Below are 56,304 nucleotides of genomic sequence, written 5' to 3' on the forward strand. Positions count from 1 at the left end.
TGTACTCGGTGTCCAGCCCCGGCTCGCCACCAAGGGTCTTGTAAATTCTGATCTGTTCGGGGGTATACTGCATGTGGTGCTGGGCCTCGATGGCCCGCAGCTCCGACACGGAACGGGGCTTGCCCTGCACAATATAGAAGTTATGCGACGAAGATTCCTTTTCCGGGTTGCGCTCGTCGCCGTAGCGCGCCATGGCCAAGGCTCCTTTTTTATGGATATGAAGGTTTTTTAAATTGATCTCCTGCGGGATCTTGTAGGCGCCCAGCTTCATTTTACGCTCATCCGAGTCGCCGCCCTGGATGGCAAAGCCTTTTACAACCCGGTAAAACTCGCCCTCATCGTAAAAACCGGCTTTGGCCAGGCGCACAAAGTTGGCCCGGTGCAGGGGCGTATCCTTGTACAAGCGCACTTTGATGTCGCCCAGGCGCGTCCTGATCAGAAAAAGGCTGTCGGGGTTGTTTTTGGCAAATTCGGTGAGCACCGGTACGGCTGTTTCGGGCGTGAGGGATTTCAGGGTCGGTTCTTCTGCTACCGGCGGAGGTGTTTCTCGCTGCTGTTGGGCTGCCTTGTTGTCCTGGTTGCAGGAGGCTAGCGAAACGAGACAGGCAACCACTAGTATGGGATGGCAAATGGCGGCAAAGGCGCGGGTTCTTTTCATAGATTTAAGGGACGAAAAGGCCAAGATAAAGGTTTTCGGGCAAAGTATCCAGTAGCGGCAAAAGACAAGTATAGGCGCGTGAGTAATTGTATTTATCTGATAAACTGCTATTTGGCTCAGCTTTTTAAAAACCGGAACCGTATACCTTCTTCATAATCAGTAACATCGCACCTACTCCTGCCTACTACTACCTGCTTACCTGCCATCACCTGCCTGATGGTGCTTAAAAAAGCTTGAACTGCTACGATGGCACACGTGAAAAAATGACGCGGCTGCCTTCCTTTTTTAAAACGGTAAATAAAAGAATTAAAATTTTAGTTGCATATGTAAGCCAATAACAATAGCTTACAGGTAATGTCACTTTTTTAAATCAAATTATTGTTCAATTTTAACTTACACTTAGTATGAAGCAAAACTTACATTTCAGCAAAGTAATGCGTTCTGTATTGTTCGGAGCAGCCATGGCTACAGCCGCCTGTACCTTCACTGCATGTGACAACGAAAGCGCCGATCCGGTTGCAGAACAGCAGGTGCCCGCAACAGATAGTGAGAACGGTGCCGTGATCGACGGGCAATACATAGTTGTATTTAAAGGAGATGGTAACCTGCGCATTGATGCCAATGCAACGTATGCGCAGCGTGTTGAACTGGCCCGGCAAACAGGCCAGAATATACTTTCGGATAATGGTGTTCAGAATGTTACCATCGAGCAGGCCTACGGCAAAGCCATACTTGGTGTAACGACAAAGTTAAGCCTTGATGAGGCAGCCAAACTGCGCAACGACCCGCGTGTAGCCTACGTGGAGCAGGATCGGGTTGTATCGCTTGGCAAGCCTGGTGGAGGCGGCTCAGCACAGCCTACCCAGGCGCTTCCGGTGGGCATTACCCGCGTAGGGGGTGGCTCTACCGCGTCTTCAGCTACCGCCTGGATTATTGATACAGGCGTGGACCTGGATCATCCGGACCTGAAAGTAGACGTGGCCCGCAGCAGAACGTTCTTTACCAGTGGTCGCGATGCCGGCAGTGCGGACGATGGCAACGGTCATGGCTCGCACGTGGCAGGTACCATTGCCGCCATTAATAATAGCATCGGGGTAGTGGGCGTAGCGCCGGGCACTACCGTAGTAGCTGTAAAAGTACTTGACTCGCGGGGTAGCGGCGCTTACTCTACTGTTATTGCCGGGGTGGATTATGTAGCTGCCAATGGTAAAAACGGTGATGTGGCCAACATGAGTTTGGGTGGCCCGATCTCCAAAGCGCTGGATGATGCCATCTTATCGGCTGCTGGCAAAGGTATTAAATTTGCGCTTGCTGCCGGTAACGATTCGCAGGACGCCAACAACACCTCGCCGGCACACATTAACCATACCAACGTCTATACTGTTTCAGCGGTGGATGCGAACGATAAGTTTGCCTACTTCTCCAACTTCGGAAACCCGCCGGTTGATTTTGCAGCACCGGGCGTAAGCATTCAGTCCACCTGGAAAGATGGCGGCTATAACACCATCAGCGGTACGTCTATGGCGTCTCCGCACGTGGCAGGCCTGCTGTTACTGGGCGCCGTGAGAGGCGATGGCTTTGCCACCAGCGACCCGGATGGCAATCCCGACCCGATCGCGCATCATTAATTGTAGAAAGTGCTATTGTTTAAAATAAGGTGAAAAGGAGGCGGCTGATTGGCCGCCTCCTTTTTTATACCGGTGGCACAAACCTTAAAGTGTTTTGCGCATCACGTAGTCGTTCATCCAATACGGGCCGATGGCAATGTCTTCCTGCTGGTGCTCGACGTAGCCGCAGCGCTCATAAAACTGCTTTGCGCGGTTATACCGGTTCACGTTCAGGTCAAGTAGTTTGGCACCAAGTTGTTTCACTTCTTCTTCCACAGCCGTAATAAGCACTTTGCCATACCCTTTGCCCTGGCATTGGGGCATGAGGTAGATCTTGTTTAGTTTATAGATGTGAGCAGGCGCCTCTTTTACCGAGTAGGAGGCAAAGCCCAAGGCTTCTTCCTGTTCCAGCAACAGCAGAAACGTTTGCCCTTCCTGCAGCTGTTTTGCCAGCGCTTCTTCGCTATAGATCACATCAAACATATAATCGATCTGCTCCTTGCTAAGTATAGGGCTATAGGTCGGCTCCCAAGTGGCTTCTGCCAATGCCCGTATGGTCGGGATGTCGGATAGGGTGGCTTTGCGGATGCGGTAGGTTGTGGCCATGTGCTAAGATTACTGCTGAAACGGCAAGGTAGGCACAAGCTTGTTAAAACCCAATCCTGGCAGGAGGATACGCCGTAAATGCTAACTTTGCAGCATAACGGAACGCAAAAACACATCGCTTATGAAAGCCATTTACCTGGAAAGTATAAATGCCCCTTTTGTGTTGATCGAAAAGGAGAAGCCGACAGCCGGCCCCGGCGAAGCAGTGGTGCAGGTAAAGGCCGCCGCCCTCAACCACCGGGACGTGTACATACAGTATGGGCGCTATTTTACCAAAGAGTACCCGGCCATACTTGGCTCCGACGGTGCCGGTATTGTAACGGAAGTAGGCGCGGGAGTAGCCCCGGACTGGGTAAGTAAAGAAGTGGTGCTGGATCCCTCCACCGACTGGGGAGATAACCCGGGGGTGCACAGCAAGGAGTATAAGGTGCTGGGTATGCCGCAGGAAGGCACCTTTGCCGAATACGTGAAAGTACCCGCCACGAACCTGCACGAGAAGCCTGCCCACCTGAGCTTTGAACAAGCCGCTGCTCTGCCTCTGGCCGGCGTAACGGCGTGGCGCACCCTATTTACAAAATGCGCGTTGCAGCCCGGCGAAAAAGTATTGATCACCGGCATTGGCGGTGGTGTAGCATTGGCTGCCCTGCAGTTTGCCGTTGCTTTGGGTGCGCAGGTATGGGTAACCAGCAGCTCGGAAGAGAAAATAGAGAAAGCAAAAGCATTGGGTGCCACCGGGGGCATCAACTACAAAACAGAAAACTGGGGAAAGGCCCTGAAAGCCGACGTGGGCGGCATAGATGTAAGTATAGACGGGGCTGCCGGTGAGGGCTTTGTGCAGCTGGTAAAAGTGGCTAACCCGGCCGGGCGTATTGGCATGTATGGCGGTACTACCGGTATGATCGGGCAGATAAACCCGGCAGAGATCTTCTGGAAACAACTCAACATTTATGGCAGCACCATGGGCACCAACCAGGATTTTGCAGCGATGATGGCCTTTGTACGGGAAAAGAAAGTAACGCCCGTGGTAGACAGCACATTCCGGCTGGAGGAAACCGAACATGCGATGCGCTACATGGAAGCCGGTAAGCAATTCGGTAAAATCGTGCTCCGCGTCGGGTAGTTGTTAAAAGTTGATTGCCAGTTGATTGTTAATTGGTTTGATTAACAGGTAACTGAGATGCTAATATGCCGGAATAGGCATGGGAGATCAGACAAATAAAAAAGGAGAAGCGAGCTTTGTGGCTCGCTTCTCCTTTTTTATTTGCAGTAAACAAATTTAAAAACAATCAACAATCATCAACCGGTCTACTGGTTTTGCGCGTCCAGCAGGTGGAGGAAGAAGGCGTATTCGAGGGCCGTTTCCTTGTAGCGCTCAAAGCGGCCGGAGGCGCCACCGTGCCCGGCTGCCATGTTGGTGTGCAGCAGCAGCATATTGTTGTCCGTCTTCATGTCGCGGAGCTTGGCCACCCACTTAGCGGGCTCAAAGTACTGCACCTGCGAGTCGTGGAGGCCGGTGGTCACGAGCATGTTCGGGTAGGCCTTTGCTTCTACGTTGTCGTAGGGCGAGTAAGAGAGCATGTAATCATAGTAAGCCTTGTTGGTTGGGTTGCCCCACTCGTCGAACTCGCCGGTGGTCAGCGGAATGCTCGTATCCAACATGGTGGTGATCACATCTACAAAAGGCACGGCCGCAATTACGCCTTTATACAGGTCGGGGCGCATGTTCACCACCGCGCCCATCAGCAAGCCCCCGGCACTGCCACCCATAGCAAACAACTTGTCGGGGTTGGTATACTTCTGGGCGATCAGGTACTCGGAAGCATCGATAAAGTCGGTGAAGGTATTTTTCTTTTTCAGCAGCTTGCCGTTCTCATACCATTGGCGGCCCATTTCCTGGCCACCGCGGATGTGGGCAATGGCATACACAAAGCCACGGTCCAGCAGGCTCAGGCGCACGGAGCTGAACGAGGGATCGGTGCTGTAGCCATAGGAGCCATAGCCGTAAATAAGCGTGGGGTTGTTGCCGTTCAGCTCCAGTCCTTTGCGGTATACCAGCGAAACCGGGATTTTGGTGCCGTCTTTTGCCGTGGCATAGATGCGTTTGGCCTCATAGTTCTCCGGGCTGAAATCGCCTACTACTTCCTCGCGCTTCAGCAGTTTCTGCTGTTCGGTTTGCATGTCATAGTCGTAGGTGGAGTTGGGTGTAGTTAGCGAGCTGTACTGGTAGCGCAGCGTTTTACTGTCGAAATCGGGGTTGGTGCCGATGTAGGCAGTGTAAGCTTCCTCTTTAAAAGGAATGTAATAATCGGTCTTCGGGTCGTTCCACTTTTTAATGCGGATCTGCGTCAGGCCGTTTTTGCGTTCCTGCAGGGCCAGGTAATCCCGGAAGATCTCGATGCCTTCCAGCAATACATCCTGGCGGGCCGGCAGCACATCTTTCCAGTTAGCTTTGCCGGGCTTGCTTACCGGCGTCTGCATCAGCTTAAAGTTAGTCGCGCCATCCTTGTTGGTCACAATATAGAACTTATCGCCAAAATGGTCGATGCTATATTCCAGCCCCCGCTCGCGCGGTTGTATCACCTTAAAGGTGCCGTTGGGTTTGCTGGCATCCAGGTAGCGGTATTCGTTTGCTAGGGTGCTGTTGCTGCCGATGAGGATGTACTTCTCCGACTTGGTCTTAAACACAAACGTGCTGAAGGTCTCGTCGGCCTCGTGGTATACTTCCTTGTCCTGGCTGGTGGGCGTGCCCAGCGTGTGCCGGAATATTTTGAAGGAGCGCAGCGACGGGTCCTTCATGGTATAAAACACGGTTTTGTTGTCGTTAGCCCAAACGGCGCTGCCCGTGGTGTTGGGAATAGCATCAGAGAGCAAAGCCCCGGAGTTCAGGTCTTTGAAACGGATGGTATACTTGCGGCGGCTCACGGTATCTTCGCCGAAGGCCAGCAACTGGTTGTTAGGGCTCACGTTCATGCCTGATGCGGCATAGTAAGCCAGGCCCTCAGCGCGCTGGTTGGCGTTTAACATGACCTGTTCAGTCGCCTCCATTGTGCCTTTTTTGCGGGCATAGATCGGGTATTCCTTGCCTTCCTCGTAGCGGGTATAGTACCAGTAGCCGTTATCCTTAAATGGCACCGATTCATCTGTCTGTTTGATGCGGCCCACTATTTCCTGGAAGAGTTTCTGCTGCAGGCCCTCGGTGCTTTTTAACATTTGCTCGGTATAGCGGTTCTCTGCTTCGAGGTACGAGATCACCTCCGGGTTTTCGCGCTCGTTGAGCCAATAGTAGTTGTCGGTGCGGGTATGGCCCAGGGCCGTAAGCTCCTTCGGGTGCTTGGGCGCAATAGGTGGCTGCGGCTGGGCCGGTGTGGTCGCTATGGTGGCCGAATCGGTTTGCTCTGCGGTGGCAGCAGTGCCGCTGCCGCCCGTGTTGCCCGAGGTGCAGCCGGCGCTTACCAGCAGGCAGCCGGTAAACAGCATAGCCGTGTTTTTTAACGTGGTATACAGGTGTTTCATAATTTTATTTGTTAGGTTCTGACTGATCTGAATGCAGTTACCGAAAGTATGAAAATTTCAATAGAAACAAAATACGGGCAGACGTTAGGCAGAGTATATAATACTGGCTATATTTATTTTACAAACACAATCAAACAAACCAACACTAACATCTATGGCATCACAAGCAGAATTTGAACAGGCGGTTGCAAAATCGCAGACCTTAACCGAGCGCCCTTCCAACAACACGCTCCTGCAGCTGTACGGGCTTTTTAAGCAGGCCACCGAAGGCGACGTGCACACGGCACGCCCCGGCGGTTTTGACTTTAAGAACATTGCCAAATGGGATGCCTGGAAAGCGAACGAAGGCAAAAGCCAGGAAGAAGCCCGCAGCGCGTATGTGCAGCTTGTAAACCAGCTGGCCGGCGAGTAACCCGGAAGACCGGAAACAGGATGTGTTTGCAATCGGGGGAAAGCAAACATCCTGTTCCTAACCGGCAGTAGCCAAAAAAAGGAGCCGCAGGGCTCCTTTTTTATTTTCTTCTCCAGCGGTGGCTGCAATTATAACATTTATACTTGTGGCTCAGGAAAGGGACCGGGAAGCCGAGGAACAGATAGCTCAGCGAAAAGACGGCCCTGTTATACTTCTCTTCTGCAATGTTGTCGGAGCCGCAGGTAGGGCAGGTATGCGCCTCCGGGGCGTGCTCTTGCATGGGCGGGGCCAGCTCCAATTCATCGTTCAAAAGAAAAGAGGCGCTTCCGCCCAGTATGCCGGCCATAATGGCGCGCGCTTCTTCCTCGTCATTTTCCGGCACCCGCAGCTTTATTCCTCCTACGGCTACTGCATAAAAGGGCTGCGCCGCCACAATGTGCTCATCTCCCAGAAAACAAAGAATGCCTTCTGCCGCCAGGCGCCCTTTCAGGATGTGCGCCTGTGTCGGATCGTTGCAGGTAGCAATTGTTATCAGGCGCTCAGCCATGGAGAAAAGATAAGAACGTTATTTTTTAGGAGGAAGGTTGAACGCAACGGCTTCGTGCTCAAAATGCCCTTTGTGCGAGCCATCGCAGAAAGGCTTGTTCTTGGAAAGGCCGCAGCGGCATACCGAAACCACGGTACGTCCGTCCAGGCCGTACGCGTTACCATCTTTATCTACAATTTCAAAATCGCCTTCGATGCGCAGCGAGCCGTTGTTGTTTACTGTCAGTTTTGTTGTTGCCATGGTGTGCTGGTAAAAGTATAGGGGTAAGTATAAAAACAAATATACGCATTTTGCCTTACTATCTGTGAGCCCCTTAAACCAAAAAGGCCCTGCACAGAGCAGGGCCTTTTTGGAACGTAAGTCGAATTGGATTTTACTACTTGCTGTACTGGTAAGTATAGGTTTCGCTTTTACCGTTTGGTGTGGTCACGGTCTGGCTCAACGGCAAACCGTTCTTATCATACTCGTAGCTATACTTATAGTTGTATACTTTCTTGCTGCCGTGCACCAGGGTTCTGGATGCGATCAGGTTATTGGGGCTGCTCACTTTGCCGGGTTCGGTAATGGTGGCGAAAGGGTTTTTGTTGTTATCGTAGGAGTAGGTGGTGGTAGAGAAGAGCACGGTAGCGCCCTTAGCGCCTACTACATACTGCTTTTCCTGACCCAGGTCGCCGTTTGGCAGCACTTCATACTTTACAAATGATTTTGCTTTGGCACCTTTTTTCTCCTGGCCTTCAAACACGGATTTCTTTTCCAGTTTGCTGTTGGCATCGTACTCGAACGTAGCGTAGGTTGAAAACGCCACTTTGCTGCCGTCAAAGTAATTGGTAAGGGCTTTGCGCAGCAGGCCGGTGTTGTCATACTTAAATACCTGCTCTGCCAGCACGGCGTGGCTGCTGCCGGTGTGGGTAGTGGCTTTCAGCGCTTTTCCTTTGGCATCGTAGGTGTACTTCTCAAAGCTTTCCAGCTCGCCGGTTTCTTTGTTGTAGTGGTTTACCTGGCTCAACTGCTTGCCTGCAAAATTGTAAGAAGTTACATCGGCAGAATCCACGGTGATGCGGGAAATCTGGCCTTGTGCTGCTACCGTAGGATTAACAGATTCCTGGTCGTTTTTTTCGCAGGAGGATAACGCAACCACGCCAAACAGGAACATGGCGGGTAAAAAAGTGTTTTTCAATTTCATTTGGCTAAAAGTTGAAATAATGAAAAAATGTCGTTTTGGCTCTTGGCCGGTTTGTTTGGATGGAAAACGGAAGGCCCGTCAAAATAATTGCATTCTGTAAAATATTTCTGTCGGGAGGTATAGGGTGGCAGGTTGGTGTTGTTGGTGTAAATACCTGATGGATAGTGTGATGCGTTGTTTAAAAAAGGTTGTAAATATTTTAAAATATTTTTAATATGGCTTAAATATATAATTATTAATATATTCAAGAATGCGCCAGAGCCAAGACCTGCTTGCACTTTTACCGGCTTTAGGCCAGCCATGTTCTGTGCCGCCTGATTGCATGCAGCAGCACCTGGTTTTAGTTCAGGCTTGCGCTCCGGGCAATGTTGAGCAGCTCATCTCCGGTATCGATATTGTGGCGAAGCAGCTCGTTGAAGTTAACGGCTACGCGCAAGGCCCGCAGGCCTGGTACCCCCGGCATTTCCTCCAGCTCCAGGTGCTCTATTTCCTGGCCCACATACCCTTCCGATTGCAGGAACTCAATGTAGCGTAGGTATTCCTGTGCTTCTTTTTGCACCGAGTATACGATGGCGATCTTGCCGGGCTGCGTCAGGCGCTCTTCGGACCCGCGCAGGGTAGCCTTGTCGAGCCGTTTTTTAACGATCTCGTAGCGGATGTTATTGGCGCCTTCCACATCAAACTTTTTCTCGTCCAGCCGGAACCGGATCGAAATAGGATCGCTGTGCACCAAAATGAGCTGGGTAATTTCGAGCGGCAGTTTCAGGTTGGGCCGTAGCTTGCGTATGCGGCGGGCAATTTCGCAGGTCAGCATCAGCTGCCACAGGCGCATGTTGCGCAAGTATAAAGGCTGGAAATCCCCGTTATTCAGCAGCGAAGCACCAATGTAGATGTTATACTCCACACCATCGGTCTTATACTTCTCAAAGTAATGCGGAAAGGTTTGCTGGGCTTTTTCCTCTTCCCGGTCCAGAAACGTTGAAATGGTTTCGTTGATGATGTAGAGGCTCTCTTCGTAAGCGCGCCGTTTGTTGTACACCACGCCGTAAGGGTTGTTGATGGCGGCTCGGTACCTGCCAATGGCCTCCGTGGCGGACGGGTTGCGCCGGATAAAATGGTCGAACAGGGGCTCGATCTCGCTGCGCAGAAACTCCAGGATAATGCCTTCATCGCCCGAAGCCAGCTCATTGACGATGCTCTGGGAAAACTTGTCGATCTTATACACGAGCTCATCCAGAATAGAGAGGGGCAGGTTGTCTTTGGCCGCAAGTATAACCTCTTTGGCCAGCACCAGCTGTTCCAGCAAATCGCCCTGGATGGCTTTGTTGCGCTCTATGGCCGAGCCCCGCACATCGGAGACACCGTACAGCGGGTAAATATCCTTGAACACGATCGGCTCGATCTCGGGGCTGGTATTGCGCTCCATTTTCTCGAGCAGGTTGATGGCGGCCTTCGTAAAGCGCCACTCCACAATGGGGTGGATGGCCGTATACTTTTCTTTGATGATGCGTTGAATGCTGCTGCGCAGTTCTTCCAGGCTGCGATTCATGGATAAGGCAAACAGCGGCAGCATGTCTTTTAGCTTCAGGGTAGAGAGGGCGTTAAGCTCGCCTGGAATGGGAGAGGCAAGCTCCAGCAGGCCAATAATGCTGCCCTCGTACTGCAGCGGGGCAATAATGAGGTTGCGGATTCCCTGGTCCAGCAGCTGCTGCTCAATACGGGTAGGGTTCGGAAACACCTGCAGATCATCCACCACAATGGTATGGCCTTTTTTGATGACGGGTTCATAAACAGAATCTGTCAGGTCGGCCAGTTTCAGGTCGCTATCCTGGGTAAGCACCAGGCCATTCCATATTTTGCGGGCATAGGTAATATCAAACTCAGGCATGGCAGGGCACGAGGCAACGCCTAAGCGGATGCCGGGCAGGCCAAAGAGCACGCGCAGCTTCTGCTGCAGGTTCAGAAAACCCTCCTGGGTGGCAATAGTGTCTCCATCCAGCAGGTCCAGGCGCAGCGAAGAGATGGTTTCCTCGTTGGTAACGTCGGTAAATTCATAGATGGCAAAGCCGGTAAACTCAAAATTGTCCGGCGGCAGTTTCTGCATCCACAGATCCAGGTCGTTGTAGCGGTTTATGAGGTAGTTGATCTCCTGGGCTTTGAGCTCCTTCAGCTCGCCTTTTGCCTTCACCTCCATAAATTTAAGGTCGATGCTGAGCTTGTAATGGTGTTCCAGCGCGGTAAACTTATCTTTGATGGTAAAGATAAAGGGTTCGTCTACCCGGAAGTTAGCCTTGTAAAACTTTTCTAGGATCAGGGTATAAGCCGACAAAGTAAGCCGGAAAAGCAGCGTTTTCAGGTCCAGGTTCAGCTTTTCGGTATAATTGCCACCGCCCAGCAGCTTGAGTTCGGTCAGGCGCGGGGTGGCATAAAAACTCTCGAAATGGAACGGAAGCACAGCCGCTTTAAGGTCATTTTCCCAGAGGGCACTCGGGAAAATATCCTCCATCAGGATGTCTACTGTATCGATGTACCTGGTAATGATGCTGCTGTCACTGATGGGCTCGAGCAGCTCGGGTTTCTGCCGCAGCAACTCGGTCAGTTCTTTCACCCGCGCCACATTGCAGCTGGGGTCGTTTGTCACCTTCTGTTCCCAGTACGAAATAAGGGGCGACAGGCTGAGGGTGGTTTTAAATGGAAATTCATTTACACTCAAAATCACCTCATCATTGCTGGTGATGGAGACAACCGACTCATGAAAACTACTTTGGTGGTGTTTGGGCATATGCTGCGGTTCTGACGGAAGCGGTTACAGGCGAAGCGCCGGCTTCATAGGTGTTAAAAGCTATAACGAAATTTTATCTTAAAAGATGGTGCAATAACCGGGCCGTACGGGTTATGTTTGTGTTACCAACGGGTAGGTAACCGCCGGCAGAGAGGCTGCGGATATATGTTTGGCACAATATTTATGCTCTTGCCCTGTTATACTATACCCGCTTAAACATTTAAAGCATATGAAAAAGAAAACAACCTGGCTACTGACGCTGCTGCTGGCAGGCTTTACGTTTGGGGCACAGGCCCAGTCGCAGTCGCAGGTGGAAAAAGACCTGAACGATTTTCGTGCCTGGATGCGCCAGAAGTCGGGCATGGCCGACAGTACGATCCGGGCTGAGTGGCCGACCGTAAAAAAGGAGTACAAGGAAAAAACCTACACCCTGGACCAGAACACCAAAAAGCTCTCGGATTCTTCGCGGGCCGAGTATGCTACCATGAAGCAGCGCTACCAGGAGTGGGAGGAACGGAACGAGACCCGCAAAGCCGTGGACCTGGAAGGGCGTGAGCTGGATCGCTGGGAACTGGAAATGACCGGCTCGGCGCAGATCAACAGAATTAAGCCGGCAGGGCTCCGCGATGCCTTTGTGCAGGCGCTGGATTATACCCGCGTAAACCGCCGCAACTGGACCCTGCGCGACTGGGATTATGCCGAGTTTGTGATCGGCGAGCTCAATACGCGCAAAGCCGAAGTGCTTGACCGACTTAATAACGGCGATAAAATTAAAATAGCCGCTTTGCAGGTAGAGTTTGCCACCCTGAAGAAAGGCCGCGAAGCCAAAGATGCCTACAACAACATGCGTGAGCAGCGCTAAGCTGGCTACCCTATAAACATAGGAGCCATACTAAAAAGCAGCAGCCCCGGCAGTTTATACTTGCCGGGGCTGCTGCTTTTTAGTTATGCACTCAGATGGCGTTCTGGCCTTTAGTACCGTTCGATGGGTCTTTGTCTTCGTGCCTGCCCTGCGGTCCTTTCTTTTTCTGCTGATCGCTCAGGTGGCGGTTCTGGCCGCCGTCTTTGTCCTGCTTGTTTTCTGCCTTCGGGCGGCTGGCGTTGTCTTTTCCCTGGTTATGTCCCTTTGTCATTGCTTTCGGTTGGTTGGTTATACCTGTTTGTACGACAGCAGGTAGCGGGAGTTGAAGCCGCTACTTTTAAATGTGGATAAGTGGTGGAGAATTAGCACCTGTGCTTGCCGCGAAAAGTCTTACTTTTGTCACCGGCTTTTACCCAAACCACCTTTACTCATGCACATTGCAATCGTCGGCAATATTGGCGCCGGCAAAACTACCCTGGCTACCAAGCTGTCGCAACATTTTAAGTGGGACCTTTACCTGGAGGCGGTAGAGAACAATCCGTACCTGAAAGACTTTTACGAAGACATGGAGCGCTGGGCTTTTCACCTGCAGGTCTTCTTCCTCAACAGCCGCTTTACGCAGGTGCAGCAGATCCAGTCCAATGGCCACGACGTGATCCAGGACCGCACCATTTACGAAGATGCCTACATCTTTGCCAAGAACCTGCACCAGTCGGGGCTGATGAGCTCCCGGGATTATGATAATTACTTTGCCCTGTTCCAGTCGATGATCAGCATGGTGAAAGCGCCTGACCTGATGATCTACCTCAAAGCCGACCTGCCAAAACTCATCGGGCAGATTGAAAAGCGCAACCGCGATTATGAGAGCAGCATCAGTATTAACTACCTGCGCAACCTCAACGACCATTACAACAGCTGGATGAGCACCTACGACCAGGGCAAGCAACTGGTCATCGACGTAAATAACCTCGACTTTGTCGCCAACCCGGAAGACCTCGGAAGCATCATCGAAAAGATCCAGGCAGAACTGTATGGCTTGTTTTAAGCCCTGAATCCGTTAAACTTTACAGCACCACAAAAGGCAGCGAACCGCAACGTTCGCTGCCTTTTTGCTTTTAGAAGTGTGTTGGCTAATAGAGTAGCAGGAGGGGAGTTTTGCCACACACCGGCAGTTCGGCTATTGGTTCTTTCTGAAGTATAAGCGTTACTGTACCGGGTCCAACCACCCCTACCCCTCAGAGCTACGCTCGCTAGCTTCGAACTCGCGTTCTCGCTAGTCTAAGGAGGAGAGCTTGTTGTTACTTAGGCTAAAGTATAAACGATGTAGTAAGAGCTTCATCTCCCTTCCACCAAGATCCTTTCAGGATGACAAAAGTGGGAAGAGGAGAAGGATACAAGGAAATAGGGATTACAGAAAGAAGGTTTATTCTTATGCTTCTGCCAAAGTATAAACAGCTTCTATCGAACTGATCCCAGTCCTTGGGTTGAGCGCCTTGGTGTGTTGCGGTGCCCGAAGGGCAGCCCGCAGCGTCAGCGAGGAGCAGCTTCACGCCGCCGCGCGAAACGCAAGGACGAGCCCCCGCGGGCTTGGAGCGCTCCAAAGCAAAAGATGAAACAAGGCAAGTATAAAACTGAGCATTAATCAGCCGCTAGCAAGTATAGCAGAAAACAGAACTGAGCATCAAACTCAAGCTACAAAGTATAAACTGAAGCATCACACGGCCGCTACCAAGTATAGCCAAATATCAAACCTGGAAATCTGTACATAGGCGTTGTACATCCCATACTTACATTCCCTACCAACCACCCCTGCCTATACCCTCCTTTGCCCTCACTTCAAATTTCACTACCTTCAGGTCGGAACTAAACCTGAAAAAATAGCATGAAACCACGCCACATACTTTTAATGACGGCGCTGGCAGCGGCAACTGTTAGCTGCAACAGCAAAAAAGCCACGGAAACCGATACCGCCAAAACCGCCGCTGCCCAGCCCGATGATGAGATTCAGCAGAAACTGGATATGTATACTTCTGTGCGCCTGACTACCGATATGAGCAAGCTCAGTGAAAAGGAAAAGCAAATGCTCCCGTTGCTCATCGAAGCATCCGATATTATGAACAAGCTGTACTGGTACGAAACGTATCCCCAGGGCGATTCGCTGTTAGCGGCCCTGGACAGTGCGCCTGCTAAGAACTTTGTGAAACTGAACTACGGCCCTTGGGACCGCCTCAACGATAACGAACCCTTTATTGCGGGCGTGGAACCCAAGCCGGCCGGCGCCAACTTCTATCCCTTAGATATGACCAAGGAAGAGTTCGAAGGGGCTAGCCTGCCGGATAAAACCAGCCAGTATACGTTTTTGCGGCGCGGCACCGATGGCAAACTGAAGACGGTGCCTTACCATGTGCAGTTTAAAGAAGAGGTGCAGCGCGCGGCCGACCTGCTGAAAAAGGCAGCCGCTCTGGCCGAAGACAGCGGTCTGAAGAAGTACCTGACCCTGCGTGCCGACGCCTTGCTTACAGACAAGTACCAGCCCAGCGACCTGGCCTGGATGGATATGAAGAATAACAAACTAGACCTGGTAATTGGCCCGATCGAGACATATGAGGACCAGTTGTTTGGTTACAAAGCATCGCACGAGGCCTATGTGCTGGTAAAAGACATGGACTGGAGCCAGCGACTGGCTAAGTTTGCCGCCTTTCTGCCGGAGCTGCAACGCGGCCTGCCCATAGCGGACAAGTATAAAAAAGAGGTGCCTGGCTCTGATGCCGACCTGAACGCCTACGATGTGGTATACTATGCCGGCGAAGCCAATGCAGGTGGCAAAACCATCGCCATTAACCTGCCCAACGACGAAGAAGTGCAGCTGAAGCGAGGCACCCGCCGCCTGCAGCTTAAAAATGCTATGCGTGCTAAATTCGATAAGATCATGGAGCCAATTGCCGATGAACTGATCGTGGATGAACAGCAGCAGCATATCACCTTTGATGCCTTTTTCGCCAACACCATGTTCCACGAAGTGGCACATGGCCTGGGGATCAAGAACACCATCAACGGCAAAGGCACCGTGCGGGAGGCCCTAAAAGAACATGCCTCGGCGCTGGAAGAAGGCAAAGCAGATATTCTGGGCCTGTATATGATCACGCAACTAAAGGAAAAAGGCGAGCTGGAAGGCCAGCTGGAGGATTATTATACCACGTTTCTGGCGGGTATTTTCCGGTCCGTGCGCTTTGGTGCTGCCGATGCGCATGGCAAAGCCAATATGGTGCGCTTCAATTTCTTTAAAGACCATGGCGCTTTTGAGCGGGATGAGAAATCGGGCAAGTACCGCGTGAACTACCCCAAGATGCGCGAAGCGATGAATAAACTCTCCGAAACCATCCTTACGCTGCAGGGCAACGGCGATTATGCCGGCGTAGGCAAACTGGTGGAGGAGAAAGGCATCATCAGTCCGCAGCTGCAGGCAGACCTCGACCGCCTCGCTAAAAAGAATATTCCGGTAGATATTGTATTTGAGCAAGGTACTGAGGTGTTAGGGTTGAAATAAGAAAGAACAGTTGCAAAAATAGCCTGGCCCCGAAAAGCCGGGCTATTTTTTTTGGTTTGTTCTGATCAGTTGTTAGTTATGCCTGGAAGAAAAAGAGAAATTAGTGTTGGGTGCTGACGCGTAGCCGCTGCTGTAAACTGAAGGAAGTGAATTATTGAAGGTGGTAAATAGGATTATACTTTGTCTGGCATTCCTGCTTTCAGGAAAAGAGCAAACACCTCTGTATCTTGCTTTTATTTGGAAAGCGTGCCTTTAAAGTTAGTGAGAAACGCTTTTTATTTAGTGAGATGGTTCTAGAGGCTTGTGTTACAGCGTTTAAAGTCAGAATGGTTAAAACTAAAAGGCAGCAGGGAAAGTAAGTATAGGTTCGTGGAAAATAGTCAGTATCAATCTTTTAACAAAACGAGCACCTATCTATGAAAAGCTTTTATGACTTCAACAGAAGCAACCCGCAGGAGCGGCAGCAACGCAACAGTTTATACCCTGAATTAGCCAACTTTCATTTAGCCCTGCGCGAAGAGTTAAGTGAAGAAGAGTACCAGGCCTTTTACCGTGCCGAGAAAGAAGCCGCCAGGCGCCAGGAAGTCATGTCGAAACCTAAAAAGCACAAATGGATATCCACCTCGTATTAAAAGATGCTTCCTTAGAGTTGGAAGTATGAAAAGGCAAGCTGTACAAAACAGTTTGCCTTTTTGTTTATAGCCACGCCTCAACTTCCGGGTAGCTGCTTATATAATTTCTTTTGATAACGCCTGCCCTGAGTCAAAGTATTTATCTTATCAGAGCTGTTGTAGGATGAGGGCAGCCCCTTCTTCTCCTACCAGCGAACCAATGGCAACGCCCATGCCGCTCAGGCGCACGGCGCAGCTGATGTGCTCGGAAACCTGCTGCACAATGGTTGTTTTCTCACGACCCATGCCCATGATGCCACTCCAGCGGTGCTCAACCTCAAAAGGCGTGTCAGGAAGTATAACCGTCCGGAGCAGTTCCTCCAGCTTTTGCTGCACCAGGGGCGTCAGGCCGAGTTCGGGGGTCGTCTCGGCTGCAAAATCGAGGTTGCGGCCACCACCAAACAATACCCGGTTGCCAATGTTCCGGAAATAATAAAAGCCTTTGTCGTAGTGGAACGTGCCTTTGATCTGAAGCGAAGGAATCGGTTTGGTGACCAGCACCTGCGCCCGTGCCGGCACGACAGAAAGGGCAGGCAAAAGCTGTTGAGCAAACCCATTGGTGGCAACTAGTGCCGCCCGCGCTTGTATAGGTATACCTTGCCGGGTAGTGGCGCTTATACCCTGGTTTTCTTCGTGCAGCGCCAGTACCTCCAGGCCATTAAGCACCAGCACGCCAAGCTGCTGCACTTTCTGGGTGAGCGCCAGGATCATTTTACCCGTATCCAGCTGGCCTTCGGCGGTGCTTTCCAGCAGGTGGTGGACCTGTTTAAAGCCAAAGGTGTCGATCTTGTGATCGGCAGCCCTATAAACGGCAGGTTCTCCGGTTATACTTTGCAGCTGTTTGTTGAGGTAAGGCAGTTGTGCCAGGCACTCGGCATAAAGCGGTTCCTGTTGCGCCTCAAACAGCTCGTAACCTCCCCAACGGTGATAGTCCAGTACGGCATCTCCCAGGTTTTGGCGCAGCCGTTGCAGGCCCCGCCAGCGCCGCTCCACCAAACCAAACACGGCCTCTTCGGAATGATACGCCAGGTCCTCCAACAGCTCCGACGGGCTGCCAAAGCAGGCGAAGCCGGCATTTTTGGAGCTGCCGCCCGTGGGCAGCAAGCCCCGTTCCACCACCATTACTTTGAGCTGCGGCTGATTGGTTTTAAGGTGCAGGGCAGCATTCAGGCCCACAATGCCGCTTCCAATGATCAGTATATCCAACTTGCCGAAATAGGCGTCCCGTTCCCAAAAGCTAAGTTGCATAGGTTAATTGTCCTCGCGGAAAAAAGGATGGTTATAGTTACGGGCTTCTTCCTGGGGTATCCGCTCAAAATGGGTGAGCATAATTTCGCGTTCCCCGCTGTTGAGCCCTTTTACAAAAACGCCTTCGGATGTTTCGTAAACAGCATAGTTGTGGCGGCCGAAAGGGTAGAGGTTATTGCTTTTCAGGATGGTAGCCTGCGTCAGGTCTACCTGCCCGTCCGGGGTTGTTACAAGAAAGCGGCTTTTGCTCATGATGCTTCTAAAATTTTACTCAATATAGCGCTAATTTCATCGGCCTGGTGCATAACCATCAAATGTTCGCCGCCAGGCACTTTAATAATATCGGACCTGTCGTGCAGGGGCAGCACCAGGTCGGCAGTGCCGTGTATCTGAACTATATTGGGTAATACCTCCTGCTGTTGCCAGCCAAGTAACTGCCCCAGAGCCCAGCGTAGAAATACCTCATCCATGTCCAGGATTACGTCCTTGAGCAGGTTTTTTTCCGGTTTGGTATGCGCGCCAAAAAAAGGCGGTGCCAGCGGGTAAATACCCTGCATAAGCTTAAAGGGCAGGTAGCGGTGCAGGTTGGTTTTGCCGAGCACTTTGTAATGCCGGGGCAGCGCCTTACGTGTGGCCAGGCTGGAGAGCAGGATCACTTTGCGGATGGGCATGATCTTGGCCAGCTCAATGGCAACCACCCCGCCAAACGAGAGGCCGAGAAGGATAGGGTTCGGAGTGGTGATCTGTGCCTTAAGCCGTTGCGCATACGCTGCCAGCGGTTCGTCGAGGTGCAGGGGCGGTAACCATTCCACATACTGCTGGGGCAGAAAATCAGGGAGCTTCAAAAACTGGAACATGCGCCAGTCGGCCCCAAGGCCGCTGATAAAGTAAATGGTAGGGTGGGGTGCGGAAGTTGGTGTAAACAAGGCGCCGGTATTTAAAGCGATTTCTCTTCTAACGTTTGTGCCGCTCCTCAGGAACAGCAGCAAAGCAAGAAAAAGAAATAGCGCACGCAAAGCAAATGTAGCCCGCCCTGTTTGGCGGCTGTATAAAGCGACAGGTTTGCGCAGCAAGTATAAAGGCTAGTTCTCAACAGACCGAAATCCTATAAGGGAACATGGTCCCGGCACCAGATCTCCTCTATTCTTATACTTATATCTATACTTTTACTTATAGTAGGCGGGATGCGGAAGCCGGAGAGAGCTGCCAGCATGGAAGGAGTAAAACAGCAAAGGCTGGAAAGAATACGGCAGCATTCTTTCCCGCCTTTAGCCAGACAAAGTATAAAACCAATGAGCAGGATAAGATCAACTCACTACCTCCATTACCCTTTCGTATTCAATAACAGGGGCAGGTGCTTCTTGCGTATACATGCACTGCCACAAGGCGACGGCGCTTGTCGTTGTCAGGTAAAATCCCCATCCGGCTATTCCCATAAACTTAAACCCGTCTTCCAACAGAAATTCCAGTTGACCGCTGTCAGGCAGTATCGCATCAATAACGACCGACAAGCCCAGAAAGCCTAGCGAAGTCAGCAGCACTAAGTAGGAGGTGTTTAAGATGGCATTCCGAAAGTATAGCAGAAAGGCCAGAATCAGGAGCGGGTAAGTGGCCACCACATATATTTCTTTTATTCCAAAAAGTTTCGGTATAACGAGCTCATGTAACATAAAGAAGTCGTCAAAGAGTAGTATAGCCGACAATAAGCCCGCGCAAAATAAAAACAACCTGTTGCGCTTGATGTTTGCCACATTCAGCAACCAGGCACTGAACAAGCAACATGATGCCGCTGCGCACCACAGCAGTATACCAATGTTGGAGAGTAGCCCATAGTAGATTCGTCCTTTAGCTATTACAATAGCATCACGGGTTAAATCGCTTACTTTCACATAGGGCTGTAAGGCAATGGCTGCCAATATTAGCAGGGCGAGCAGGTATAAAAAAGTAACGCCATAGAGGGCCGTTCGCTGCGCGTAGAAGGGTTCTTTTAGTCTCATGGAAGTAAAGGGGGATGACGGTTTTTATAGTATAATGCCTATACGTAATATGTATTTATAGTTATACATATTTTAATAAAAAATTTAACAATTATTTAATATTGAAATATTATGTGTTATAAAATGCTGTATTTCAATAAACTGCATAAGTAGGGTGAGCGTTGTGTTATGGCTAGGGAAGCGTGCGGAGGAAACAGGAGGCAAACAGCAGACGATCTTCAACAAATGGACTGAGAAGGAGGAAACTGTGGAAGATGAGTGGACTCTTTGGAAAGTTGTCCTGGAAATAATGTTCTAAGTATAACCCGAGCTACAGCGGGCGTTTGCCGCCTTCGTGTGAGCGTCTCTGTTTAAACCCGTGGTTGTTTGCCGGCTTCCTGCTTATGGAGCGGCTCTTTTGCCCAGATACCCGCCCAACTGCCGCCCAAGCGGGTGTGTACTTTTCCTTTCACTAAACTCAGGCCGATCACAAGTGCACCTACCAGCATGGCATTTAGCGTAGCGGTTGTGTTATGGTAATTTAGCACCCAGGGGGCCAGCAGCAGCCAGGCGCCCAGCGGAAGACTATAGAGGCGCACCACCCGCGTGGCCTCCCACCACGAGATAGTGGCAAAAGCGGCAATCAGCGGGCCCACAATATAGGCATTGGTTGCAGCGGCCTTATCGGAGCTAAGTATGGCCGGCGATGCCATTAGCCAGATTCCCAGTAGCGCATTGATGATCTGTGCCCACATACTTAAATTACTTTACCCTGTACACTTTTATAACCCCAGAATGCTTTCCACAGCGAAACCCGGGCATCTTTTACCCGGCGCATATACTGCAGGCTGGCCAGCATCTCATCCATAGCCGGCCCAATCATGATCACGGAAATCGCCGCTGAGCAGAGGCAAAGGGTGCACCAGGCATGGTAAAGGACCGGCTGGATCACCACCAGCAAGATGCTGATCATGCCCAGCGGACCTACCAACAGTCCGAACAGGATCACAATCCAGGGCATAGTTTTCCAACGCTTCCTGCCGCCAACAGCCCCTGCAACAGCATCCGAAAGGTAGCCCGCGGCACCCAGCACCGCATCCGGCACGGGCAGCAACTGCGATACACCCGAGGTAAGCACTTTCTGGCTCCCGTTGCCGAAAAAGGGTTCCCAGACGGTGGGGAATACTTTTAGCTGATGCAGCGACAGGTAGGTGGCAATGCCGCACCCGACCAGCGCCAACCCGACAATGGGCAGGCGCTGGCCCCAGGAGGCAGGGTTATAGCTCCAACCGGGTGGAATGCCTTCTTTTCCTTTGTTCATCGTTGCAGTCTGTCAGACCATACCTACGCGAACATGGGGTAGAGGTTAAATTCTGAGCGGGCAGGAGGTTAGGATACTTCTTTTTTGAATTTACTTCCGAAGAAATAATAGACCGGTATGCCCAGGCCTACAATGATGAACCCGGGCCAGGTATAGGCGGGTTTTTCTACCAGCAGAATAAGGCAGATGGCCGATGCCAGCACCACGTACATGGCCGGCAGGACAGGGTACCCCAGCGCTTTGTAAGGGCGGGGCAGGTCCGGACGGCGCACGCGCAGCACAAATACCCCTACAATGGTAAGTATATAAAAGAGCATCACGGCAAATACCACATAGTCCAGCAGGTTGCCGTAGGTGCCCGAAAGGCAGAGCAGGCAGGCCCAGATGCACTGCAGCCAAAGGGCCGCAGCCGGTACTCCGTTTTTATTTAAACGGCCCATGCGGGCAAAGAATAAACCATCTTTTGCAATGGCATAGTATACGCGGGCGCCGGAAAGGATAGCGCCGTTATTACAGCCAAACGTAGAGATCATGATCAGGATAGCAATGGCCACGGTCGCTTTGTAGCCGCCAATAACCGCAGCGGCTGCGGTGCCCACGCGGTTGTTGCTGGCAAAGGCAATTCCTTGTCCTATTACCGTTGGGGCATCAGCCGATCCGTTTAGGGGCAGCACCAGCAGGTATACTACGTTCAGGAGCAGGTATATACCCGTCACAATGGCTGTGCCGATCACCATACTTAATACGATAGTACGTTTGGGGTTCACAATTTCATCGCCTGAGAAGCCGATATTGTTCCACGAATCGGAAGAAAAGAGCGCGCCTACCATTGCAATACCAAACGCTGCGATCAGCGCCGAACTGGTCGGGAGGGCAGCGGTCGTGCCGGCACCTTCCCAGAAATTGGTAAAGTTGGCTGTAACGGCGGTTTCATTTACGCCAAAGAGCAGGCCCGAAAGTATAAGCCCGAACAAAGCAATAAGTTTGGTGCTGCTGAAGATGTTCTGGATCAGTTTGCCTCTTTTAACCCCGTTGGCATTACTGTAGGTGAGAAAGATGATACTGCTGATGGCCAGCAACTGCAGCGAGGTAAACCGGAGCGGACCAACTTCAAACAACACGTTCTGGTCGCTGAACCAGGGAATGAGCACACCGGTGAAGCTGGCAAATGCCACGGCCACGGCCGCGATCACACCTGTCTGGATCACCAGGAACAAGGTCCAGCCATATAAAAAAGCCACCATTTTATTGTAAGCTTCCTTCAGGTACACATACTGGCCGCCCACGTTGGGGAACATCGCCGAAAGCTCGCCATAACTGATTGCCCCCACCATGGTCAGGAAACCGGATATGAGCCATACCAGCAGCATGTTGGCCGGTGTTGTAACCGTGCGCGAAATATCCGCAGTTACAATAAAGATCCCTGATCCGATCATACTTCCTGTCACCAGCATGATTCCGTCGAAAAGGGTAATCTCGCGTTTAAACCCGCTTTTGTGTTCGGTGTGCTGCTGCAGTTTAGAGTCTTCTGTGGTTTGCATAGTTGTTTGTGCCTTTTACAAAGCTACATTTTTTTAGAAAGATAGATTCTTTTCGTGAAAGCAGGAAGCAGCAGCAGCAAGCAGTATTTTTCACAAGCCCCATTATGGCCGCAAGCAGGGGGATAAGCCAATAAATGCTCAGAAAAATTATAGGCTATTCATCTGCTAGAATACGCCTTTCACGGGTAAATTTAGGTAGTTGGTATAATTCAGTAGTAATACATGTAACAGTACCTTGCATCGCATAGTACTGTATAGTATATTTGTTACATCAAAAAGAAGTTAAAAACTTAAAATTTAAAGCCATGAAAATCTTAGCCATTCTTTCCGTTTATTTATTTGGTTTCGGCCTTGTTTGCCAAGAAACAACTCGTGTAGAGCAGCCAAAAGCACACGTTGTAAAACAGGTAGTTGCTGCTTCAGCAGCTAAAGTAGAAGCACCCGTAATGGATGTTTTGCTCGATACTGTAGAGATCTCCGTTACAGCTCCGGTTGCCATTGCCAGCGCCAAATAAGGCGCAGGCAGCAGGGTTGTCTCCCTGCCAGCGTTGTTCTTTTCATGTTGCCTGACCACGGGCATGCAGCGGGCATGCCCCCATTAGCTACTCCTGTTCTGCCGCATGCCTTGCGGGCCAGAAAAGAAGCAAAGTATAATCCAGTCCTCTTTACATGAGCAGGCGCTATGGTTCACAGGAATGCTTTAGTCAAAGGCCATTACAGCTGCCACACCAGGCGCAGGATGCGTAATTCGCAAGCGTAAGTATAGAGGAAGAGTCTCTCAGGCTTTTGCCGTTTTCAGGCATTGGGCCAGCCAGGTAACCGCGTTTGCACGATTATCAAAATTCTGCATTTGTAGCAAAGGAAGGACGCGCTGCTTCAGGTCACGCGCGGAGAGCCGGCTGAACATGTTCTCGGAGTAGACGTGTGCCATGCAGCGGAGCCCTAAATGTACGACCTGCGGAGCCCACTCAAACTCCAGCCAATCGTTTGCATCCGACCAATCGCCTGTCACCTCACTCTTATCATTTAACAACCCACGCAGCGGGGTTTTGACCAGCAGCTTGGCATATAGCTTGGCAGCGGTCACAATATCGTCGGCGGTAAGATGGCCGTGCCATTTCGCCTCTATGCTGTGGTAATGTTTCAGAAACTCCACAAAGGTGTCTCCTGCCACGTTCGTGAGCGAAACAGAAGCAGGCCAGGCGGCTACCAGTTCGGTAAATTCACAGTAATAAGTAGAAGGGATAGGGTGCGTTTTCATGATAACCTGCCCGGTATGAAACAACAGCGGACGCAGCGCTATATATACGAATCCCACCTAATAAACTCCCGGAAAGGCAACGATATTACGTGTAGCCTGCTACAGGCAGGGTGAACCGGGTTGTTTTGTGTAATTTATTGATTCCTAGAAAGTATGCGCCTGGCGTTTTACAGGTTGCTGCTCAGGTAAGGTGGGTCTGCTGAACGGCAGTGGCAGTTAGCTAGTTTTCTACGCGTATCGCTTTGGCCGTTGCGCTTATACTATCTCCTTTCAGCGGGCTGCCTTCCAGCCAGGCTGCAACAGTAAGGCCTTTGCGCAGTTGTTCCCTTTGTACTGCCTCTCCTTTAGTGTCTTCCATCAGGGTACTTTTGTCTACTGTTATACTTGCCTGTTTAGCGGGCACCTCCAGGCCCTCCACCGAGGCTACATGTAGCACAAGCATTTCTGTTTTCTCCTGGCCTGCTGTTATTTCGCTGATGGTGCCGCGCACATCGGGCAGTGTATCGGGCATGCGTTTGGGTTGCTTCCCCCGGCAGCCGGCCAGTGCAAGCAAAAGCAGGAGCAGTATGCCGTATTGCTGAAAAATTTTCATTTAACTAGCTATTTGAGCCCGGTTTAAAAACTGATGCAGGGGCGTTACCTGTTTATACAATGCCAGCAGCTTTTCGGCAAAGTCAGGCTGCTGTACCTCCTGGTCTGTAAAAAAGTGCAGCGCCTGGTAGCCGTCATACTTCAGCAGGTCAATGGCCGGGTGCGTGTGGGCATAGCCTTTGGGTGCCGACTTGCGCTGTACGCCTTGCAGGCCGCCGAACTGCGCTTTAAAGCCCGGCTCTGCCAGAATAGCTTCCAGCTCGCCGGGGCTGTAGTCTATTTCTTCCCGAATGCGCTGCAATTGCGCCGGAGAAGGACGCCGGATACCGCCGCCTGCCCGCGACTTACCGCCCGGCTCCAGAATGACGACGTAATTGGCAAAGGCCGAGTGGCGCCCGCCCGGCGAGATACCCGCTGCAAAATGCCCTTTATAGGGTGGCTCTCCTTTTTTAGAAAAATCGTTTTTATTGATCCGAAAGATTGATGCCGCTGCAGTGGTGGCGTGCAGCGCAGGATCGAGGGTTTTAAGTTGCGCGAGCAGGAAGTTTACCAGGTCGGTAAAGTCGTTTTTTGCCCGGATATAGTCCTGGCGGTGCAGATCCATCCAGTCCTTGCTGTTGTTTTGCTGTAGCTCCTCTAAAAAGGTCAGGATAGCAGGTAGGTTCATCGGAAGGGAGCAGTTTTTTACTTGGGCGTCTTGGCTTTAAACCAAAAGATCCCGACTGCAACGATAATTAACAGGAGTATGATCAGCATGAAAGTCATAAGCGTGTCTTTATAGGTCCTGTTCTTTCTACTCTATAAAAAGTCCGCTTGTTGCATGCCGCACCACCAGCGCTTCTTTAAGTTTACTATAAAAACAAAGCGCCGTGCTAGGCCACGCGCAGGATGGTGTTGTCGAGCAGGGCCTGGCGGATCTGGGTTTCGGAGGTGTAGTAAGACAGGAAGTCGCCGCGGCGGGGCTGCACCGTGCGTGGTTCCTGGAGCTGCACCACTTTGGCCCGCTTGCCCACGGTTAGCAGCCCGATACCACGGTGCTGGCAGGTCATGATCAAGTGGGTGGCCAGTGGGTTATGACGGAAAACAAGGCTGCTGATTGAGATGCCCAGCCATTGCTCGTTTGCCGGCGTGTGCTTCAGCTCACCTACCAGATGCGCTATTTTGCGCTTTAGATAGAGTTTCTCCAGCACCGAGTGCAGTATAAAACCACCAATGCCGGCCATAAAAGGCAGCACGTATAAGGCTGCCACAAGGCCGGTTAACTTAGCAGCAAGCACACCAAAGGCAACCAACCCTAAGGCGGTCATATAACGGAACCTGCTAAGCCCCTTTTTCTTATAGCGGGTTAACAACAGCGCTATTTTTTCAGAGAGTTGCGTGTTAAGGGTGGCGACAAACAGGCTGTTGTCTGCCTTTTTAAGTGCCAGCAGGCCATCGGCAGTAGCATGCTGTTTGGTGGTTTCCTGCTTGCCTATCAGAATACCGGCGGTGTTATGGCGGACACAATAGTAGGCGTGCAGGTAGTCATAAGCAAAGTCTTCAATGTTGCTTTCTTGGGAGGTAGGCATATAGAACGCGGTTAAAAGTCGGGCGTAATTAAGTAAGGCAACAGGCTGACAGACTTGCAGGCTTCTGCTTTTGCAGCTTTTCCTAAGGTCTTTACGGAAAAGAGACGTACCGCTCCGGGATAATCTCCATGCTTTGCGCTTTCACAAACATAGCTTTTGGGCGATTTAAATGCAATGGAATTCATCGTTTTTTCATACGTTTAGCAGGGCGCAAAGCAGGTCGGGTAAAATACAGCGGCAGATTTTATGTATAAACAAGCCGGAACCGGAACACGCCGGTGCATTGCCGGGTTCCGGTTGTTTATCTGAACAGGGCATATTTCTGTCAGGAGAAGGCAACGGGCATGTGCGGGCGCACTAAAAATTTTATAGCTTTACAAGGCAGCTGCGCTGCTGCCTCTTAGACCGCGTGAAACATATACTATGAAAAAGCACTCTTTGCTATTCCGAACCCTCCGGATCCTGCCCCTGTTGCTCGTTTTATTACAGCCGCTGCAGGCGCAAACGCCGGCCAAACACCCGGCCGGCAGCGTGCTGCAGGACCTCAAAAAGCTGCAGGTGCTGGGCTCGGTGCTGTATGTGGCCGCGCACCCCGACGATGAGAACACCCGCCTGATCGCGTACCTGAGCAACGAAAAACTATACAACACCGGCTACCTGGCCATAACGCGCGGCGATGGCGGGCAAAACCTGATCGGCCCGGAAATTCGCGAAGACCTGGGCATTATCCGCACGCAGGAGCTGCTGCAGGCCCGGCGTGTAGACGGTGGCCACCAGTTCTTTACCCGCGCCAACGACTTTGGCTTTTCTAAAAATCCGGAAGAAACCTTTACTATCTGGGATAAAGAGCAGGTGCTGGCCGACATGGTCTGGGTGATCCGCAAATTCCGGCCCGATGTCATGATTACCCGCTTCCCGCCAGATGAGCGCGCCGGTCACGGCCACCACACCGCCTCGGCCATACTTGCCGCCGAAGCATTTGACGCCGCCGGCGACGCAAGGCGCTTTCCCGAGCAACTGAAATATGTGGAAGTATGGCAGCCCAGGCGCCTGTTCTGGAACACGGGCGTATGGTCGTTTAAAAGCCAGGAGGAGTTTGAAAAGTTTGGCAAAGACCTGCTTAAAATAGATGTGGGCGGTTATAATCCGCTGTTGGGCAAATCCTATGGCGAGTTGGCCGCCGAAAGCCGCAGCATGCACAAAAGCCAGGGTTTCGGATCCTCGGGGAGCCGGGGCAGTGCGCTGGAATATTTTCAGCTGGTAAAAGGCGACAAAGCCACGCAAAGCCTGCTGGAGGGTGTGAACACCACCTGGAGCCGTGTGAAGGGCGGCGAAAAAGTGCAGAAACTGCTGCAGAAAGCCATCGATACCTATCAACCAGCTCAGTCGGCGGCAGTAGTGCCGACGCTATTAGCTGCAAAAAAAGAACTCGACAAATTGCCCGACAGCTACTGGAAACAAGTGAAAGCAGAAGAACTGCAGGACGTGTTGCAGGAAGCGATGGGCTTATACCTGGAGGTTACCGCAAACGATTATGCCGCTACGCCCGGTGGGGAGGTAAAACTGCAGATCGAAGCCATTAACCGCTCTGCCCTGCCAGTTACGTTGAAGCACGTGCGCTACGCTTTTGCCTCCAAAGACACGACACTCAACTATAACCTGCCGGATAACGAGCCGCTAAAGTATAGCACTGCTGCTACGCTGCCGGCTAGTATGCCGTATTCGCAGCCTTACTGGCTCCGCAAGCCGGGCACGCTGGGTATGTTCGCCATCGAAAACCAACAGGAGGTGGGCATGCCCGAAAATGCGCCTGCCGCGCAGGTAGCCTTCGAGCTGCAGGTAACAGGCCAGCCGCTTACTGTAACCGTGCCGGTGGTATACAAACGCACCGATCCGGTAGCCGGCGAAGTATACCGCCCTTTTATCGTGACGCCGCCCGTTTTTGTAAACGTTACCGAGAAAGTATACATGTTTGCCAGCCAGGAGCCCAAACCGGTGCAGGTGCTGGTAAAGGCCGGCCGTGAAAACCTGGCCGGCAGCCTGCAACTGCAGGTACCACAAGGCTGGCGCACCGAGCCTGCTTCGGTGCCCTTCACCCTGAAAGAAAAAGGAGGGGAGCTGCTGGTGCGGTTTATGGTCTACCCGCCGCAGGGCCAGCAGGAAGCTCAGTTGCAGGCGGTTGCTACCGTAGATGGCAAGAACTACAGCCAGGAGCTCAAAGAGATCAACTACAGCCACATACCGGCGCAGGTCAAATTTCCGGATGCGACGGCAAAGATCGTGAAGCTCGATCTTAAAAAGCAGGGCCAGCAGATCGGCTACATCATGGGCGCCGGCGACGAGATTCCGGCTAGCCTGCAGCAGATCGGCTATAACGTGACGCTGCTGGGTGACCAGGACATGCGCCTGAGCCGCCTGCAGCAGTATGATGCCATTATTGTGGGCGTGCGCGCCTACAACACCGTGGGTCGTTTGAAATTCTGGCAACCGGTACTATTGGAGTACGTCAAGAACGGCGGCAACATGATCGTGCAGTATAACAACAATTCCGGGCTCGTAACGCCTAACATTGCACCGTACCCGCTCAAGTTGTCCCGCGACCGGGTGACGGTGGAAGATGCGCCGGTACGTTTTCTGGCCCCTGGTCACCCGGTTCTCAACACACCTAACAAGATCACGCAGCAGGATTTCTCGGGATGGGTGCAGGAGCGCGGCACTTACTTTGCCAACGAGTGGAGCAACGATTTTGTGCCAATCCTATCGTCTAATGATCCCGGCGAAGCGCCTGCGAACGGAGGGTTACTGGTAGCGCTCTATGGCAAGGGAAACTACATCTACACGGGCTATGCGTTCTTCCGGGAGCTGCCTGCCGGCGTGCCGGGTGCCTACCGCTTGTTTGCCAACCTAATCTCGTTGGGGAAGAACAACAGCGACAGGAACAGCAAGGCAGCCAAATAAAGGCATTCGTTTTAGACAATAGACCTCGCAGCGTGCGCAGCTCCTGCGAGTGTCTGAAGACCGTCAGCCGAGGTATGGCAGGGGCTGTGTAGTCCGAAAAGTAGCTGATGCAGCTTGAAAGTCCTTTGTACGAATCGCCATTAGTAACAACATCGATATGGAAGAAAAAGAACAACAGCCTGTAGATACTGAACCGGCACTCTGGAAGCCTCCTTTCTTTAAAAGCTGGGCAGGGATGTACTGGCTGGTGCTGGGCAACCTGGCTTTTATAATCATCCTGTTTTACATCATTACCAAAGTATACGAATGAGACCACTTGACTGGATCGTGCTCCTGGGCACCCTGGGCTTTATCGTGATCTACGGGGTATGGAAAACCCGGGGCAGTACGGATATCGAAGGCTACCTGAAAGGCGACAACAGCATGAAATGGTGGACCATTGGACTGTCTGTAATGGCCACACAGGCCAGCGCCATCACCTTCCTTTCCACGCCTGGCCAGGCTTACGAAGACGGGATGCGCTTTGTGCAGTTCTACTTCGGGCTCCCCATTGCCATGGTCATCATCTCCATCACGGTTATCCCCATTTTTTACCGGCTCAATGTATACACCGCTTACGAGTTTCTGGAGAACCGCTTCGACTTGAAGACGCGCACCCTGGCGGCCCTGCTGTTTTTGGTGCAGCGCGGGCTGGCAGCCGGCATCACCATCTACGCGCCAGCCATTATTCTTTCCACCATGCTGGGCTGGTCCCTGACGGTAACGATCCTTGTGATTGGGATGCTGGTAATCATCTACACGGTCTCCGGGGGCACCAAAGCCGTGAGCGTTACCCAAAAGCAGCAAATGGCCGTGATGATTGGCGGTATGCTGGTGGCCGGTATTATGGTGGTTCATTACCTGCCCCAGGACGTGAGCCTGGGCGATGCCGTGGCGGTGGCCGGTAAAATGGGCAAGATGAATGTGGTGGATTTTTCCTTCGACTGGAACGACCGCTATAACTTCTGGTCCGGCATAACGGGCGGCCTTTTCCTGGCGCTGTCTTATTTTGGTACTGATCAAAGCCAGGTAGCCCGTTACCTGGGCGGCAAATCCGTAACCGAAAGCCGGCTGGGGCTGCTCTTCAACGGACTGCTCAAGATACCCATGCAATTCATGATTTTGTTCATTGGTGTGATGGTATTTGTGTTCTACCAGTTCAACCAACCGCCGGTATTCTTTAACGAGGGCGTTAAAAGCAAGGTATATGCCACGCCCTATGCCGGTGAGCTGCGGGCCCTGGAAACCACGTATAGTGCCGCTTTTGCAGAACAAAAGCAAGGCGTGCAAGACCTGGTTGTTGCTTTAAAGACCGACAACGAAGCCGACATTGCTGCAGCCAAAACAAAAGTCACCAATCTTACGGCCGCTACCAAGGCGGTGCGGGAAGAGGCGATCGGGGTGATTAAAAAAGCTGCGCCCGAAGCGGAAACCCGCGACACGGACTACGTTTTTATCTCTTTTGTGATGAAATACTTGCCGGCCGGTCTGGTGGGGCTGTTGCTGGCCGTGATCTTCTCGGCGGCTATGTCGTCCTCGTCGTCGGAACTGAATGCACTTGCCTCCACCACCGTGGTAGACCTCTACAAACGTTCGGTGAAGCCGTTTGGCGATGCCACTCATTACCTGAATGCCTCCAAATTATTTACCGTCGCGTGGGGACTCATCGCCGTGCTTTTCGCCATTTATGCCTCGTTGCTCGACAACCTGATCCAAGCCGTTAATATCGTGGGTTCCATCTTTTATGGCACCATACTCGGCATTTTTCTGGTAGCTTTTTACTTCAAACACATCCGAGGCAACGCTGTTTTCTGGGCAGCCGTGCTGGCCGAGCTGGTGGTGCTTTACTGCCATTTCTACACGTCCATCGCTTTTCTGTGGTTTAACGTGATCGGCTGTGGCTGCGTGATCCTGTTCGGCTTTATCCTTCAGGCTGTGTTGGGTAAAAAGAAAGAATTGGTGGCGCAGTAGGTGATTAGGTCAATGGAGTTGCTAGCGCAAGCAGCCAGAAAGCTTGAGAACAGAAATAGTTAATGCTACAGCTTCCTGAAGTATAAGCGATGTCGTACCGGGGCCAACCATCCCTGCCCCTCAGAGCTACGCTCGCTAGCTTCGAACCCGCGTTCTGGCTAGTCTAAGGAGGGGAGTCTGTTGTTAGTACTTGTGAAGTATAAGCGGTGTAATTTAGGCTTCATCAGCTTTCCACCAAGATCCTTTCAGGATGACAAAAAGAAAGAGGCTGGAGAGTAAGTTTATTCTGGAGTCAAAGTATAAACAGCATAGTTTAGGAGAAAGAAGAACATCCCCCTACCCCCTTCAAAGGGGGACTTGGTATAAGTTGCAAAGCAAAGAACAGCAGCTATCGAAAGATTCCCAGTCCTTGGGTTGAGCGCCTTGGTGTGTTGCGGTGCCGCGCATGCGGCAGCCCGCTAGGGCAGCTTCACGCCACAGCGCGAAACGCAAGGACGAGCCCCCGCGGGCTTGGAGCGCTCCAAAGCAAAAGATGAAACAAGGCAAGTATAAGACTGCGGAATACAGCTCACTACCAAGTATAGCTGGAATATTATACTTGAAAATCAGTTGCTAACAAAGTATAGCCGAAGTATAAAACCGAACAGCAACCAGCTCAACCCCTAACCATACTTCAATAATCTGCAAATAAACCCAGACCCGCTACCGTGGCTTCCTTCCCGCCACAATATAAACCAAACTCCCCCCAGCCGACACATACTCCTCGTTCTGTAGCTTCTGTTTCAGGGTGATCTTGTTGTAAAGCAGCTTTTGCCAGTAGGCGTCAAACTTCTCTTTTTCGCCGCCGCCGGCCAGGTAATAGTTCAGGTTGTCCTGGTAATCGTAGCCCATGGCCTCGGTTTCCACCCATTGCAGCATCTGTTCCACGCGCAGCATCTTCTCCTGCGTGTCGTAGGGTGGAATAATACTCAGGGCTTTATCCGATATCCATACTTTTGTGTCCAGCAGGCCGGCTTTTAAGTATAGATCGGGGATCACGTCGCCCAGCGAGTTAAAGCCTTCGCCCAGATTCTTCTTGCCTTTTTCGATGCGTAGTTTTATTTCCAGCACATCCAGCGTGCTCTCCACATCAAAATCCGTTTCACCATAGCGGTCGAACATCAGGTTAGGCACCAGGTTGTTGGGCTCCAGGGCCAGGATCCAGCCGCCGGGCTTCGTTACCCGGATCATCTCCTCAATGACGCGCTGCGGATTTTTAACATGAATCAGCAGGGTCTGGCAAAGCGTGAGGTCGGCAATGTTGTCGGGCAGCGGAATGTCGGTGGCGTTCCCCACTTTAAACTCATAGTTGATCTTGTTATGCCCGTACAGGCTGTGCGCGCGCTGCTGGGCCTCCTCAATGTAGCCGGGCTCGTAATCCACGCCATACACGGTAGCGCCGTCGGGCAGGTACCTGGAAAATTTAAAGCCCATCATGCCCTTGCCGCAGCCAATGTCTACCAACGTGCGGGTATAAGGCAGGTAGAGGCGGTTGGCCAGCAGCTCCAGGTAATCATCGTTCCACCAGTACTCACGGGCGGGACCTAAATGTTCTTCCGAATGTTTTTTTTCTTCGTTCTCTTTCAACAAGGTATGCTATAGTGGTGATAAAAAAGCCCCTGGCAAATGTACCAGAGGCTTTTTATACGTGAAAAGCGGTAAAAGCTCTATTTCATTTTCTTCCAGTCGGCAATGGCTTTCTGGTTCAGGGCCACATAATCCTGGTTGCCTTCTTTCTGGGCCAGTTCCATCGATTTCTGGGCAGTCTTGATGGCGTCTTTGTAGTTATTCAGCTTAGCCTGGATCTTTGCCTGCGTGTGCAGGTTGTAATATTTGACATCTTTCTCGTTTGCTTTTTTCATCCACGCCAGCGCCTGCTTCAGGTCCTTGTCCGAGCTGAAATAGTAGTTGGCCGCCGCCGCATACAGGCCGGGCTCCACGTTAGTGCCGTTCACTACCTGCTGCTGTATCTGGCTCATTACTTTGCTATCTACGTCTGTTTTAACGGTAAACGGCACCACCACATCATCCCACAGGATTTCGATGTCGGTGGCAGTTGGCGTAACGTTGGCAAAGTTAATGGTAAAGGATTCTGCTTTGCGCGGGTTCTGCTGTGGCTTTACTTTAAAGCGCAGCTGGTCCTGCTCGGGCTTGTAGTCTTTGCCGCCATCGCCCCAAAGCTCGGTGTTTTTATGCAGGATAACCGTCCACTCGGCTTTGCCCGGAATAGTATACAGGGCATACTTGCCGGCCGGCACCTTGTTTCCTTCTATTGTTACCTCGTCGGTAAACGTAATGTCGGTAGAGCCGTTTGCGCCGGTGCGCCACATTTTATCATAAGGCACCAGGTCGCCGAAGATGGTGCGGCCTTTCATAGCGGGGCGCGAATACTCCACGGTAACAGTAGACAACCCCACCGCCTGCTCTACTTTGGAAGACGGGCTGGCAGAAGGCATTTTAATGCCCTGGGCCTGTATAGTGCCTGCACCCAGCAGCAGGGCAGCAGAAAGGGCGAAGCCAAGTAGGTTTCTTTTCATACGTTTTTGTATCAGTTTTTAGAGGATATTTAACAATGTAATAGTACGCATTTTTACTCGCATTTGCGAATGCTGTTTCCCTACTGGCAGGCCGGATGCAACCAAAAATTGCCTGTTGCGGTTGTTATGCGCCGGATAAAGTATGGCCAACAAAAAAGCCCTGCTCCGGCAAGTACCAGAGCAGGGCTTTTTCGTATTCCGTAAGGCCTTAGCTTAGCTCGAACTGCAGCTTGAGCAGGTTGGCATAAATGCCGTTCTCGCTGTTGGAAAGCGCATCATGCGAGCCTTCCTCTACAATCTCTCCGCCATCGATAACCAGGATCTTATCCACTTTGCGGATAGTAGAGAGGCGGTGCGCGATTACGATGGACGTACGGTCTTTCATCAGCTCGTCCATGGCCTGCTGCACCAACTGCTCTGATTCGGAATCCAGGGCGCTGGTGGCCTCGTCCAGAACAAGTATGGCCGGGTTCTTCAGTATGGCGCGGGCAATGGCTATGCGCTGGCGCTGCCCACCCGATAGTTTTACGCCCCGCTCACCCACCAGCGTCTCCAATCCTTCCGGAAACGTTTTGATGAAATTCCAGGCGTTGGCTTTCTGGGCGGCTGCAATTACCTCTGCTTCCGTAGCCGTTGGTTTGCCGTAGGCAATATTCTCGCGTATGGTGCCACCGAACAGCAGCACCTCCTGCGGCACAATGCCGATATTGGCCCGCAGTGTGGTCAGGTCCAGCTGGCGGATATCCTGGCCGTCTACGGTGATTCCGCCGCCCGATAGTTCGTAAAAACGCATCAGCAGCTGCACAATCGTCGATTTACCGGCGCCACTCGGACCCACCAGCGCAATCTTCTCGCCAGCCCGTATACTGAAACTGATATCGCGCAGCACAGCTATATCGGGACGGGTAGGATAGGAGAAGGCCACGTTGTGGTAAGCAATGTCGCCGTGCAGTCTCGGTGTTTCTGCTAAGGTGCGTTGGCCTTTGTCGGTAGGCTCTTCCTGCTCGTTGAGGATCTCCAGGATGCGTTCGGTGGCGCCTAAGGCTGCCTGCACCTTGCCATAAAGCTCACCCAGTCCGCCCACAGAGGCGCCGATAAAGACGGTATAAATGATAAAGGAGATCAGCTCGCCGATCTTGATATCGCCTTGCTGCACCAGTGTGGAGCCGTACCAGATCACCAGGATAATGCCGCCAAAAAGGCCCACAATAATAAAAGTGATGAACGCGCCCCGGTAATAGGCAGCAGATAGCGCCGTTTTTACCGCTTTGTCCAGCGATGTTTTATAGCGGCCTACTTCAAACAGCTCGTTGGTAAAAGCTTTCACTGTGTTGATCGCCTGCATGGTTTCTTCCACGATCACATTGGTATTGGCCAGCTCGTCCTGGGTGCGTTTAGAGAGTCCTTTTATCTTGCGGCCAAACACAAAGGCCAGCGCCACCAGCACCGGAAAGGTAGCCAGCATAAAGAGCGACAGCTTGATGGACGTCCACATGATGATGACGATGCCCACCAGCAGCGTGGTCACCTGCCGGAAAAGCTCGGCCAGCGTAATGGAAAACGTGTCCTGCACCTGCGCTACATCGGTGGTGATGCGGCTGGTGATCTCGCCCACGCGCCGCTTCTCATAAAACGGAATGGGCAGCATCACAAACTTGCTATACAGGTCGCGGCGGATGTCAGCAATGGCGTTTTCGCTGACCTGCGCAAAGAAGTATACCCTGAAAAAAGAGAAAATGCCCTGCAGCAGGATGATCACGAACAGCCCCAGCGAGATCATATTGATGTCTTTGAGGAGCCAGTCGGAATTGCCTGTGGAGGAGTCCACCAGTTTGCCTACCAGGTAGGGGAAAACCATAAACGTGAGGCTGGAGAGCACCAGGAACCCAAGCCCGACGATAAATTTGAATTTGTAGGGTACTACGTAGTTGAAGATCTGAAGTCCGCGCCGAAAGCTTTCCTTCGTGATACGCTTTTTGCCTTCTTCGCCTGTTGTGCCGCTAGGACCGAATCCGCGTTTTGCCATTTATAAACTCTGTTTTTGCTATGTGAAAGCTGCCTGGTCGCCCCGGGGCAATGAGCAGTTGCAGGGTGCATCGGGCTTATAACAGCCCGGCACAGATAAAGATGCCACCACCCCGCAAAATCTTACAAAGGTAAGGATTTAGGTGGATTTGAGGGTAATGTATCGGTTATATGAAATTTGTTTAAATAAGGGTGGAAGGGGGTGTTGTTTTAGGAAATAGATGCGGTTTATACTTAAGGATTTACTTTATCAGCTGCTGATTGATGATTGTTATTTACTTTGGCAATACTCGTTAGCGGCCGTTCTTCAAGTATAAACTCCGGCTATACTTACTAGCAGCCTTTCTTGCTCAGTCTTATACTTGTCTTGTTTCATCTTTTACTTTGGAGCGCTCCAAGCCCGCGGGGGCTCGTCCTTGCGTTTCGCGCTGTGGCGTGAAGCTGCTCCTCGCTGACGCTGCGGGCTGCCCTTCGGGCACCGCAACACACCAAGGCGCTCAACCCAAGGACTGGGATCAATTCGATAGCTTAGGTTTATACTTCAGCTAAAGTATAGGTATAAACCGTCTCTCCTTGCCTCTTACTCCTTTGTCATCCTGAAAGGATCTTGGTGGAAGGGAGGTTAAACCTTTCCTACGCAAGCGTTCTCTTCCTCCATCAGCCCAAAGTCCCCCTTTGAAGGGGGTAGGGGGATGTTCTTCTTCAACCAGAACTAACCCGTTTATACTTTAGCTCGAGTATAAACTTACACTCCATGCCTCTTTCCTATTCTGTCATCCTGAAAGGATCTTGGTAGAAAGCTGATGAAGCCTAAATTACACCGCTTATACTTCTCAAGTAGCAACAACAGACTCCCCTCCGTAGACTAGCGAGAACGCGGGTTCGAAGTTAGCGAGCGCAGCTCTGAGGGCCAGGGGTGGTTGGACCCGGGAAAGCAAAGTATACCGCAGCACGCTACAATACTGCCTTAACTTGCTGCTGCTGCCGTTCCATGGCGCTTGCTTTGCCTGATGAAATGGCCAACAGCCCGGCAAACGTGAGAAAGCCGTTGAGGAGCAGCACTTCAAAGCCGAACTCATAGCCGAAAAGCCACTCTTTGGAGTTAAGGCTGATGATATAGGTCAGGATCGGAGCAAGCACACAAATGGCTGGCACAAACCGGTCGCGGACAGCGCGCCTGGTGTACAACCCGAACGCATAAAGGCCCAGCAGCGGCCCGTAGGTATAACCAGCCACCGTAAACATGGTGGAAATTACGCTCGCAGAGTTGAGCACTTTAAAGGCGATCACGACCAGCACCATTACCACCGAAACGCCGGCATGCGCCAGGTAGCGCAGGCGTACGCGCGCATGTTCGCTCCTGTTTTTGAAATCCAGGAAATCGACGCAGAAGGAAGTGGTCAGCGCCGTCAGGGCAGAGTCGGCGGATGCGTAGGTGATGGCAATAATGCCTAGTATGAACACAATGCCCAAGAAAGCCGAGAAGTGGTTTAAGGCCAGGTAAGGGTATACATCATCGCCCTTGGCGGGCAGCGAAATGCCTTTGGTTTCAGCGTAAGTATACAACAGCACCCCGAGCGTGAGGAACAGCACATTCACGATCACCAGGATCACGTTAAACCAGAACATGTTTTTCTGGGCCTCGCCAATGTTTTTGCAGCTCAGGTTTTTCTGCATCATGTCCTGGTCAAGGCCCGTCATGGCAATGGTGATAAAAGCGCCTGCAAAGAACTGCTTCAGGAAAAAGTTGCCCGCTTTCACGTCCCAGACAAACACCGAGGTATAAGGGCTTTGCTGCACCGTGGCCACCAGGCTCTGTAAGCCATAGTTCAGCTCATCGGCAATGAGCCAGATCGTAGTGGCTACAGCTACCAGCATGGTCAGTGTCTGAAAGGTGTCGGTCCAGATAATGGTTTTCATACCGCCCCGGAAGGTATAAACCCAGATCAGCAGGATGGTGATGATCACAGACACGGCAAACGGAACACCCAGCGCATCAAAAACTGCCAGTTGCAGCACGCCGGTTACCAGAAAAACTCGTATGGCGGCCAGCAGCGTGCGTGAGAGCAGGAAAAAGGCCGCTCCCGTTTTATAAGACCAGAAGCCGAACCGCTGCTCCAGGTAAGTATAGATCGACACAAGATTAAGGCGATAATAGAGCGGCATCAGCACCGTGGCAATAACTAGGTAGCCCAGCAGGTAGCCCATCACCATCTGCAGGTAAGAGAACTGCGCCGTAGCCACCATGCCCGGCAGCGACACAAACGTTACGCCTGAAAGCGTGGTGCCGATCATGCCAAAGGCCACCACATACCACGGTGATTTGCGGTTTGCCAGAAAGAAAGTGTCTGAATCAGTTTTGCTGCCGGTTACATAAGCAATGAGGATCAGGATGCAGAAATAGGCAACGATCAGGCCGATGATAAGGGAAGAGGACATAGCAGATGCTGTTGGTAAAACCGGCGTAGGCAGCCAGAAATACAAAGATAGCAAAAGTATGGCGCCGGTGCGACCGCCTTTAGTATAGCTCGTGCAGCAGCAGGGGCTGGCCAATGGCAGGCAGCTGGAGGCCCTGCAGCACGCCGGCCGCCGCAAGCTGCTCCAATATACGCACCGGCTCACCGGCAGGCTCATCCGACAGGTCGAAAGTGCCGTAATGCATCGGGATGAGCGTGCCGCCCTGCAGCAGGTTGTAGGCCCGCACCGCCTCGTGGGGGTTCACATGGCTCTTGCTCATCATAAAAGCAGGCTTGTAGGCCCCCACCGGCATAATACAGACATCCATGGGGCCGAACAGCTCCTGTATCTCGTCGAAGTGGTTGCCCATGGCGGTGTCGCCGGCAAAGTATAGGTTTAGCTCCGGCGTTTTTAGCAGAAAGCTGCCCCAGAGGACGCTGTTCATGTCGTTAAGGCCGCGGCGGTGCCAGTGCGAGGCGGGCAGGTAGTATACTTCCACACTGCCGGGCACCAGGTCAAAGCGCTGGTACCAGCCCGCTTCCTGGTAAGGCAGGTGCGGACTGATGCCCCGCAAAATCTCGCCGGCACGCAACGGCACAAGCGCTTTAAGGTCCGGGTTGTTTTTGAATACCGTGCGCACCGATTCCTTGTCCAGGTGGTCGCGGTGCCCGTGCGAGAGGAGCAGGAAATCTACCGGCCGGAGGTCATCAGGGGAGCAGGGTAGCCCCACCCGCCGTTTGATCAGGGGCAGGTCGTAAAAAACAGGATCGATGAGAAACGTAAGGCCCTGAAGGCGGATAAAAAAGCTGGCATGGCCCAGCCACACGATCATGTCGTCGGGGGCCTGCATAAAATCACAGCCCGGCTGCACCGGCGGCACATAGGTGTCCGCCTTTTTTTCTTTAGCCTGCGGATTTTTGGATAACCGCCACTTCAGTACATTCCGGAAGTCGGGTTCATACAGCTCGTCACCATTAGCGAAACGGCCATTTACTACTTTGTTGCCCCTGTAATCTGGTTTAATGGTTTCGAGGCGTTCGTTCTTAATATGGCGGATGTGCTTTTTTGTACGTGGCAAGGTATGGGTAGTGTTGGTCTTGTTCCTATAACCGCTAAACGCATGACCGGGTTAGCCTAGTGCATAGGATCCGATAATATTTAATGCAAATGAACATAAAAAAACGCTTCCCAGCCCTGCTGAGAAGCGTTTTTTAAGAGTTGATCGTTCGTTTTAATATCCAAACCCGCCGGGGCTGTAGCTGCCAAAACCCGGGTTATAAAAAGGGCTGGCAAAAGGCGAGGCGCCATCAGAGTAGCGGATGCCGCCGGTAACCGAGAAGTTCTCCGTTACCTTGTACGTTGCTCTGAAATCGGCGCCCAGGCGGCCGGGGCTGTAGAGATCATACCTGTTCTGTGGCATGTTCGAAAAGTCGCGCCAGATGTTGCCGCTCAGGATCAGCCTATCGCTGGCCAGGTAATCCACGCCGGCATTCATGATGTAATGGCTGCCGCCGTTGTTGCGGTACACAATGGTGTTGCCTTCGGCAGAGGCAAGCTGAGAGGTATAAGGCAGTACGTTGACGTACGTCATTCCGGCACGCACCCTGAAACGGTTGCTAACCTGGTAGCGCACCGAAGGCGCTATGTAAGTGGCGCCGCCAAACCCCCTGCTAAAGCTGGCCCCGGCCGACAGGCCGTAGCTGAACGCCGGCCCCTGCCACGCTGGCTTTGGTTTTACCGCTGCCACAGTTGGTGCAGGAGCTGCCAAAGTAGCCGGAGCTTCGGTAGCGGTTGGCACGGGCGCTGCATCCAGGGCCGGCTTGCCTGCTTGCGCCATGGCATTACCGGACCAGAGCAGGCTGGCAGTAAGTATGAGCTTAAATATATTTTTCACGTGAATCAGCTGAAGTATAAATCCTTATACTAAGGTAAGGGGCTGCTTGTTCAAAAGCAAACTCCCGAATTAGACGCTAGATATTAGGTGTTAGATGTTAGACACAGGACGTTAGACACAAGACAAAAGACTTTAAATTAGGTTGGTGTCGCTTCAGAGCTAATAGTATTCCTTAGTCTAACTTAAATGTCTCTTATCTATTGTCTATCGTCTTGTGTCTAAAGTCTAGCACCTAATGTCCAACAGCGGAGCCCAGCCAGGCTTGCCGGTACTTTTCCATTTCTGGGGTAAGCTGCTTGCCGGTGCTTTCATACAGCACCACTTCCAGTTCAGGCTCCTCGTCCAGCGTCAGGGTGGCGGTGCGAGCCTGGCCCAGTCGCCGGTAAGTGAGTGGCACTTCATCGCCGGGCTTGTGCTTGTCCAGTACCTTCTTCAAGTCTTTTTCAGAGCGCAGCTTGCGCCCATCCAGCGTCAGGATCACGTCGCTGCGGTCGAGGCCGGCTTTGTAAGCGGCAGCCGTTACCAGCGTGCCCTGCATGATCTCGGCGCCCTCTTTGCTGAATTTTAAAGCTGAAGTCCCCAGGTATGGCGTTCCTGTGTTTGCTTTTCGGAGTTCCAGGCCCGCTTTGGCCAGCAGCGGCGCGTAATCAGGCAGGTACGTTCCATTAACCGTGTTTTTGAAGAAGCTGGTCGCAAAGGCTTTATCACCGGTTACTTCGGCCAGCGTTTGCTCAAGATCCGGTAAGGTGTAGGCTTTTTCGGGTTTACCATACTTGCGCCAGAGCGCTTGCATGTAATCGTCCAGGGTTTTGCTGTACTGCTGCCGTAGCGTCATGTCCAGGGCAAGGCCCGTTACGCTGCCGTAAATGTAGTAGGAGATGAAGGTATTCTGGCGGTTCACGGGGTCCACGGAGCGGGCTGCATCCACAAAAGGGGCCTGGCGGCTCATCTCTATCAACGCGTTATACTGGCGGCCGGGCGAGAGCAGCACGTAGTTCAGGTCGCCGGCCAGGTTCTCGGCATATGCTTTGGTATCGAAAAGGCCGGTGCGGACCATCATCAGATCGCCGTAATAATTGGTAAATCCTTCGGCCAACCACAGTGATTCCGACATGTTCGCCTCCTGGAAATTGAAGGGCTCCAGGGTTTTAGGGCGGATGCGCTCCACGTTCCACGAGTGAAAGTACTCGTGGGCCACGGTGTTCAGCAGCGCATCTCTGAACTTAGCCAGCGGACGGGAGCTTGGGATCATAGTCGAGTTGCGGTGTTCCATGCCATCGCTCACGGCCTGCGGCATGTAGCAGGCAATAAAGGTATAACGGTCGTAATCGTAGTCGGGCAGCTCTCCGAAAACGGCACGCTCCTCGGCCACAATTTTCTTTACCTGCGCCACATACTGCTCAAACAGCTCTTTGGAATCCAGATGGTGCATGGCCACCTGTATGGTTTTAATTTTGCCGTTTTCCTGCACCGTCCACTCCGCCAGGTCAAAGTCGCTGAGCTCGGTGGGGCTGTCCATCAGGTACTGGAAGTTGGGGGCGGAATAAGTAGTGCCCTGCTCCGGTTTAAGCTGAGTCGCTATTTTCCAGTTTTTGCCCTGCGGGATGTTAAACGTGACCTGCGCGGGAGCCGCTTCAAAGCCTTTGGCATACATCAGGGTAGCCGGCATATTCAGGTGGGCGTGAGTTTCATCGATTCCGGCGTACGTGCCGTCGGCATGATCCCCGAACAAGGTGTAGTGCAAAGTTACGGTGCCGTGGTGGCCCGTGACGTCCCACTCGTTGGTGGCAGGCCGCGACACAGGCAACTCCCGGCCCTGCGCATCCGTCACTTTTACGTTGTACACGTTTTTTGCAAACTCATGAATGGCGTAGCGCCCCGGTGAGGTGCGCGGCATCAGCACTTTTAGGGTATCTGATTTTACGTCATCAAACTGTACCTGCACCTGTGCCTCGTGGTGCACATAATTGGGGAAAGACAGGGAATACGTGACTTTTTGCTGAGCCAGCAGGGGGTGTACTGCCAGCCCGAATGCCAGCGCAAGCAGGCCGGGTAGTTTATTTCTCATGTAGTCTGATTCGTGTTTATACTTCGACAGCTAAATATAAGAATTGCAATGCTGGAGTGCAAATGAGGCGTTCTGCGTTGGGAATGCTGCTTTATACTTTGTTTTCTGGTATTTACTGTTCTGGTTTTAATGCATTTATAAGAACAGGGTAGGGGGTTTGGGGTTGGTTCTTTTTGAAGTATAAGCGATGCAGTACAGAGTCCAACCACCCTTGGCCCCTCCTTATTTAAGGAGGGCCTCTACCCCCAGGAGGGGAGGTTGTAATTGCCTTGGCTTAGGTATAAGCGTTGTAGTTTTAGTTTCATTAGCTTGCTCACAAGATCCTTTCAGGATGACAAAAGGGGAAGAGGGCTGTTTTACCAGAGGCAAGTATAAACAGCATAGTTAAGGTATAAGATGACCATCCCCCTACCCCCTTCAACGGGGGACTTGGTTCAAGTTGCATAGCAAAGAACAGCCGCTATCGAATAGATCCCAGTCCTTGGGTTGAGCGCCTTGGTGTGTTGCGGTGCCTGAAAGGCAGCCCGCTAGGGCAGCTTCACGCCACAGTGAACGAGGCCCCGCGGGCTTGGAGCGCTCCAAAGTAGAAGATGAAACAAGGCAAGTATAAAACTGCGGAAGAAAGGAAGCTAGTTAGTATAGCAGAAAGTCTTTAGCAATGCATCATACGATAGCAACCATGTATAACAGGACTTTATACCTGAGCATCAAACAGCCCCACCAGGTATAGCCGCAAACGACACCTGGATAGCAGTAGCATCTATAAATTAAAACTTAAACCGGCCTTTTCTCTTTCACAAACACTTTCCCCTGCACCATGCCGCCATAAAACGCCTGGCTAAAGACTTCCCGCAGGGCTAGGGCATCAAAATGCAGTTGATAATCGGGGAGCTTGCGGGCTTTGACGCCGCTGAGTACGCTGAAGAACGTATACATACCGGTTGCCAGCAGCCGTTGCCACCACAGCGCGGGCTGCTGTACGGGCCAGAAATCAGCAAACAGCCACAGGCCACCCGGCACCAGCGCCTCGTTCAGCCGCTGCATGAGTTGCTGCAGCCGTTTCGGAGGGAACAGGTCCAGCAGAAAAGGAGTGAAGACCACGTCAAATTGTTCTTCGGGCTGCAGGGCCTGTTCGGTGCCCAACCGGAAGGTAACGGTGCTGTGGTGCGGCTGCTGATACTGTATAAAGCGCTGCTCTGCCCGTTGCAGCATAGCCGGGGCGGCATCCAGGTATAAAATTGCCAGGTGTTTTTGCGTTTGCAGGAGCTGCGTCAGCAGCCAGCCACTGCCGCCGCCGATAACCAGCACGCGGGCGCTGTCGGGCAGGTGGGGCAAGAGGGCAAGCTGCGCCTGCTCCAGATGGTGGCCATATACCAGGCGGGCCAGCCTGTCGTAAAAAGAGGCTACCCGATGAAAGCCGCTATCCGGTAAGTGGGGCAAAGTAGAGGGGGTAAGTTTACAGGCAAAGGTAAGCCTTAGCGGGAATAATGCTGGTCCAGCACACCCTGGATTTTTTGGAAGACATACTCGGTGAGCTGCTTGCGCATACTTTCGGAATTGCCTTTGAAAACCTCCCGGAATTCTTCGGCTTTACCGTCATAGAGCATCGATACAAACATGGTGCCTACCGGCTTTTCAGGTGTTTCAGAAGCGCCTTCGCCTGCCAGGCCGGTAGTGGCGATGCTGATCTTGGCGCCCAGCAGCTTTTTAAGTCCCATCACCATCTCGTTGGTTACCTGTTGCGATTCGGCCGTATACAGGTCCAGCGTTTCCTGCTTCACGCCCAGTAGCTTTTTCTTGGCCTCGGGCTGGTATACCACGGCACTGCCCAGCAGCACATCGCTGCTGCCCTTTGCTTTCACAAACTCGGAAGCCAGCATGCCGGCCGTGCAGCTTTCGGCAAAGGCCACGGTTAGTTCTTTGTCTTTCAACGACATCATCAGTTGGGTAAGCTCCGTCTGGTTCATAGGTATTCATTTAATTGCGGGTGATGCAATAGAGCCTCTTTTACTCCTTTTGAAGCCGCCAGGTTTAGCTCAGCGGATAGTTTTGGAGCACGCGGTATATTGGGTGCGGCGAGGCCAGTTCCGACTGCCACAGCGAAAAAGAAGAAACGGGTAGCTGCAATGGCGTGGGGGAGTGCACCGGCGGCAGGCCGGCAGGTTTGGGCGCATCTTTGCGGAAACGGGCCAGCGTAATGTGGGGGATGGTTTTCAGGGGCTGCGCTGGCTCGGGGGCCAGCGCCTGCACTAGGTGGCGGCTCAGCGCCTCAAAAACAGGGTTCGGAGCAAAGCGCGCCCACACCAGCCGCGGTGCGTGGGGCTTTGGCCCCAGTTCCAGCGCATCCAGTTGCAGCGTAAAAGACGCGTATTGGTGTGCTGCTGTTTGCAGCTGCTCCTGGATGCGGGGAAGCTCCTGCGGGGGCACATTGCCGATAAAGTATAGCGTAAGGTGCAGGTTCTGTGGGGGCATAAACCGGATAGCCGGGTGCTCAAAGGCCTGCAGGAGCTCCCCGAGTTCTGCTTTTAATTTCTCTGGTATCGGGGCGGCTACAAACAACCTAATGCTGTCATTCATAGTTTTATACAGTTATGCTTCGGAACACGCCGCTGTAAACGGGCAGGTATAGGTTAAACGGAAAAAGAAGAAATGATTCGAAATCTCTATAAAAAAATAGCAGCAGAGTTTACGCTCTTCACCGTAGAATTTATTTTTGTGCTGGCCATCTTCCTGGCCTGCATCTTCGGGTTTCTGTATATCGGCGCTGAAATTCTGGAAGGTGATAAGCTAGGCATCGATGAAAAAGCGTTTGCCTTCGCCCACTGGATCAGCAGCCCGGGCATGAACCGCTTTATTGAGGTGGTCACGTTTTTTGCCTCCCAGCAATTCATTACGCCGGCTGCCCTGCTGCTTATTGCCTACTTTCTGTTTATCCGCAAGCACCGGTGGCATTCTATCCGCGTGCCGGTCGTGGCCTTGGGCAGTATCAGCCTTAACTTGGTGCTCAAGTATTTCTTTGACAGGCCACGCCCCCTCATGCCGCTGGTGCAGGCCTCGGGCCTCAGCTTTCCGAGCGGGCATTCCATGATCGCGGCTTCCTTTTATGGGTTGCTTATCTTCCTGGTATGGGAACATGTAAAGCCGCGGGCGTTGCGGAACCTGCTGGTGCTGTTACTGGCCTTTTTTATTTTGCTCATTGGCTTTAGCCGCATTTATTTGCGGGTGCACTTTGCTACCGATGTGCTGGCTGGCTTTGCTGCTGGCTTCCTGTGGGTTATACTTGGGCTGTGGGTGTTGCGGAAGCTGGAAAAGTTCTCCCGCAAGGAAATAACGCCGGTTTTGATGGAGGAGGAGGATAAAAAAACTGAAAATTTTTAGAACGGAGTATTGCAGTTTCAAAATCCTCGCTTACCTTTGCAATCCCAACCAACAACAACAACAACGGTTGCAGGTTGGGGAAGTGAATAACTATGTTTCGCGCACGTGGCGAAACTGGTAGACGTGCAGGTCTCAGAAGCCTGTGCCTTCGGGTGTGGGAGTTCGAATCTCCCCGTGCGCACACTGTCTGAAAAAGGCTGATCTTCGGGTCAGCCTTTTTTGTTTTATGTCCGCCGCTGCTGCTTTTATACTTGCTCCATCCCGTAGTATTGTCCTGATTAATCCTTCCGCTTATTGCCTCATGCTAAGGCCTTAAATACCTGATTGGCAAAGGCGGCTTGCATATGAAGTTTTCTGCTACGTTTATACCCGTTGGAACCGGGCTAAAAAGAAAGTCCCTCGATTTAGGAGGGACTTAGCTGTTTATACTTATACCTGCGGATAGAGGTATTAATAATAGATTTTCCACTTACCCACTTGCTGATAGTGCGGTAGGTAGCGTTTTATCCACTGGCTTTTTTCGGGCAGATCGCCTTTCACGAGCAGGGCTGTGTTTTGTTGCAGCAGCTGCTTTAGCCTTTGCACATCATCCGGGCGATCTAGTTGGAGTAACTTTTCGCGCCATACCTGGCTTTGCTCAAACTGCGTTTCGCGGTTCAGGTTATGATCCTGGTCATGGATGGTGATGAAATTATGGCCCAGTTCGAATGCCAGCGAGGGCAGGAGTTTATCATACACCAGTACCTGTTTGCCCCGCAGTGGCTCCTGCTGCAGTGCGGCGGTCAGGTGGCTGCTGCTGTTGATCAGTTCGGGATTGGCGCCCATCACGTGCGTGGAATAGGGAATAAGCAACAGGCAAAACACCAGCGCCCCACCCAGCAGTTGCAGCAGATACTCATTCTTCCTGCGCCAGAGCAGCAGCAGGCCTACCAGCATCATTACCGGAAAAACAAGCGCCCAACCGGGCACCGCCACGCCAAAGGGCAGCAGCGGCCCTGCCAGCAACGCCAGCGCCAGCACTCCAAAGTATAGCAGCGCCCCCAGCGTTGCTTTGCGCAGGGCCGGTTGGGGCAGGGCCTGTAGCAGCCAGCCCGTGAGCAGCGCCTGGCCGGCAAAAAGCGGCAGAATGTATAAGATGAGCTTGGAGCTTGATAAGGAGAAGAACACCAGCGGCACCAGGAGCCAGAGTATAAACAGGCGCTTGTGCAAACGGGGCAGGTTGCGGAGCTTTTTGAGGTTTAGTAGCAAGATGGCCGCCCAGGGCAAACTAAGCACCGGCGCCAGCACCAGGTAAAACCACCACGGCTTGGCGCGCCCAAACGTTTCGGGGTTGGCATAGCGCTCCACAGTATGTTTAAAGATAAAGTAGTCGATAAAGCGCGGGTCGTACTGCATCAGGTAGAGGTACCACGAAAGGCCCAGCACCAGGAAAAGCAGCAGCGCGGGCAGGTGGTGGCCCCAGCGAATAGGCTGCGGCAGGCTTGTTTCCGTTGCCGGGCGGTAGCCGATGGCCAGCAATACCGGGAAGATAAGCCCCACCGGCCCTTTGGTCAGGAAGGCCAGCGCCAGGCAGGTATAAAACAAGTAGATCCAGGCGGCCTGCTGCCGGGGTTTATACTTTAGCCAGGCATAGATGGCCAGCAATTCAAAGGTCGTTAGAAAAGAGTCGGTGGTGAGGTTGCGGGCGGCCAGCAGTACCGCCGGAATGGTGATGTATACTACCATTGCGATGAGTGCCGTGCGGCGGCTTTTGAACAGCTCCAGCCCCAGTAGGTATACCAGCCCGGCCTGCAGTACCAGCGAGAGCTGCAGGAAAAAACGGGCCCCAAATTCGTTCATTCCGAAAATGCCCATGCCCCAGGCCGAAATAACATAGGTGGCTGGCGGCTTGTGGTAATGCAGAATGCCCAGCAGGCGCGGGTGCAGCCAGTCGCTGGAAGCTAGCATTTCGCGGCTGATCTCGGCATAGCGGGCCTCGCTGGTCTCGATCACGCCCCAGCCACCCAGGTTGTAAAGCAACAGGGCCAGGAGCAGCAGCAAAAGAAACAGCACCGTGCGGCCGCTGTAGCGCGATTCCAATTTGAACATACGTTTTAGGGAGCTGAGGTTTGTCGGGCGGCTTTGCTTTCCCGCATCCCGATAATAAAATTACGACTATAGGCCACCACGCCAAAGATCTGCCCCAGAAACAGCACCGGGTCCAGGCGGAAAACAGCGTAGGAGATGATCATTAGGCTGCCCACAAGGCTGATGATCCAGAAACCATTTGGGATCACCGATTCTTTCACCCGCTCCGAATACCACCACTGGTACACAAAGCGCAGTGTGAAGACGATCTGCCCGGCTCCGCCCCAGGCAATGAGCGCGCCCGATATCTTGCTGTGCTCCAGAATGTAGCTGAAGCTGTAGGTATCGCTCCAGAGCAGCCATGCGGCCGCCAGAAACGGAAAGGCCAACGCCCCCCACCGGACTGGCGCAGGCAGCTCGTCCCATTTATTTTTGAGCTTGATGTTGCGGATGTAAATGAAATAGGAGATGGCCTGCCCGCCAATGATCACCAGGTCGTTGCGCAGCGCCCCATACACCATCAGCAGGATGGAGGCGATCAGGCTGGTAGTCCAGAACGAGACCGGCGAGAGCACTTTACCGGCTTTTTCCGAGGAGAGCCACTGCAGCAGGATACGGGCCGAGAACAGCGCCTGGGCCAGTAACCCTATGCCGTAAATGAGCAGCTCAGAGATGTCCATTCGTAACCGGTTGGTTTTCAAAATGCTCGGCAATGCCGTAATTAATATAGCGTTTACGCATCCAGCGGAAAGCAAACGTATCGTTGAGCGGGCCCCACAGGCGGTTGAACAGGTGGTATTTGGAATAGCCGGCAAACCGCTCGAAATGTTGCACCGGCAGCTGCTTTACCTTGCCGCCCTGCAACTGGATGAGGGCGCCCAAAAAGCGGTGCATGCCATCAAAGAAGGGGATGCGCTTGGCGTAGGCCGCGTCCATGATCTTGAGCGGGCAACCGGTATCCTGAATACCATCATTAATCATGCGGCGCCTAAAGCCGTTGGCAATTTTAGACGACAGCTTCTTTACAAACGTGTCCTTGCGCTTTGCCCGGATGCCATTGACCATGGCATACTCGCCGATAAACGGGAAAAACAGCAGGAAATCCATGGGGGAGGTCTGCAGGTCGGAGTCGATGTAGCCGATGTGGGTGGTGTCGGCCGTATCGATGCCAGCCTTCACCGCTGTGCTCAGCCCGTGGTTGCGGTCCAGCGAAATGTAGCTGTAACCAGCTTTGTGGTGGCAGATCTCTCGGATCTGGGCCAGGCTGCTGTCGGTGGAGCCATCGTTTACAAACAGCACGGTAGTAGGCACCGGCGAGGCAGCCAGGAAAGCATCCATAGCCTCGCAAAAACGGGTGAGGCAGCCCTCCTCGTTATAAACCGGCACAATAACGGTCAGCGAATAAGACGTCATCTGTATACTTAACTAAGTATGATTTTACACTATAAAATAGCAAGGCAAAAGTACGGTAACCTTTCGAAGCATATGCTGTGTTGGGCAGTATTTCTTTTAACTGCTTTTTAACGACAAGAGCGGAAAACCCGAAACAGTTCCTTCGTGCCATTATGCTGTAAAGCTATTGGTTTTGCCCTGCTGGCGCAGCAAATGCGACGCGATACCACACGATAACTAAATTAATACTATATTTAGGGATAGTGAGTTTTAAACAAGCTACGGCTACCCCATATCATGCTCCCTGTTATAAGAAAGATCGCCCTGCTTGCGGGCCTTTTACTAACTGTTTCGCCTGTCTTTGCCCAGCACCCCGATGACGTAGCGGCCGTGCAGCAGGCACTTACCCACGAACGGCAGGCAGTCCGCACGGCAACAAATATTACGCCTGCCCAAAAAGCCGATAGGCTGCTGGAACTGGGCGCCTGGCCCGAGGCAGCGCAGGTATTAAAAGCCGCCAAACCATCCGCAGCAGTTAAGCTGGCCAATGCGCGGCTGGCCATACTACAGCATTATTTTCAGCAAGCCGAAGAGCTGGTGCAGGCGGTGCTTCAAAAAGACCCCAAACAGCGCGAGGCCCTGCTGCTGCAAAGCAAGCTGCAGGTGCAGGCCTGGGAACTGCCCCAGGCAATGGCTACGGCCCAGCAACTGCTCCGCGCTAATCCAAAAGATGAAGAAGCCGCCCTGGCCGCTGGCCGCATCCTGATGCTGCAAAAGAAGTATGACCAGGCGCTGACATGGGCTAAAACGGTGGAGCAGTGGAATCCGAAGAACGCCGCCGCTTACCTGCTCGAATCGGATGTATACTTCTGGAACCAGAGACCCGAACTGGCCGAGCAGCCGCTTCTGACCAGCCTCACCCTCGATCCGTTTAATGCCGATGCCCGCTTCAACTATGGCTATGCCATCTGGCGCCGCGTGGATGCCACCCAGCTAAATGCCATGGCTGCGCAATGGGAACTGGCGCTGGCCCTGAACCCGCTGCATTATGTGACGCACTGGCACTGGGGCAACGGCCATACCAACCGCACCTATGCCGACTACGCCCAGCCTGAAGACGAGCAGGTGCGTACGGCGCTAAAACCCGCCGACCAGCTGATTGCTACAAATAAATTGCCGGAAGCCCTGCAACTGGCCGGGCAGGTGCAGCAGCTATACCCCACCTCGGTGCTGCCGGCCATGCTGCGCGGCTCGGTCTATTACATGGCCTTCGATATGAACCGCCAGCTCCGGCTGGACTCTGCGCAAGCTATTTTCCAGCGCATCCTCCGTAAAAAGGCACATTACGGTCCGGCGCACAATGCCCTGGCTGCTGTGATCAAACAAAAACAGGTAACCTACCTGCACAACTATGATTCGCTGCGGCAGGTGGTGGAGCAAACGGTGATAAAAGACCCGGTGAACTTTGCCCGTGTTTTCCCGGATGTGGCGTATTACCCCGGCAACGAGGTGCAGAAAATGGTGTGGGCGCAGCTTTATGCCAGCACCGTATACTTCCCCTTTCTCTCCCGGCAGGGCGAAACGTTTGTGATACCGCCTTTGCACCACGACCTGGCCATGGCCATGCATTCGCCCTACTTCCGGCAGGCCACCACTTTTGATAACCGCCAGTGGATGGACATTCGGGGCGTGGGCAGCGGGGCGGCCGCCATCGAATACGTCCTGCGCGGCGCTTACCTGGAGCGCAACGTGGTGCTGCACGAGTACACCCACCTCTACCACCAGATGGTGTTTACTGATGCTGAGCAGCGCGCCGTGCGCCGCCTGTACTTTAACGCCATGAAGGAGGGCCGCACACTTGATTATTACTCAGCCAACAACGAGCACGAATACCTGGCCCAGACCTACCCGGCATACTTCGAGCCCGTAAAAGTGCATCCGCTCAATCATAAATCTATTAATACCACCGCCGACCTGAAAGTCAAAGACCCGGAGCTTTATACTTTTCTGGATCAGCTGGTGCAGCGGCAGCGCGCTTATTTGGCTGGCAATAAACAAGCTATGGCCAGCAACTGGGCGCAAGTATACCTGAATCTGGCTGCTAAGGCGCAACGGGCCAAAGACTGGAACAAAGCCACCGCGCTGCTCGATACCGCCCTGACCTGGGATGCTGCCTACCAGCCGGCCATACTTGCCTACACCGAAGTAAAGCAGCAGCAAAAGGAGTATAGTGCGGCGGCAGCCTGGCTGCAGAAAGCCAAAGATATAAATCCGGGCTATGCGCCCATTTACCTGGCGGAGGCCGAACTAATCGAGGCCCGGAAGCAGGACGGTAAGGTAAAGCCCGAAGACGCGCTGCGGGAGCAGGCAGCCCTTTACCGCAAGGCCCTGGCGCTGGAAGACGATCTGCTGTTGCGGGCCGAAGCAAACGAGCGTTTCCGGGAATTTTATACCAGCTATAACAAAATGCCTGAGGCCGTTGCCGTAGCAGAAGCTTACCTGAAAGATGCCCCTACTGTTTCCACGTACCTCCGCGACCGGCGCGATGAGGCGCAGGCCTTTGCCAGCTTCCTGAAAGGAACCGTTTACCGCGACACAACCGCCCTGCAACCCCTGGCGCAACTCGTCGCCCTGAAACCGCAGCACTACGAGCTGCGGCAGCAATATGCCGACGTACTGGCCGCCCTAGGCAAGTATAGCGAAGGCTATGCAACCCTGCAGCAGGCACAGCGCATTCTTTCAGCCGCCGGTGCGCCCCGTGCAGATTACCAGCTGCGCATGGCTAAGTATAAACTGGCACAAGGCGATACTGCCGGAGCAAAAGCAGCGCTGCAACCCGCGCCGGACGGGAAAGTATTGATGCCTGACGGAGGCTACGAACTGGCGGGCGTATACGCAGCACTAGGCGAGGTGAGCAGGGCTGAATCCATCCTGCACAGTCTGCCGGTGCCTGTAACCGTGCTACAAACCCAGGCGCATCAGCTGGCATGGGCGAAAGTATGGGCTGCAAAGGGCGACGTTAAAAAGGCGCAGCATACTTATGAAAACCTCCTGAAGCAAAACCCTTACTACTGGCAAGCAAGGCAGCAGCTAACCAGCCTCCTGCAGCAACGCGGAAAACAAAAGGCGGCCCGCAAAGTGCAGCAGGCTGGTGCGCAACTATTGATGCCCGGGCCTTTAACTACTGACATACTACGCTAACCTGAATATTAACCCTGATCAAAAAAACTGATATGAAGCTATCTTTCCTCTGTAAACTATTCCTGTCGCTCCTGATTCTTGGTTTTTCGGCCTGCCGCAATGCGCCGGCGGGCAACGAAAGCGTCATGCCATTAGCCATTCCTTCCGCATCGGGAGATGCCGCAGCCCAACCTACCGTTATTTACCTGGTGCGCCATGCTGAAAAAGATCTTACCGATTCGGCTAGCAAGGACCCAGGCCTGACGCCCCAGGGTGTAGCACGCGCAGAGGCATTGCGTGCCGAGCTGGAAGGACAGCCTATTGCGGCTTTGTATGCTACTAAATATATCCGCACGCAGCAAACGCTGCAACCGCTGGCAATTGCGCGCCAGCTGCCGATACAACCCTATGATACCTATGATTTTAATGGATTGAAGGACCGCATCCTGCAGGAGCATAAAGGCCAGACGGTGGTGGTTGCCGGCCATTCCAACACCTTGCTGCCCTTGATCAAAGCCTTTGGCGCAAAGACAGATGTGCTCTTTATCAGCGACTCAGAGTATGATTACCTGTTTAAAATAACCGTGCTGCCTGGGAATACGGCCACCGTGGAGGTCCGGCATTATGGCGCGACAGGCAGGTAGTACATGGTTCCTGACCGTTTCCGAAGCCCTTGCCATCGTCTGATGCAGGGTTTTTTAGCGGCGGGGCACCACCAGGGCGTCGGCCAGCTCATCGTGCAGCAGGTGGTGTGGCGCCGGACCAGCCCCGGGCACGAAACGACGCAGAAATGCCAGCAGGGTCAGGGGCTTGGCAAAGTAGCGGATACTGGCTTTGTAAAACGATAGCCTGCCGCCGGTGCTGCGTCTTACGTGTAGGCTCAGTAGGTATTTGCCTAAGGTAGCTTACCCGCTGCACGACTCGGCACCGGCAAAGTATACCCAACCCAGTAAAATATGCAGGAGCCGCTCAGGCTTCAGCAGCAGGGCATTTTCATTGCTGCTGAAGGTGAAATAATCCAGCGTGGCAAATACCAGAGAAAGCAAAAGGAAGTCGATCAATCCCGCCAGGAGCCGGGGGCTGAGAGCAGCCAGAGTAAAGCGTTTGCCTGGCCGGGTATACGTAACCTGCATAAATGTTTCCGCGGAAGTATAAGGTGCGCTTTCCTATACTTGGATTTGCAGGCGAGGTTCTGTTTTATACTTATTTTATACTTAAAAAAGCGATAATTGCTGCTCGGGCTGCAGCACCCCTTCGTGCAGTAACAGCCATTCCTTGCGCCATACGCCTCCCGCATAGCCCGTCAGGCTACCGTCGCTGCCAATTACCCGGTGGCAGGGCACCAGCAGACAAAGAGGATTTTTGCCATTTGCACCACCTACCGCCCGAATGGCTTTTTCGCCCGACACAGCGCGGGCTACCTCCAGGTAAGAGCGCGTTTTGCCAAACGGTATCAGCTTGAGGTGTTCCCATACCTGCTGCTGAAAGGTGGTTCCGGCAGGCTGCAGCGGAAGGTCAAAAGACTGGCGGGTACCTTTAAAATATTCCGCCAGTTGCTGCAGGCACGCCTGCCCGACCGGCGGAACGTCCGTTTGCGGCGGCCCGGGGCGCTCGCAAAACCGCGCCACCTGAATTGCATCCATATTTCCCTGGATGCACATGTACCCGATAGGGGAGTGATAGTAGGTGGTGAAACTTGGGGCGTTCATTGTATAAATATAGGCTTTCCGGCGCTCGAAAACAACAAAAAACCGTGTTGCTTCAGCGGCTATGTATGGCGTGTTGCTGGCCGCTAAAGGTGCCTGAAGACCAGCGTGCCGGCCAGCTTATCGTGCAGCGCTTGCCGGCGGGCGGTAAAAGCGGCCATGATGTAGCCTACGAGCAGCAGCAGGCCGGAGAGCAGTTTGGCAAAAAAGCGCCCGGTGGCACGCCCGAAGCTGATGCGGTGCCCGTTTTCATCTGTCACGAAAATGCCGAAAAGCTGCTTGCCGATCGTAGCTTGTAGCCGTGAGCTTTCGAAGCCGGCATAGTATATCCAGGCGATAAAGGTATTTACCAACTGGCTACTGAGCTGGTTAGTGAGGTCATCAGGCGTGGTTATCAGCGGGATTCCGGCCACCGTAAATACCAGCACCGTGACCAGACTGATCAGAAAGCTGTCAAGCAGAAGGGCCCCAAACCGTGCCCAGAAACTGGCTAACGGAAGGTTGATGGCTTGCTGGTTCTCGTCCTGAAAAGGTAATTCCATAATAATTCTGTAAGCTTTGCCGATGATTGGTGCAAAACTACAACAAAAAAGCTACCCGTTGTATGGCGGGTAGCTTTCTAACGCTTAGTAAAGCGATGTTTCTCAGGAACTGGCAGCTTCGCTTGCCTGGCCCGGCGTATATTTCTCTACTTTGTTGTTTTGGGGTTTCAGGCTGTGCAGGTATTTATAAATGGCCCGCAGATCGCCTTCTTTCATGCCGCCATACATGCTCCAGGGCATCAGGGAATTAAATTCGTTGGGGTTTACTTTCGGTGTGCCGCCGGGCGTAGCATACTGTTTAAAACGCGCCACAAAAGCGTCTTCTGTCCAGCTGCCGATGCCTGTTTTTTTGTCCGGCGTCAGGTTGGCCGAGCGTAAGATGGCGCCGTTCGGAAAACTGAATTCCGTGCCGCCGGCCAGCATCTTGTCTTTAACGGGGCTGCCTTTGTCCTGCGGGGTGTGGCATTCGGCGCAGCCTGCTACAGTTACCAGGTATTTGCCCAGCGACACAGAATCTGTCAGGAGTGGCTCGGGCGAAACGATCGGGATTCTGGCGGGCATGGTGCGCAGGATCAGGTTCATGGGGAAGTCGGGATCCGATTTAGGCACCTTGTTGCGGATGGGCTGTAAGGTGCGGATATAGGCAATAATGGCATAGGCATCTTCGCGGGACATCTTGCGGTATGAATTATAAGGCATCAGCGGAAAAAGCGGCTCACCGTTGCGGCTCACACCCGATGTCATGGCACGGTAGATTTCTCCATCCGTCCAGGCACCGATTCCTGTTTCCTTATCGCTGGTGATATTGCGGGCATAAAAAGTACCCGGAAAGCCCAGCGAATGGTCGAACTTGTCGCCTCCCTTGCCAAAAGTGCCAGCCATGGGCGGGGCCGTCAGCCGTGACCAGTCGCGGGTAGAGTGGCAGTCGATGCAAACGGCTACGTGGTTAGCCAGGTACTCGCCCCGCTTTACCAGAGCCGGCGATTTGTCGATCGTGAGCCTGGGCGCAGCATCTACGTTAGGGAACGCATACTGCAGGTAAATAATACCGGCTGCCAGGGCAGTAGCCACCACCGCCAGCAGGTAGCCTACCACTTTGCCTACTTTTTTCATGACGTTTTATTTTAGTGTGAAGGAAATGCCGCGCAATGCACTTTAGAAGAGGATCGCATATTAATATTCCAAAAAAATATAATTTAAAGCAAATACGATAAGGCTATAAAAGGAGTTTTTTAAGGGAATAGCCCGGATGAAGCGGTGAACTAAAATAAAAGTGCGGCAGAGTATCTTGTAATTTTACGGAAGCTTAGAAATCAGGGAGTTAGGAAAGGGAGAGTTGGCTGATCAGGATCGCTGGACAAGTTCCCGAAGCTTACCAGGTGCGCATTTGCCCGGGCACTGCAATCTGAAATGAAGTATGGTGCCGCTGCAGGTATAAAGCGGAAGTATGGCGCTGCTAAAAGATCAGGTAATAGGCGCTGAGCAAGGCCCTGAACTCCGAAGTATAAGTCACCGCATCTGCCTCGCGGATGTGAAGTAAACTACCGGTTGGGGAAGTAACCGGCAGGAAGGCATAAGTTTGGATGTGGCGGATGCATTTGCCCCCTATCCGTGTGTATACCTGCAGCGTGTGCGCCAGGTATAAGCCATGTGCCGGGGCAAGCGAGGCAAAATGAAGGGCCTCGTCGGGGGGTAGCAGCAGGTATAAGTTGCCTTGCGGCGTCAGGTGCTCCTGCGCAAATTCCAGAATATCGGTAAAGAAGAGGTCGCCGGTGTGCTTGGCCGTATTTTTGGCTGCGTCCGCCGATTTCAGCGAGCCCTGGAAAAAAGGCGGGTTAGCCAGGATAACATCATACTTCTGCCGGCTATAGCGGGCATATTCCTGCAAGCTGACCGGGTGCAGGTGTAGCCGCCTGGCCCAGGGGCTTGCCGCAAAATTTTCCTGTGCCTGCTGCTGGGCGGCAGCGTTTATTTCCACAGCATCTATACTTGCCCCGGAGCGCTGCGCGGCCATCAGGGAGAGCAGGCCAGTGCCGGTGCCAATGTCCAGGATGTGCTGCGCCTGCGCGACGGGCACGTAAGCACCAAAGAGGCAGGAGTCGGTACAAACCTTCATGGCGCACTTTTCCTGCGCTACCCTGAACTGCTTGAACTGGA

The 56,304-nt window shown here is 52.7% G+C and carries 54 protein-coding genes and 1 tRNA gene (2 of these 55 cut by a window edge); 15 read left to right on the plus strand and 40 right to left on the minus strand.

Annotated elements, in window-relative coordinates:
• On the minus strand, nt 1-658 hold the 5' portion of the coding sequence (locus LWL52_RS02330) for a peptidylprolyl isomerase (protein WP_242916546.1). 122 nt of this gene lie to the left of the window's left edge; the window shows 658 of its 780 coding nt (coding positions 1-658); its start codon is at nt 656-658; its stop codon lies beyond the left edge, outside the window.
• Between the two features lie 404 nt (nt 659-1,062).
• On the opposite strand from LWL52_RS02330, the gene LWL52_RS02335 reads away from it, so the two are divergent.
• On the plus strand, nt 1,063-2,286 hold the full coding sequence (locus LWL52_RS02335) for a S8 family serine peptidase (RefSeq protein ID WP_242916548.1): 1,224 nt from the start codon (nt 1,063-1,065) through the stop codon (nt 2,284-2,286).
• A gap of 84 nt (nt 2,287-2,370) precedes the next feature.
• Here the strand turns inward: LWL52_RS02335 and LWL52_RS02340 are convergent, their stop codons facing one another.
• Nucleotides 2,371-2,871, minus strand: a complete 501-nt coding sequence (locus LWL52_RS02340; protein ID WP_242916550.1) for a GNAT family N-acetyltransferase — start codon at nt 2,869-2,871, stop codon at nt 2,371-2,373.
• A gap of 121 nt (nt 2,872-2,992) precedes the next feature.
• Here LWL52_RS02340 and LWL52_RS02345 point away from each other — a divergent pair, with 121 nt between their 5' ends.
• A complete protein-coding gene (locus tag LWL52_RS02345; protein ID WP_242916551.1) occupies nt 2,993-3,991 on the plus strand; it encodes a zinc-binding dehydrogenase in 999 nt (332 codons plus the stop codon).
• A gap of 185 nt (nt 3,992-4,176) precedes the next feature.
• Here the strand turns inward: LWL52_RS02345 and LWL52_RS02350 are convergent, their stop codons facing one another.
• A complete protein-coding gene (locus LWL52_RS02350) occupies nt 4,177-6,384 on the minus strand; it encodes a S9 family peptidase (RefSeq protein ID WP_242916552.1) in 2,208 nt (735 codons plus the stop codon).
• 154 nt (nt 6,385-6,538) lie between these two features.
• Between LWL52_RS02350 and LWL52_RS02355 the strand changes: the two genes are divergently transcribed.
• Complete coding sequence (locus LWL52_RS02355; RefSeq protein ID WP_242916553.1) at nt 6,539-6,796, plus strand: acyl-CoA-binding protein; 258 nt, start codon at nt 6,539-6,541, stop codon at nt 6,794-6,796.
• A gap of 100 nt (nt 6,797-6,896) precedes the next feature.
• Here the strand turns inward: LWL52_RS02355 and LWL52_RS02360 are convergent, their stop codons facing one another.
• From LWL52_RS02360 to LWL52_RS02380, 5 genes are all read right to left on the minus strand, one after another.
• The gene (locus LWL52_RS02360) at nt 6,897-7,343 is read right to left on the minus strand and encodes a putative signal transducing protein (protein WP_242916554.1); all 447 of its coding nucleotides are present in this window, start codon (nt 7,341-7,343) and stop codon (nt 6,897-6,899) included.
• An 18-nt stretch (nt 7,344-7,361) separates the two neighbouring features.
• A complete protein-coding gene (locus LWL52_RS02365) occupies nt 7,362-7,583 on the minus strand; it encodes a CDGSH iron-sulfur domain-containing protein (RefSeq protein WP_242916555.1) in 222 nt (73 codons plus the stop codon).
• 136 nt (nt 7,584-7,719) lie between these two features.
• The gene (locus LWL52_RS02370) at nt 7,720-8,526 is read right to left on the minus strand and encodes a hypothetical protein (protein ID WP_242916556.1); all 807 of its coding nucleotides are present in this window, start codon (nt 8,524-8,526) and stop codon (nt 7,720-7,722) included.
• Nucleotides 8,523-8,828, minus strand: a complete 306-nt coding sequence (locus LWL52_RS02375) for a hypothetical protein (protein WP_242916557.1) — start codon at nt 8,826-8,828, stop codon at nt 8,523-8,525. Before LWL52_RS02375 ends, LWL52_RS02370 begins: the two co-directional genes overlap by 4 nt.
• A gap of 38 nt (nt 8,829-8,866) precedes the next feature.
• Entirely contained in the window at nt 8,867-11,308 is a 2,442-nt protein-coding gene (locus LWL52_RS02380; protein ID WP_242916558.1) for a GAF domain-containing protein, read from the minus strand.
• A 229-nt stretch (nt 11,309-11,537) separates the two neighbouring features.
• Between LWL52_RS02380 and LWL52_RS02385 the strand changes: the two genes are divergently transcribed.
• Nucleotides 11,538-12,170, plus strand: coding sequence for a hypothetical protein (locus tag LWL52_RS02385; protein ID WP_242916560.1), 633 nt, complete (start codon nt 11,538-11,540; stop codon nt 12,168-12,170).
• A 91-nt stretch (nt 12,171-12,261) separates the two neighbouring features.
• On the opposite strand, the gene LWL52_RS02390 is transcribed toward LWL52_RS02385, so the two are convergent.
• Nucleotides 12,262-12,441, minus strand: a complete 180-nt coding sequence (locus tag LWL52_RS02390) for a hypothetical protein (protein ID WP_242916562.1) — start codon at nt 12,439-12,441, stop codon at nt 12,262-12,264.
• Nucleotides 12,442-12,600: 159 nt separating this feature from the next.
• Here LWL52_RS02390 and LWL52_RS02395 point away from each other — a divergent pair, with 159 nt between their 5' ends.
• The 3 genes from LWL52_RS02395 (at nt 12,601) to LWL52_RS02405 (ending at nt 16,349) form a co-directional block, all read left to right on the plus strand.
• Nucleotides 12,601-13,215 (plus strand): deoxynucleoside kinase, encoded by a 615-nt coding sequence (locus LWL52_RS02395; RefSeq protein ID WP_242916564.1) that lies wholly within the window; start codon nt 12,601-12,603, stop codon nt 13,213-13,215.
• A gap of 837 nt (nt 13,216-14,052) precedes the next feature.
• Complete coding sequence (locus LWL52_RS02400) at nt 14,053-15,717, plus strand: DUF8614 domain-containing protein (protein ID WP_242916566.1); 1,665 nt, start codon at nt 14,053-14,055, stop codon at nt 15,715-15,717.
• 416 nt (nt 15,718-16,133) lie between these two features.
• Nucleotides 16,134-16,349: a hypothetical protein gene (locus LWL52_RS02405; protein WP_242916568.1), complete on the plus strand. Its 216-nt coding sequence runs from the start codon at nt 16,134-16,136 to the stop codon at nt 16,347-16,349.
• 147 nt (nt 16,350-16,496) lie between these two features.
• On the opposite strand, the gene LWL52_RS02410 is transcribed toward LWL52_RS02405, so the two are convergent.
• The 7 genes from LWL52_RS02410 to LWL52_RS02440 all read right to left on the minus strand — a co-directional run bounded on the left by LWL52_RS02410 (nt 16,497) and on the right by LWL52_RS02440 (nt 22,474).
• Nucleotides 16,497-17,636 (minus strand): NAD(P)/FAD-dependent oxidoreductase, encoded by a 1,140-nt coding sequence (locus tag LWL52_RS02410; RefSeq protein WP_242916570.1) that lies wholly within the window; start codon nt 17,634-17,636, stop codon nt 16,497-16,499.
• A 3-nt stretch (nt 17,637-17,639) separates the two neighbouring features.
• The gene (locus LWL52_RS02415; protein ID WP_242916572.1) at nt 17,640-17,888 is read right to left on the minus strand and encodes a hypothetical protein; all 249 of its coding nucleotides are present in this window, start codon (nt 17,886-17,888) and stop codon (nt 17,640-17,642) included.
• The gene (locus tag LWL52_RS02420; protein WP_242916574.1) at nt 17,885-18,562 is read right to left on the minus strand and encodes an alpha/beta fold hydrolase; all 678 of its coding nucleotides are present in this window, start codon (nt 18,560-18,562) and stop codon (nt 17,885-17,887) included. The genes LWL52_RS02415 and LWL52_RS02420 overlap by 4 nt, the downstream gene beginning before the upstream one ends.
• Before the next feature lie 381 nt (nt 18,563-18,943).
• Nucleotides 18,944-19,633 carry a DUF8692 domain-containing protein gene (locus LWL52_RS02425; RefSeq protein ID WP_242916576.1) on the minus strand — a complete coding sequence of 230 codons (690 nt, stop codon included), beginning with the start codon at nt 19,631-19,633 and terminating at the stop codon, nt 18,944-18,946.
• Nucleotides 19,634-19,983: 350 nt separating this feature from the next.
• Nucleotides 19,984-20,367 (minus strand): SPW repeat domain-containing protein, encoded by a 384-nt coding sequence (locus LWL52_RS02430; protein ID WP_242916578.1) that lies wholly within the window; start codon nt 20,365-20,367, stop codon nt 19,984-19,986.
• 2 nt (nt 20,368-20,369) lie between these two features.
• A complete protein-coding gene (locus LWL52_RS02435; protein ID WP_242916580.1) occupies nt 20,370-20,933 on the minus strand; it encodes a vitamin K epoxide reductase family protein in 564 nt (187 codons plus the stop codon).
• 68 nt (nt 20,934-21,001) lie between these two features.
• Complete coding sequence (locus tag LWL52_RS02440) at nt 21,002-22,474, minus strand: APC family permease (protein WP_242916582.1); 1,473 nt, start codon at nt 22,472-22,474, stop codon at nt 21,002-21,004.
• A gap of 305 nt (nt 22,475-22,779) precedes the next feature.
• Between LWL52_RS02440 and LWL52_RS02445 the strand changes: the two genes are divergently transcribed.
• Nucleotides 22,780-22,989 (plus strand): hypothetical protein, encoded by a 210-nt coding sequence (locus tag LWL52_RS02445; RefSeq protein WP_242916584.1) that lies wholly within the window; start codon nt 22,780-22,782, stop codon nt 22,987-22,989.
• Between the two features lie 263 nt (nt 22,990-23,252).
• Here LWL52_RS02445 and LWL52_RS02450 read toward each other — a convergent pair whose 3' ends face one another.
• The 5 genes from LWL52_RS02450 to LWL52_RS02470 form a co-directional block, all read right to left on the minus strand.
• On the minus strand, nt 23,253-23,735 hold the full coding sequence (locus LWL52_RS02450) for an STAS/SEC14 domain-containing protein (RefSeq protein ID WP_242916586.1): 483 nt from the start codon (nt 23,733-23,735) through the stop codon (nt 23,253-23,255).
• 220 nt (nt 23,736-23,955) lie between these two features.
• Nucleotides 23,956-24,327: a hypothetical protein gene (locus LWL52_RS02455; protein ID WP_242916588.1), complete on the minus strand. Its 372-nt coding sequence runs from the start codon at nt 24,325-24,327 to the stop codon at nt 23,956-23,958.
• Nucleotides 24,328-24,993 carry a DUF2461 domain-containing protein gene (locus LWL52_RS02460; protein WP_242916590.1) on the minus strand — a complete coding sequence of 222 codons (666 nt, stop codon included), beginning with the start codon at nt 24,991-24,993 and terminating at the stop codon, nt 24,328-24,330.
• A 205-nt stretch (nt 24,994-25,198) separates the two neighbouring features.
• A complete protein-coding gene (locus tag LWL52_RS02465; RefSeq protein ID WP_242916592.1) occupies nt 25,199-25,894 on the minus strand; it encodes a hypothetical protein in 696 nt (231 codons plus the stop codon).
• Between the two features lie 11 nt (nt 25,895-25,905).
• Nucleotides 25,906-26,079, minus strand: a complete 174-nt coding sequence (locus tag LWL52_RS02470; RefSeq protein WP_242916594.1) for a hypothetical protein — start codon at nt 26,077-26,079, stop codon at nt 25,906-25,908.
• A gap of 238 nt (nt 26,080-26,317) precedes the next feature.
• On the opposite strand from LWL52_RS02470, the gene LWL52_RS02475 reads away from it, so the two are divergent.
• The 3 genes from LWL52_RS02475 to LWL52_RS02485 all read left to right on the plus strand — a co-directional run bounded on the left by LWL52_RS02475 (nt 26,318) and on the right by LWL52_RS02485 (nt 30,862).
• Nucleotides 26,318-28,852, plus strand: a complete 2,535-nt coding sequence (locus tag LWL52_RS02475; RefSeq protein ID WP_242916596.1) for a PIG-L family deacetylase — start codon at nt 26,318-26,320, stop codon at nt 28,850-28,852.
• A 157-nt stretch (nt 28,853-29,009) separates the two neighbouring features.
• Nucleotides 29,010-29,162, plus strand: a complete 153-nt coding sequence (locus tag LWL52_RS02480) for a hypothetical protein (RefSeq protein ID WP_242916598.1) — start codon at nt 29,010-29,012, stop codon at nt 29,160-29,162.
• A complete protein-coding gene (locus tag LWL52_RS02485) occupies nt 29,159-30,862 on the plus strand; it encodes a sodium:solute symporter family protein (protein WP_242916600.1) in 1,704 nt (567 codons plus the stop codon). Before LWL52_RS02480 ends, LWL52_RS02485 begins: the two co-directional genes overlap by 4 nt.
• Nucleotides 30,863-31,564: 702 nt before the next feature.
• Here the strand turns inward: LWL52_RS02485 and LWL52_RS02490 are convergent.
• The 10 genes from LWL52_RS02490 to thpR all read right to left on the minus strand — a co-directional run bounded on the left by LWL52_RS02490 (nt 31,565) and on the right by thpR (nt 44,459).
• Complete coding sequence (locus tag LWL52_RS02490; RefSeq protein WP_242916602.1) at nt 31,565-32,488, minus strand: class I SAM-dependent methyltransferase; 924 nt, start codon at nt 32,486-32,488, stop codon at nt 31,565-31,567.
• A gap of 80 nt (nt 32,489-32,568) precedes the next feature.
• Complete coding sequence (locus LWL52_RS02495) at nt 32,569-33,438, minus strand: DUF2911 domain-containing protein (protein ID WP_242916604.1); 870 nt, start codon at nt 33,436-33,438, stop codon at nt 32,569-32,571.
• Nucleotides 33,439-33,646: 208 nt separating this feature from the next.
• Entirely contained in the window at nt 33,647-35,464 is a 1,818-nt protein-coding gene (locus LWL52_RS02500) for an ABC transporter ATP-binding protein (protein WP_242916606.1), read from the minus strand.
• A 953-nt stretch (nt 35,465-36,417) separates the two neighbouring features.
• Complete coding sequence (locus LWL52_RS02505; RefSeq protein WP_242916609.1) at nt 36,418-37,902, minus strand: sodium:solute symporter; 1,485 nt, start codon at nt 37,900-37,902, stop codon at nt 36,418-36,420.
• A 79-nt stretch (nt 37,903-37,981) separates the two neighbouring features.
• Complete coding sequence (locus LWL52_RS02510) at nt 37,982-38,998, minus strand: MBL fold metallo-hydrolase (RefSeq protein WP_242916612.1); 1,017 nt, start codon at nt 38,996-38,998, stop codon at nt 37,982-37,984.
• A 153-nt stretch (nt 38,999-39,151) separates the two neighbouring features.
• A complete protein-coding gene (locus LWL52_RS02515; RefSeq protein WP_242916614.1) occupies nt 39,152-39,814 on the minus strand; it encodes a hypothetical protein in 663 nt (220 codons plus the stop codon).
• A gap of 232 nt (nt 39,815-40,046) precedes the next feature.
• Nucleotides 40,047-41,882, minus strand: coding sequence for a M61 family metallopeptidase (locus tag LWL52_RS02520; RefSeq protein WP_242916617.1), 1,836 nt, complete (start codon nt 41,880-41,882; stop codon nt 40,047-40,049).
• Nucleotides 41,883-42,656: 774 nt separating this feature from the next.
• Complete coding sequence (locus tag LWL52_RS02525) at nt 42,657-43,322, minus strand: class I SAM-dependent methyltransferase (protein ID WP_242916619.1); 666 nt, start codon at nt 43,320-43,322, stop codon at nt 42,657-42,659.
• Nucleotides 43,323-43,357: 35 nt separating this feature from the next.
• Nucleotides 43,358-43,849 carry a CinA family protein gene (locus tag LWL52_RS02530; protein WP_242916621.1) on the minus strand — a complete coding sequence of 164 codons (492 nt, stop codon included), beginning with the start codon at nt 43,847-43,849 and terminating at the stop codon, nt 43,358-43,360.
• A 64-nt stretch (nt 43,850-43,913) separates the two neighbouring features.
• Nucleotides 43,914-44,459, minus strand: coding sequence for an RNA 2',3'-cyclic phosphodiesterase (thpR, locus tag LWL52_RS02535; protein ID WP_242916623.1), 546 nt, complete (start codon nt 44,457-44,459; stop codon nt 43,914-43,916).
• A gap of 72 nt (nt 44,460-44,531) precedes the next feature.
• On the opposite strand from thpR, the gene LWL52_RS02540 reads away from it, so the two are divergent.
• Both LWL52_RS02540 and LWL52_RS02545 read left to right on the plus strand, forming a co-directional pair.
• On the plus strand, nt 44,532-45,260 hold the full coding sequence (locus tag LWL52_RS02540) for a phosphatase PAP2 family protein (protein ID WP_242916625.1): 729 nt from the start codon (nt 44,532-44,534) through the stop codon (nt 45,258-45,260).
• Between the two features lie 99 nt (nt 45,261-45,359).
• Nucleotides 45,360-45,441: transfer RNA gene (locus tag LWL52_RS02545), tRNA-Leu, on the plus strand.
• 269 nt (nt 45,442-45,710) lie between these two features.
• Here LWL52_RS02545 and LWL52_RS02550 read toward each other — a convergent pair.
• From LWL52_RS02550 to LWL52_RS02560, 3 genes are read right to left on the minus strand one after another with little or no spacing between them, the layout of a single operon-like run.
• Nucleotides 45,711-47,348 (minus strand): ArnT family glycosyltransferase, encoded by a 1,638-nt coding sequence (locus LWL52_RS02550; protein ID WP_242916627.1) that lies wholly within the window; start codon nt 47,346-47,348, stop codon nt 45,711-45,713.
• 5 nt (nt 47,349-47,353) lie between these two features.
• Nucleotides 47,354-48,007, minus strand: a complete 654-nt coding sequence (locus LWL52_RS02555) for a lipid-A-disaccharide synthase N-terminal domain-containing protein (protein ID WP_242916629.1) — start codon at nt 48,005-48,007, stop codon at nt 47,354-47,356.
• Complete coding sequence (locus LWL52_RS02560) at nt 47,994-48,740, minus strand: glycosyltransferase (RefSeq protein WP_242916631.1); 747 nt, start codon at nt 48,738-48,740, stop codon at nt 47,994-47,996. Before LWL52_RS02560 ends, LWL52_RS02555 begins: the two co-directional genes overlap by 14 nt.
• 276 nt (nt 48,741-49,016) lie before the next feature.
• Between LWL52_RS02560 and LWL52_RS02565 the strand changes: the two genes are divergently transcribed.
• Together LWL52_RS02565 and LWL52_RS02570 are read left to right on the plus strand one after the other, a co-directional pair.
• A complete protein-coding gene (locus tag LWL52_RS02565; protein WP_242916633.1) occupies nt 49,017-51,920 on the plus strand; it encodes a tetratricopeptide repeat protein in 2,904 nt (967 codons plus the stop codon).
• Nucleotides 51,921-51,952: 32 nt separating this feature from the next.
• The gene (locus LWL52_RS02570; protein WP_242916635.1) at nt 51,953-52,543 is read left to right on the plus strand and encodes a histidine phosphatase family protein; all 591 of its coding nucleotides are present in this window, start codon (nt 51,953-51,955) and stop codon (nt 52,541-52,543) included.
• A 54-nt stretch (nt 52,544-52,597) separates the two neighbouring features.
• On the opposite strand, the gene LWL52_RS20615 is transcribed toward LWL52_RS02570, so the two are convergent.
• The 6 genes from LWL52_RS20615 to LWL52_RS02600 form a co-directional block, all read right to left on the minus strand.
• Nucleotides 52,598-52,783 (minus strand): RDD family protein, encoded by a 186-nt coding sequence (locus tag LWL52_RS20615; protein ID WP_367615704.1) that lies wholly within the window; start codon nt 52,781-52,783, stop codon nt 52,598-52,600.
• Between the two features lie 21 nt (nt 52,784-52,804).
• Complete coding sequence (locus LWL52_RS02580) at nt 52,805-53,032, minus strand: RDD family protein (protein ID WP_242916639.1); 228 nt, start codon at nt 53,030-53,032, stop codon at nt 52,805-52,807.
• Between the two features lie 81 nt (nt 53,033-53,113).
• Nucleotides 53,114-53,608 (minus strand): methylated-DNA--[protein]-cysteine S-methyltransferase, encoded by a 495-nt coding sequence (locus LWL52_RS02585; protein WP_242916642.1) that lies wholly within the window; start codon nt 53,606-53,608, stop codon nt 53,114-53,116.
• 83 nt (nt 53,609-53,691) lie between these two features.
• Complete coding sequence (locus LWL52_RS02590) at nt 53,692-54,147, minus strand: RDD family protein (RefSeq protein ID WP_242916644.1); 456 nt, start codon at nt 54,145-54,147, stop codon at nt 53,692-53,694.
• 102 nt (nt 54,148-54,249) lie between these two features.
• A complete protein-coding gene (locus tag LWL52_RS02595) occupies nt 54,250-55,260 on the minus strand; it encodes a c-type cytochrome (RefSeq protein ID WP_242916646.1) in 1,011 nt (336 codons plus the stop codon).
• A gap of 343 nt (nt 55,261-55,603) precedes the next feature.
• A protein-coding gene (locus tag LWL52_RS02600) for a tRNA1(Val) (adenine(37)-N6)-methyltransferase (RefSeq protein WP_242916648.1) crosses the window boundary here: on the minus strand, nt 55,604-56,304 show its 3' portion. The gene runs 16 nt beyond the window's last position; only the last 701 of its 717 coding nucleotides appear in the window; the start codon falls outside the window, past its right edge; its stop codon occupies nt 55,604-55,606.

This window comes from Pontibacter liquoris (assembly GCF_022758235.1).
In the GTDB taxonomy this organism is placed as follows: Bacteria; Bacteroidota; Bacteroidia; order Cytophagales; family Hymenobacteraceae; genus Pontibacter; species Pontibacter liquoris.

What these genes read in the sequence shown, in the direction of transcription:
- LWL52_RS02500 (WP_242916606.1), bottom strand. Translation starts at nt 35,464, where the DNA reads ATGGCAAAACGCGGATTCGGTCCTAGCGGCACAACAGGCGAAGAAGGC.
- LWL52_RS02590 (WP_242916644.1), bottom strand. Translation starts at nt 54,147, where the DNA reads ATGGAATTACCTTTTCAGGACGAGAACCAGCAAGCCATCAACCTTCCG.
- LWL52_RS02550 (WP_242916627.1), bottom strand. Translation starts at nt 47,348, where the DNA reads ATGTTCAAATTGGAATCGCGCTACAGCGGCCGCACGGTGCTGTTTCTT.
- LWL52_RS02405 (WP_242916568.1), top strand. Translation starts at nt 16,134, where the DNA reads ATGAAAAGCTTTTATGACTTCAACAGAAGCAACCCGCAGGAGCGGCAG.
- LWL52_RS02390 (WP_242916562.1), bottom strand. Translation starts at nt 12,441, where the DNA reads ATGACAAAGGGACATAACCAGGGAAAAGACAACGCCAGCCGCCCGAAG.
- LWL52_RS02470 (WP_242916594.1), bottom strand. Translation starts at nt 26,079, where the DNA reads ATGAATTCCATTGCATTTAAATCGCCCAAAAGCTATGTTTGTGAAAGC.
- LWL52_RS02440 (WP_242916582.1), bottom strand. Translation starts at nt 22,474, where the DNA reads ATGCAAACCACAGAAGACTCTAAACTGCAGCAGCACACCGAACACAAA.
- LWL52_RS02335 (WP_242916548.1), top strand. Translation starts at nt 1,063, where the DNA reads ATGAAGCAAAACTTACATTTCAGCAAAGTAATGCGTTCTGTATTGTTC.
- LWL52_RS02375 (WP_242916557.1), bottom strand. Translation starts at nt 8,828, where the DNA reads ATGGCTGGCCTAAAGCCGGTAAAAGTGCAAGCAGGTCTTGGCTCTGGC.
- LWL52_RS02370 (WP_242916556.1), bottom strand. Translation starts at nt 8,526, where the DNA reads ATGAAATTGAAAAACACTTTTTTACCCGCCATGTTCCTGTTTGGCGTG.
- LWL52_RS02480 (WP_242916598.1), top strand. Translation starts at nt 29,010, where the DNA reads ATGGAAGAAAAAGAACAACAGCCTGTAGATACTGAACCGGCACTCTGG.
- LWL52_RS02465 (WP_242916592.1), bottom strand. Translation starts at nt 25,894, where the DNA reads ATGCCTACCTCCCAAGAAAGCAACATTGAAGACTTTGCTTATGACTAC.
- LWL52_RS02555 (WP_242916629.1), bottom strand. Translation starts at nt 48,007, where the DNA reads ATGGACATCTCTGAGCTGCTCATTTACGGCATAGGGTTACTGGCCCAG.
- LWL52_RS02595 (WP_242916646.1), bottom strand. Translation starts at nt 55,260, where the DNA reads ATGAAAAAAGTAGGCAAAGTGGTAGGCTACCTGCTGGCGGTGGTGGCT.
- LWL52_RS02385 (WP_242916560.1), top strand. Translation starts at nt 11,538, where the DNA reads ATGAAAAAGAAAACAACCTGGCTACTGACGCTGCTGCTGGCAGGCTTT.
- LWL52_RS02430 (WP_242916578.1), bottom strand. Translation starts at nt 20,367, where the DNA reads ATGTGGGCACAGATCATCAATGCGCTACTGGGAATCTGGCTAATGGCA.
- LWL52_RS02540 (WP_242916625.1), top strand. Translation starts at nt 44,532, where the DNA reads ATGATTCGAAATCTCTATAAAAAAATAGCAGCAGAGTTTACGCTCTTC.
- LWL52_RS02530 (WP_242916621.1), bottom strand. Translation starts at nt 43,849, where the DNA reads ATGAACCAGACGGAGCTTACCCAACTGATGATGTCGTTGAAAGACAAA.
- LWL52_RS02585 (WP_242916642.1), bottom strand. Translation starts at nt 53,608, where the DNA reads ATGAACGCCCCAAGTTTCACCACCTACTATCACTCCCCTATCGGGTAC.
- LWL52_RS02580 (WP_242916639.1), bottom strand. Translation starts at nt 53,032, where the DNA reads ATGCAGGTTACGTATACCCGGCCAGGCAAACGCTTTACTCTGGCTGCT.
- LWL52_RS02485 (WP_242916600.1), top strand. Translation starts at nt 29,159, where the DNA reads ATGAGACCACTTGACTGGATCGTGCTCCTGGGCACCCTGGGCTTTATC.
- LWL52_RS02520 (WP_242916617.1), bottom strand. Translation starts at nt 41,882, where the DNA reads ATGAGAAATAAACTACCCGGCCTGCTTGCGCTGGCATTCGGGCTGGCA.
- LWL52_RS02455 (WP_242916588.1), bottom strand. Translation starts at nt 24,327, where the DNA reads ATGAAAATTTTTCAGCAATACGGCATACTGCTCCTGCTTTTGCTTGCA.
- LWL52_RS02435 (WP_242916580.1), bottom strand. Translation starts at nt 20,933, where the DNA reads ATGAACAAAGGAAAAGAAGGCATTCCACCCGGTTGGAGCTATAACCCT.
- LWL52_RS02395 (WP_242916564.1), top strand. Translation starts at nt 12,601, where the DNA reads ATGCACATTGCAATCGTCGGCAATATTGGCGCCGGCAAAACTACCCTG.
- LWL52_RS02400 (WP_242916566.1), top strand. Translation starts at nt 14,053, where the DNA reads ATGAAACCACGCCACATACTTTTAATGACGGCGCTGGCAGCGGCAACT.
- LWL52_RS02460 (WP_242916590.1), bottom strand. Translation starts at nt 24,993, where the DNA reads ATGAACCTACCTGCTATCCTGACCTTTTTAGAGGAGCTACAGCAAAAC.
- LWL52_RS02425 (WP_242916576.1), bottom strand. Translation starts at nt 19,633, where the DNA reads ATGAGACTAAAAGAACCCTTCTACGCGCAGCGAACGGCCCTCTATGGC.
- LWL52_RS02560 (WP_242916631.1), bottom strand. Translation starts at nt 48,740, where the DNA reads ATGACGTCTTATTCGCTGACCGTTATTGTGCCGGTTTATAACGAGGAG.
- LWL52_RS02415 (WP_242916572.1), bottom strand. Translation starts at nt 17,888, where the DNA reads ATGAGCAAAAGCCGCTTTCTTGTAACAACCCCGGACGGGCAGGTAGAC.
- LWL52_RS02380 (WP_242916558.1), bottom strand. Translation starts at nt 11,308, where the DNA reads ATGCCCAAACACCACCAAAGTAGTTTTCATGAGTCGGTTGTCTCCATC.
- LWL52_RS02450 (WP_242916586.1), bottom strand. Translation starts at nt 23,735, where the DNA reads ATGAAAACGCACCCTATCCCTTCTACTTATTACTGTGAATTTACCGAA.
- LWL52_RS02345 (WP_242916551.1), top strand. Translation starts at nt 2,993, where the DNA reads ATGAAAGCCATTTACCTGGAAAGTATAAATGCCCCTTTTGTGTTGATC.
- LWL52_RS02445 (WP_242916584.1), top strand. Translation starts at nt 22,780, where the DNA reads ATGAAAATCTTAGCCATTCTTTCCGTTTATTTATTTGGTTTCGGCCTT.
- LWL52_RS02410 (WP_242916570.1), bottom strand. Translation starts at nt 17,636, where the DNA reads ATGCAACTTAGCTTTTGGGAACGGGACGCCTATTTCGGCAAGTTGGAT.
- LWL52_RS02505 (WP_242916609.1), bottom strand. Translation starts at nt 37,902, where the DNA reads ATGTCCTCTTCCCTTATCATCGGCCTGATCGTTGCCTATTTCTGCATC.
- LWL52_RS02355 (WP_242916553.1), top strand. Translation starts at nt 6,539, where the DNA reads ATGGCATCACAAGCAGAATTTGAACAGGCGGTTGCAAAATCGCAGACC.
- LWL52_RS02495 (WP_242916604.1), bottom strand. Translation starts at nt 33,438, where the DNA reads ATGAAAAGAAACCTACTTGGCTTCGCCCTTTCTGCTGCCCTGCTGCTG.
- LWL52_RS02570 (WP_242916635.1), top strand. Translation starts at nt 51,953, where the DNA reads ATGAAGCTATCTTTCCTCTGTAAACTATTCCTGTCGCTCCTGATTCTT.
- LWL52_RS02340 (WP_242916550.1), bottom strand. Translation starts at nt 2,871, where the DNA reads ATGGCCACAACCTACCGCATCCGCAAAGCCACCCTATCCGACATCCCG.
- LWL52_RS02360 (WP_242916554.1), bottom strand. Translation starts at nt 7,343, where the DNA reads ATGGCTGAGCGCCTGATAACAATTGCTACCTGCAACGATCCGACACAG.
- LWL52_RS02350 (WP_242916552.1), bottom strand. Translation starts at nt 6,384, where the DNA reads ATGAAACACCTGTATACCACGTTAAAAAACACGGCTATGCTGTTTACC.
- LWL52_RS02475 (WP_242916596.1), top strand. Translation starts at nt 26,318, where the DNA reads ATGAAAAAGCACTCTTTGCTATTCCGAACCCTCCGGATCCTGCCCCTG.
- LWL52_RS02365 (WP_242916555.1), bottom strand. Translation starts at nt 7,583, where the DNA reads ATGGCAACAACAAAACTGACAGTAAACAACAACGGCTCGCTGCGCATC.
- thpR (WP_242916623.1), bottom strand. Translation starts at nt 44,459, where the DNA reads ATGAATGACAGCATTAGGTTGTTTGTAGCCGCCCCGATACCAGAGAAA.
- LWL52_RS02565 (WP_242916633.1), top strand. Translation starts at nt 49,017, where the DNA reads ATGCTCCCTGTTATAAGAAAGATCGCCCTGCTTGCGGGCCTTTTACTA.